This is a genomic window from Streptomyces sp. NPDC050433, assembly GCF_044458565.1.
GTDB lineage: Bacteria > Actinomycetota > Actinomycetes > Streptomycetales > Streptomycetaceae > Streptomyces.
Genome location: NZ_JBITIB010000040.1, coordinates 1 through 56,930, shown reverse-complemented (window position 1 = coordinate 56,930; position 56,930 = coordinate 1). Strand labels below are relative to the sequence as shown.

Genomic DNA, 56,930 nt, shown 5'->3' with positions numbered 1-56,930 from the left:
CCTCAACAGACCTATGGAGGTCTCCAGCATGACTCAACCCACCCTCAGCAGGCGAGAGCGTCTGCTGACCGCGGCCCTGGATACGGCCGGACGGGGGTGGCACGTGTTCCCGCTCCGTCCCGACGACAAGCGGCCCGCTCTGCATGGTGAGGAGCGCTGCATCCGGACTGGTGACTGCGCGGAAGGTCACCTCAAGTGGGAGCAGCGCGCCACCACCGACTCCGACCGCATCTGGTACTGCTGGGGCGACTACCCCGCGAACATCGGCATCGCCACGGGCCCGTCCGGGCTCGTCGTGATCGACCTCGACATGCCCAAGACCAACAGCAAGAGCGTCAAGGGCAGTGAGGGCACGCCTTGCGGCGTGACGACCTTTGCGGCGCTCTGCGAGCGCGCCGGGCAGGAGGTGCCCGCCACCTACCGCACCCGGACCGCGAGCGGCGGACAGCACCTGTACTTCACCGCCCCCGCCGGGGTCCGGCTCACCAACACCGCCGGGAAGCTCGGGCCGTTGATCGACACCCGCGCGTGGGGCGGCTACGTCGTAGCCGCGGGCAGCACCACCCCCGCCGGCCGGTACGAGGTCACCGACGACGCTCCTGCCGCGCCGCTGCCCGGATGGCTGCTGAGCCTGCTCCAACCCTCGGCACCCGCACGGGTGGAGCGGTTCGCGCCGCTGGTCGTCAACGGCGACCGCGCCGCGCTGGCAGCCATGAACCGCGAGTGCGACAACGTCCGCAACGCACCCGAGGGAGAGGGCAACAACACGCTCAACCGAAGCGCCTTCAAGGTCGGACGCTTCATCGCGTGGGGCGACCTCGCCCGGCACGTGGTTGAGGATGCCTTCCAATCGGCAGGTGAGGAGCGGGGACTCACCGCTGCCGAGTGCCGCGCCACGATCCGCTCCGCTCTCGACAACTCCATCCGCAAAGCCCGGCCCAGGGATGCGGCATGAACCACCGCCCACATCCCCCATTGGAAGGCCACACCCCCACCACCAACCCCCCGCCGGCCGCCGAACTGCGGTCCGTCCCCCCGGCCGTGGGCGCGCTGAAGGGCGCCGCCGAAGGCGTCCCCACTGCTGTTCTCCCTGACCAGCAGCAGGGTGACGGGCGGCACGCCACCGGATGGCTCACGATCCGGGTGCCGCGCAAGGGAACGCCTACCGCCACCTCGTGGTGCGCGTGCGGCCGTGACCTCTTCGCCTCCGGACACGCCAAGGTCCTCGCCCTGACCGAGGACCACACCGCGCACCGCGACGCCTGCCCGCTCCGCACCACCACCAGTGAAGGGAGGGCCGCCGCATGAGCGTCCCCGCACCGAAGTCCAGCGCGCCGCCCATCGACGGGGCCGCGCTGCTCGATCAGGTCGAGCGCTTTCACCGCCGGTTCAACGTCTTCCCGCGCGAGGCCGCCTACGTCGCGGTGACGTTGTGGGACGCGCACGCGCACCTGATCGACGCGTTTGACGGCACCGCCCGTATCGCGTTCCTCTCTCCGGAACCGGGATCGGGGAAGTCCCGCGCGCTGGAGATCATCGAAACCCTCACCCCGCGCGCCGCGACCACCGTCAACGCGTCCGCGAACGCCCTGTTCCGGCTGGTCGAAGCACCCGAAGGCACACCGACACTCCTCTTCGACGAGATCGACACCGTGTTCGGACCCAAAGCCGGGGGTGACGAACTCGTCCGCGGGTTCCTCAACTCCGGATACCGCCGCGGCGGCAAGTCCCTGCGCTGCGTCGGGGACGGCTCCAGCCAGAACGCCGCCTGGTTCTCCTCGTTCTGCGCGGTCGGAATGGCCGGACTCGGCTCCCTGCCGGACACGATCCTGACCCGGTCGGTCATCATCCGCATGCGCAAGCGCGCCCCCAACGAGACGTGCGAGCCCTACCGTCGGCGCACCCACGAGAAGCAGGGCAACGCCCTGCGCGACCAGCTCGCCAAGTGGGCCGACACCGTCCGCGAACAGGTCGCCGACGCCTGGCCCGAGATGCCCGAAGGGGTCACCGACCGCCCCGCGGACGTCTGGGAGCCCCTGCTGGCCGTCGCGGACGCGGCCGGCGGCGACTGGCCCAAGCGGGCCCGCGCCGCCTGCCACGAACTCGTCAACGCCGCAAACGAGAACGACGAAGCCTCCCTCGGTATCCGCCTGCTGACCGACCTGCGCGACACCGTGTTCTGCGGTGCCGACCGGATGCCCACCGCCGTCATCCTCGAATGCCTTCTGGGCATGGACGACGGACCGTGGGCTGACCTGGACGGGAAGCCGCTCACCTCACGCGCCCTCTCCCGGATGCTCGGGGCTTACGTCACTGCGGAGAACAAGCCCGTCAAGCCCCGAAGTATCCGCACGGCGTCCGGGGTCCCCAAGGGCTACTACGCCGACGACCTCGCGGACGCGTGGATGCGGTATTGCGCTCCCCTCCCCGGAGAAGCCGCTACAGCCGCTACAGCCGCTACAGCCCAGGTCAAGGCGGGTGCAGATGTAGCGGAAGAGCTTCCCGGCATCCGCTACATCACCAGTGAAGCCGCTACAGCAGGAACCGCCGCCCGCACCGCGTAGCGGCACCAATCCGCTACACCCCGCGCATCCGCTACAAAAGCGGGCCCCTGACCTGCGATGTAGCGGATGTAGCGGATGTAGCGGATTCCCAGAGGGGGCCGGGAGGCCCCACGACTCCTGTCGTGTCACGAAGGAGAGACCGGCACATGAAATCGGCACCTACTCCGTTGAGTCCGGCCCAGGTCGACAACACCCTTTCGCTCCTCACTGTCGAGGAAGCGGCCCGCCGTCTCAGCATCGGCCGGACTGTCTGCTACCGGCTCATCGCGTCCGGCGAGCTGGAGTCCTTGACCCTCGGTGGCCTCCGACGGGTCCCCGCCGACGCGATCCCTGAGTACGTCGCTCGCCGCCGTCAGTCCCACCAAACCGCCGCCGCTTAGACGGCTTGAAGGGCAGCCATGGAAGACGAGAGCAAGAAGAAGCGCACCCGGCAACCGAACGGCCGATCCTCCATCTACCTGGGCGGAGACGGGAAGTGGCACGGTCGCGTGACAGTCGGGATCCGCGATGACGGCACCCCGGACCGCCGCCATGTGAAGCGGAAGACCCGAGCGGAGGTGACGGAGGCTGTACGCGACCTGGAGCGTCAGCGCGAGACCCAGACCACTCGCAAGCCGGGGCGGGCCTGGACTGTCACTACCTGGCTCACGCACTGGATCGAAAGCATCGTCCCGCTCGCCGTCAACGAGAACACGGCGGCGGGGTACGGCTACGCCGTTCGGAAGCACCTGATCCCAGGTCTTGGGGCTCACCGGCTTGACCGCCTGAAGCCCGAGCACATCGAGCGGTTCTACGCGAGCATGCAGCAGCGCGGTAGCGCGCCCGCCACGGCTCATCAGGTCCACCGCACCTTCCGGACCGCGCTGAACGAAGCGGTGCGGCGTGGCGACCTCGGACAGAACCCCGTCCGACTCGCCAAGGCTCCACGGCTCCGGGACGATGAAGTCGAGCCGTTCACGGTTGAGGAGATCCGCCGACTCCTCCGAGCGGCTGACGAGGGCCGCAACTCGGCACGGTGGGCGGTGGCGCTCTCCCTCGGACTGCGGCAAGGCGAGGCGCTCGGACTCAAATGGGCCGACGTGGACTTGAAGCGGGGCGTCCTGATGGTCCGCCGAAGCAGGCGCCGACCTCGGTACGCCCACGGGTGTGGCGATACGTGCGGCCGGAAGCCCGGCTACTGCCCGGAGCGCCGGCGGACGAACCCGGAGACGGCCGACACGAAGTCGCGCGCCGGCCGACGAGCGGTCGGCCTTCCCCCACAGCTTGTAGACCTGCTCCGCACCCACAGGGCCCGGCAGGACGTGGAGCGCACGGCCGCGGGGGAGCACTGGAAGGAAGAGGGCTGGTTGTTCCCCACCGCGACCGGGCGCGGTACCTCACCACGCACGGACTACGACGACTGGAAGGAGTTGCTTGGCCGGGCGAAGGTTCGGGACGGACGGTTGCACGACGCGCGGCACACTGCCGCCACGGTGCTCCTGATCCTGGGGGTTCCCGAGCGGGCCGTCATGGGGCTCATGGGCTGGTCGTCCACCGCGATGGCAGCGCGCTATCAGCACATGGTCGACACCGTACGAACCGGCGTCGCCGCACAGGTCGACGGGTTCATCTGGGAGTCGGGAAACGACGGCTCCGACGAAGACGACGACGGGGCTTCCGGGGCTCTCGTGACGACCAACTGAGACCCGAACTGAGACCCTGGCAATGCCAAAGGGGTGGACCTCATGAGGTCCACCCCTTCGCTCATCTGCGGTAGCGGTGGGATTTGAACCCACGGTGACGGGTTACGCCACACTCGCTTTCGAGGCGAGCTCCTTCGGCCGCTCGGACACGCTACCGAGAGAGAGCTTAGCCCAAGGTGGCCCATGCTCAGAAATCGTTAATCCGGCGGTCCCGGAAGAAGGCTTTGAGCAGCCCGGAGCACTCGTCCGCGAGCACCCCGTGGATCACTTCCGGGCGGTGGTTGAGACGTCGGTCCCGTACGACGTCCCAGAGCGAACCCGCCGCGCCCGCCTTCTCGTCGCGGGCTCCGTACACGACGCGGGCCACCCGTGACTGCACGAGCGCGCCCGCGCACATCGTGCACGGCTCCAGGGTCACCACGAGCGTGCAGCCGGTCAGCCGCCAGGCGCCGAGCTTCGCCGCCGCCCGGCGGATCGCCAGGACCTCGGCGTGCGCGGTGGGGTCGGCCGTCTGCTCGCGTTCGTTGTGGCCGGCGGCGAGCAGCGACCCGTCCGGGGACAGCACGACGGCACCGACCGGCACATCGCCGGCCGGCACCGCGCGTGCGGCCTCTTCCAGGGCGAGGCGCATCGGCGCCCGCCATGGCTCACGTACGGGGTCGTGCTCCGTCACTAGCGGGCGGTCTCCAGCACCTCGGAGGCGCCCAGCGCGTCCGCGATCTCGGACATGGCGTCGGTCTCCAGCGCCAGCAACTCGGCCTCCGAGAGGCCCAGGTCGGCGAGGATCGCGCGGTCGCCCGCCGGTCCCGCGGGTACCGCCCCGGATCCGGCCGCGTCGGCGGGGCCGGATCCGTCGGAGTCCTCCGTGTCCTCCTGATCTTCGATCTCGCCGTCCTCGGTGCCGTCGAGGTCCAGCGTGTCCAGTGCGTCGGCGAGGTCGTCATCGTCCCGGCCAAGCAATTCGTCCGTGAGGATCTCCCCGTACGAGGATCGTGCGGCCATGGCCGCGTCGGAGACGTAGATGCGAGGATCCTCCTCGCCCTCCACGCGGAGCACGCCGAACCAGGCGTCCTCCTGCTCGATGAAGACGAGCACCGTGTCCTCGTCCACCGAGGCTTCGCGGGCCAGATCGGTCAGATCCGACAAGGTCTCCACGTCGTCGAGCTCTGTATCGCTCGCTTCCCACCCGTCTTCGGTGCGCGCGAGCAGTGCGGCGAAGTACACCGTGACTCTCCCACTGGTCAGAGGTGACGATTCGGCGGTGCGCTGCGCTCTGCCCCGCCCACTTACTCGGAATCGTGGCAGAAACCCGGCGATTGCGAGAGGTCTTCCGCCGTTGCGTCGTGCAGGCATTTTTTTGGACCGGGACGGACGGGTGCCGGGTCGGGGGTGCGGGAGGGCTGTGGGGCGGGTGGCGGCCGACGCCCAAGTGGCAGTCCCGCGACGGCCGGAGAGCCGCTGGGTGACCCGCGCGGGGACTACCAGCGGAAGGTCCGCATCCGCATCTGCTGGCGCATCCGCGCGGCGCGGGCCTGCCGAGGTTTCACCCGCTCGCGCAGGGCCTTGGCCTCGTTCAACTCCCGCAGGAACTGCGCACGGCGGCGGCGGCGGGCCGCGTCCCCCTCGTCGGGGGCGAGGTCGGTCGCGGTGTCCGCGCCGGGTGGCGCGTCCGGCTCGGTGTCGGCCACCGGGTCGCCGCCGCGCTCCTGCGGAATCCGCTGCTGCCCGTCCGGCATCGCCGCCTCACCACCCCACGACTCGGTTGACCGTGCCCCTGTACGCGTGCCTTGTCACCATTCCCTGCGAGCAGGGAATTGATGCCAGCGGGGGCCGCCGACCGGGCCACGGTTACTGTGGAGGCATGCGGATTCACGTCGTCGACCACCCGCTGGTCGCGCACAAACTCACCACTCTGCGCGACAAGCGCACCGACTCCCCTACCTTCCGACGCCTCGCCGACGAGCTGGTCACCCTGCTCGCGTACGAGGCCACCAGGGACGTGCGCACCGAGCAGGTCGACATCGAGACTCCGGTGACGCCGACCACGGGTGTGAAGCTGTCCCATCCGCGGCCTCTCGTGGTGCCGATCCTGCGGGCCGGTCTCGGCATGCTGGACGGCATGGTGCGGCTGCTGCCGACCGCCGAGGTCGGTTTCCTCGGGATGATCCGTAACGAGGAGACGCTTCAGGCGTCCACGTACGCGACCCGGATGCCCGAGGACCTCTCGGGCCGGCAGGTGTACGTCCTGGACCCGATGCTGGCCACCGGCGGCACGCTGGTCGCGGCGATCCGTGAGCTCATCACGCGCGGTGCGGACGACGTGACGGCCGTGGTGCTGCTCGCGGCGCCCGAGGGCGTCGAGGTGATGGAGCGTGAGCTGGCGGGCACGCCGGTCACGGTCGTCACGGCGGCGGTGGACGAGCGGCTGAACGATCGCGGGTACATCGTGCCGGGGCTGGGCGACGCGGGTGACCGTATGTACGGGACGGTCGACTAGGGTCCGTCGCGGATCAACAGGGGGCGCCGGGTGTGGGCCTAGCCAGGCTGGCCAGGGTGCGGTCGGCGTCCTTCTGCATGTTCAGGTTCTTGAAGGCAGTCCCGAGCAACAGGTCGACGTCCTTCGTCTTCCGGGCGTCGTGCTGCGGCTTCGTACCCGTCAGCTGGGCGCCGAGCACCTTGAAGGACCCGGCCGCGGCGTCCGGGGCGCCGAGCAGTATCCCGGTGCCGGGGATCTTCTTGTCGAACTCCGCCGGCGCGTTGCCCACCTTGCCGATGAGGAAGCCGCGCTTCTTCAGCTCGTCCGCCGTGGTCTTGGCGAGTCCGGCGCGCGGCGTCGCGTTGTAGACGTTGACCCTGATCTGGGTCGGCTTGGGCAGCGTCTTGACGGCGGCGGCCGAGGGAGACGGCTTGCAGTCGGGTTTGTGGGCCGAGGAGGCGGTCGCCGTCTTCTGCTTCGTGCCGTCGTCCGCCGTGAACACGTCGATGAGCTGTACGGTCCCCCAGCCGACCAGGCCGAGGGCGACGACTGAGGCGGTGGCCGCGAAGACGATCCTGCCGCGGTTGCGAGGGCGGCGCATGCGGGGGTACTTGGCGCCCGTAATGCGGTATTTGCCGCCCATACCTGGGGGGGTGAGCATGCTCATGGCCGCAGCGTAGTGCGCGGCAGTACCGATTCCTACTAAATGATCAACAGGTTGGGCCCGAAGGGGCTGGAAAAGACCCCGAAAGGCTCAGTCCCGGACCGGTTGAGCGGCCGTCAGTCGGTCCGTCACCCGTCCGTCTGCCGGCCGTCGGTCTCTCGGCCGTCAGTCGGTCGGTCCGTCGGTTCAGCCCAGGTCCAGTTCGAGCACGCGCGCGTGGAGTACCTGCCGCTGCTGGAGTGCCGCGCGGACGGCGCGGTGCAGTCCGTCCTCCAGATACAGATCGCCCTGCCACTTCACGACGTGCGCGAAGAGGTCACCGTAGAAGGTCGAGTCCTCGGCGAGCAACGTCTCCAGATCCAGTTGGCCCTTTGTGGTGACGAGCTGATCGAGGCGGACCGGGCGCGGCGCCACATCCGCCCACTGGCGGGTGCTTTCCCGGCCATGGTCGGGATACGGCCGCCCGTTACCGATGCGCTTGAAGATCACACGGAAAGCCTACCGGGCGAGCGCCTCCGGGCGCAGCCATGGCGCGGTGGTGCAAAAGGATGCATATGGATCAAAGTAGGAGCGATATATGAGCGGAACCGTTTCCTCCGGAGTTATCGCCGCACCATCGCCTCCTGAGGAGGGACCCGAAGACGTCCGGGACGCACTACGGGCGCCGAGGGAACTCGCTCCCTCGGCGCCCGCGGTGAGTGGCTGTCAGTCGGTTGTTCGGCCGGACCGCCTGGCGGTCACGCCGTCAGCCGGTCAGGCCGTCAGGCCCGAGACTCGTGCTCGTGCGCGTTCGACGCGCCGACGCCGGTGTCGCCATCGGCCCCGGTGCGCTCCGCCTTCGCCGAGGCCGCCGTCTTGGCGCTCGCCGTGAGCGGGCTCAGGTCGTGGGCGTACTGACCCACGGCGTTGGCGATGACGTCGATGTTGACGTCGAACGCCTCCTTGTTGATGTTGTCGAGGTTGTCGCAGGCCGCGTGGTAGCAGGGGTCGTACGCGACCCCGGCCTCGCCGCCGAACTTCGCCGCCTGCGCCTCGGTCTTGATGCCCTCGGCGCCGGTGAAGGTTCCCCCGGAGGGGATGCCGACCTCTATGAACGGCCCGTAGTCGGAGCGGCCGCTGAAGTCGGTGCCCTCGTGCGGGTAGTCCCTGCTGTCGAGGAAGTCGGTGATGCCCTTCTCCAACTGCGCCGAGCCCTCCGGCCCCGGGCCCGCGCCGACGCCGTCCGAGTCGTCTCCGTCGTAGACGAACTGGCCGAAGTTCGGCGAGGCGATCATGTCGAAGTTCAGGTAGAGCTTGATCTGTGCGGCCTGCTCGGGGCTGAGGCCCTGCACGTAGTCCTCGGCGCCGAGCAGGCCCAGCTCCTCGGCGGACCACCAGGCGAAGCGGACCTTGTTGGCGGGCTTCTCGCGCGACTTGGCGAGTTCCAGGGCGACTTCGAGGAGACCGGCGGAGCCCGACGCGTTGTCGTTGATGCCCGCGCCCGCGGTCACGGAGTCCAGGTGGGAGCCGAGCATGACCGTGTTGGCCGCGTTGCCGCCCCTGGTCTCGGCGATGACGTTGCGGGTCGTGCGCTTCTCCTGGAGCTGACGGATGTCCAGGGAGACCGTCACGGGGCCCGCCGCGGCCTCAGCGGCGAGCTTCGCGCCCTCGGCCTGGGTGACACCGCCCGTGGGGATCCTGGCCGCCGCCGGGTCGCCCAGGGTGCCGCTGAGGGCGCCCTCGGTGTTGTTGGAGACGATCGCGGCGACCGCTCCCGCGCCGGCCGCCATCTGCTGCTTCGTGGCGAAGTCGCAGCCGCCGCGCTGGATGAGCGCGATCTTGCCGGTGAAAGCACCGGCGGCGTAGTCGGTGGGCTCGCAGCCGGTGGTCGCGTCGACCGGTACGACGGCGAGCGCGGCCTCTATCCCGCCCTTGGGCGTGGACTTCGTGTACGACATGGCCTTGACCTCGGAGTCGCGCGGCGTGGGCGCGGTGACCTTCAGCGTCTCGGCCTGCGTCTCGATGTACGTGAACTCGAAGGTGTCGTACGAGACGTCGTAGCCCGCCTTCTTAAGGAGGCTGTAGACGTACGCGGTGGAGGCGTCGTGGCCGAGCGAGCCCGCGGCGCGGTGGCCGCCTGCGGAGTCGGCGATGGCCTGGAACTTCTTCAGGTGCTTGTACGCGTCCTTGCCGGACGCCTCCTTGACGAGCTTCTTCGAGAGCTTCGCCGCGTCCCTCGCCGGGTCAGGCCCGTTGTGGGCCGAGGCGGAGGATGCGGACAGCAGAAGCGGGGCGGCGAGCGCGGTGGCGGCTGCGACTGCCATGAGTCTGCGGGACGTTGCGTTCACAGGGGTCCTTCCGATGCGAACGAGTGCGAAAGAGCGAGAAAGGCGTGAACTGAGCTACCGCAAGTTAGCGACCTGGGGCCTTCCAGGGGAACAGATGTGCCACAAGTCATGTACTTCCGCCAGATGTCCGCTCAGTTGTTCGGGGCCTTCGCGGGCGCCTCGGGGCTCGCCGCCTCCTTCGCCGCCTTGGCCGCGCGCTTGGCCTCCTGCTTGTGCGCACGTACCTTGGCCAGCGTTTCCGGTCCCGTGATGTCCGCCGCCGAGCGGTACGAGCCCTCGTCGCCGTACGCGCCGGCCGCCGCGCGCCAGCCCTCCGGGCGTACGCCGTACTGCTTGCCGAGCAGCGCGAGGAAGATCTGTGACTTCTGCTTGCCGTAGCCCGGGAGTTCGGTCAGCCGCTTGAGCAGTTCGGCGCCGGTGGCGACATCTCGCCACACCGCGCCGCCGTCGCCGTCGTAGTGCGCGACGAGGAACTGGCAGAGCTGCTGCACGCGCTTGGCCATGGACCCCGGATAGCGGTGCACGGCGGGCTTCTCGGAAAGCAGGGCGGCGAAGGCCTCGGGGTCGTACGCGGCGATGGCGTGCGCGTCCAGATCGTCTCCTCCCATGCGTACGGCGATGGTGTACGGCCCCGAGAAGGCCCACTCCATGGGCACCTGCTGGTCCAGCAGCATGCCGACCAGTGCGGCCAGCGGGCTGCGGCCGAGGAGTTCGTCGGCCTCGGGTTGCTGTGCGATGCGAATTGTCGTGCTCATGGGCCGATGGTGGACCGGCATGCGGAAGATTTCATGGAGGCCACGCCCTGATGGTGTGTTCATATGACTGTTTTGTGGCGCGGATGGCGGTACGGGGCGAGGGGTAGAGCTAGGTCCTGGACACCGACAGCTGCCGGAATGTTCCGGAAACCTCGGGAAAGGCCGCGCACCAGTGACACAACCCTTCGAACTGCCGGATTTCTACATGCCTTATCCGGCGCGTATCAATCCGCGTCTGGAGGAGGCCAGGGAGCACTCCCGGACCTGGGCGCGGGACATGGGGATGCTGGAGGGCTCCGGGATCTGGGAGCAGAGCGATCTCGACGCCCACGACTACGCGCTGCTGTGCTCGTACACCCATCCCGACTGCACAGGGCCGCAGTTGTCGCTGGTCACGGACTGGTATGTGTGGGTCTTCTTCTTCGACGACCACTTCCTGGAGATCTTCAAGAGGACACAGGACCGCGTGGGCGGCAAGGCGTATCTCGACCGGCTCCCCGCCTTCATGCCGATGGATCTCACCGACGGATTTCCCGAGCCGACGAATCCGGTGGAAGCGGGCCTCGCCGACCTCTGGGAGCGCACGGTCCCGTCGATGTCCCTGGACTGGCGGGCGCGGTTCGCGGAGAGCACGGAGAATCTGCTCAACGAGTCCCTCTGGGAACTCGCCAACATCAATGCCGGACGGATCGCGAATCCCGTCGAGTACATCGAGATGCGCCGCAAGGTCGGCGGGGCGCCGTGGTCGGCCGGGCTCATCGAGTACGCGGCCGGTGCGGAGGTGCCGGCCGAGATCGCCGATTCCCGTCCGATGCGGGTCCTGCGGGACACGTTCTCCGACGGGGTCCATCTGCGCAACGACCTCTTCTCGTACCAGCGGGAGATCGAGGAGGAGGGCGAGCTGAGCAACGGTGTGCTCGTCCTGGAGACATTCCTGGACTGCACGACGCAGGAGGCCGCCGACGCGGTCAACGACCTGCTGACCTCCCGTCTCCACCAGTTCGAGAACACGGCGCTCACCGAACTGGGCCCGCTCTTCGTGGAGATGGGGATCGACCCGGCCGGGGCGGCGGGGACGCTCGCGTATGTGAAGGGCCTCCAGGACTGGCAGTCCGGCGGCCACGAGTGGCACATGCGCTCCAGCCGGTACATGAACGGCGCGGCGGCGGGCGGGGGCGCCGGGCCGGGGGAGACGGCGGGGCCGCTGTTCTCGCTGACCCCGGTCGGGCGCTGGACGGCGGCGTCGGACTATCTCAAGACCCTCGCCCACGGCTCCCCCGCCAGGGCCAGAGCCCACAGCCATGTGCCGTATCAGCGGGTGGGGCCGTCGATCCTGCCCGAGTTCGAGATGCCGTTCGCGGCGGCACTCAGTCCGTATCTGGAGGGGGCGCGGGAGCATGTCGTGGGCTGGGCGCACCGGATGGGCATCCTGGAGGGGCAGTTGGGCGTTCCCGGCTCGGACATCTGGGACGAGGACCGGCTCCGCCGTCTCGACTTCCCGCTCTGCGCCGCCGGCATCCACCCCCACGCCACCCCGGAGGGCCTTGACCTGACCTCGGACTGGCTGACGTGGGGGACGTACGGCGACGACCTCTTCCCCGTCGTGTACGGCAACACCCGCAATCTGGCGGCGGCGAAGGTCTGCAATGAACGGCTGTCCCTCTTCATGCCGGTCGACACACTCGACACCCCGCCACCGCTCAGCGCGCTGGAGCGGGGCCTGGCCGACCTGTGGGTCCGCACGGCCGGCCCGATGGACGTGGACGCCCGCCGGGTCTTCCGCACGGACGTCGAGGAGATGACGGCCAGCTGGGTCTGGGAGCTGGCCAACCAGATCCAGAACCGCATCCCGGACCCCGTCGACTACATCGAGATGCGCCGCCATACCTTCGGCTCCAACATGACGATGAGCTTGTCCCGCATCGGCCACGCCGGCGCCGTGCCGCCGGAGATCTACCGCAGCGGCCCGATGACGTCCCTGCAGAACGCGGCCCAGGACTACGCGTGCCTGATGAACGACCTCTTCTCGTATCAGAAGGAGATCGAGTTCGACGGCGAACTCCACAACGGCGTCCTGGTCGTGCAGTCCTTCTTCGACTGCGACTATCCGACGGGCGTCGCGATCGTGCACGACCTGATGAAGGGGCGTATGCGCCAGTTCCAGCACGTCGCGGCCAACGAACTGCCCGTTCTGTACGACGACTTCGCGCTGGACGACGAGGTACGCAAGGTCCTCGACGGCTATGTGAAGGAGATGGAGAACTGGCTCTCCGGCATTCTGGTCTGGCATATGAGCTGCGGGCGTTACAAGGAGGCGGACCTGCTCCGTGACCGGGCGGGCACCACCCGCCGGCTTCCCCCGACCCTCAGGGGGCCCGGCACCTCGGCGGCACGGATCCGCCTTCCGGCGGCGTCCTTCTAAGACGCGGGCGTGGCCCGCCTCGGGGTTCCGTCCGAGGCGGGAGATACCCTCGCCTCCACGTCTGTGGAGGGGGAGGGCATCGTGCGGGGGCGGTTGCTCAGCGGGCGGTACGAGTTGGGGGAGTTGCTCGGGGCCGGAGGGATGGGGGAGGTCTGGCGGGCGCGCGACCGGGAGTTGGGGCGGGAGGTCGCCGTAAAACTGCTTCTCGCGCCGGGTGGGGGCTCGGGGGGTGACGGGGGCTCCAAGGGTTCCGCCGGTGACGGGGAGTCGCGGGAGCGGCGGGAGCAGTTGGCGCGGTTCCGGCGGGAGGCGCGGGCCGTGGCGTCGCTGGACAGCCCGCACATCGTCGCCGTACACGATCACGGGACGGACGGGGACAGCCCGTATCTCGTGATGGCGCTCGTGGACGGCCGGACGCTGCACGACGTTCTCGCCGAGAGCGGGCGCGTCAGTGTGGCGGACGCGCTGAGCTGGGCCGCCGATGTGTGCCGGGGGCTGGAGGTCGCGCACGCGGCGGGCATCGTGCACCGCGACATCAAGCCGGCCAACATCATGGTCACCGGCGAGGGCGTGGCCAAGGTGGTGGACTTCGGCATCGCCAAGTACACCGAGGCCAGGTCCAGCGATCCGCAGCTCACCCAGACGGGACAGGCGCCCTTCGGCAGCGTGCTGTACATGGCGCCCGAGCGCTTTCAGCAGCGGAACGGCGACGGGCGTACGGATCTCTACGCGCTGGGCTGCGTCCTGTACGAACTCCTCGTCGGGCGACCGCCGTTCGTCGGCCACGCGGCCGGGATCATGTACAACCACCTGAACGACGAGCCGCTGCGGCCGAGCCGGGCCCGTGCCGAACTCGGCCCCGACATGGACCGGTTGATCCTCTCGCTGATGGCCAAGGACCCCGGCGACCGGCCGTCGGACGCGCGGGCGGCGCGCGTGGAGTTGGAGCGGATACGGGAGCATGCGGAGGGTGCGGCCGTCGTCGTACATGAGGCGGCGTCTGTGGCCGTGTCGGAGCCAGAGCCTGAGTCCCAGCCCGACTCGGAGCGCGAGTCCGAGCCCGAGCCTGAGCCCGAGCCGGAAGACGCGCGTCCGGTCCCTCGCCCGGCGCCTCGGCCTCACTACGTCGCCAAGGTCTCCGCCCCGCCGCCCCCGCCGGCCCCACGGCGCCGCCGGCGTAACGCCCTCGTCGGGGCCGCCGTGGCGCTGGTCGTGCTCGGCATACCCACCGGGTTCGCGCTCTCGTCCTCGTCCTCGTCGCCCGACGACGAGGGGACTCCGGTCGGCGGGCCCACTGCCGCGATGGCGGAGGAGTACGTCGTCGGTGTCCCGTTCGACTGGTCGCTCGACGATCAGTACGGGGTGGAGCGTGCCGCGATCGTCGAGGCCGCTCTCAAGGACGCCGAGCGCACGTCGGGCAAGAAGCTGCCGGTGCGTGTCGTCCCGGTCAAGGACCACCGGGAGACCCCGGCGACCGAGATGCTGGAGAAGTATCCGGGCATGCTCGCGCTGGTCGGCGACGTCAGCAGTGTCGACGGCATCGACACGGGCTTCGACGCTCGGATGGCCACGATCGACACGTGCAAGGGGAGCTCGGGCCCGGACTTCGCCTTCGGCATGATGCCGAAGAAGTTCGACATGGGTGAGCAGGAAGGGCGCTATCTGCGGGGTGCGTACGACACGAACAAGCTGATCGTCGGCTCCGATTACAACTGGGACCACGACCTCGCCGCGGACGATCCGAACCATCTCGAACTCGGGCACGGGCTGCGCGAGGCGGGTATCGACGCCATCGAGTCCGTGGGCTACCCGGAGGAGATGGACGAGGAGGACGTCGCCCGCGACGTGGCCGACAACCGGCCGGACACCGTCACCCTGCCCAACGCCCGGCAGCGGGACGGCTGGGTCGACGCGCTGAAGAAGTCCGGACAGTTGATGGTCGTGCAGGAGGACTACGAGGCGTCCTGCGACACCGACGACGACCACGAATACACCGACAAGGAAGACACGTTGGTGCCGGACGGCACGTTGCGCTTCCGTTCCTTCCACGACGAGCGGCAGCCGAAGGCGGACTGCGAGCTGTTCCCGAAGGTCTGCGCGGCCCCGGCCGCACAGCGGAAGATGTTCGAGGCGAGGGGCGCGGTCGAGTTGTACGACGCCACGCTCGTGCTCGCCGCCGGGATCGGGCAGCTCATGGACGACGGGGCCTTGCCGGAACCGGGCGCGGCGGAAGCGGATTCCGAGGAGGCGCGGGCCTCGCTCCGGAAGACCATGGGCGGTGTCGATGTCACGGGGCTGCTGGGCCGCTACCGCTTCAAGGACCATCAGGCTCTCGACCGGCCGGTGTGGGTCGATGTCCGCGAGAGCGGCAAGTGGAAGCAGCTCGGGACGGTCGGCAGCCTGACGGGCTGACGGGTCGGCTGACGGGGTCGGGTGCGGTTGCCGTTCCGTTGTGCGCTCTGTTTAATGAATGAACGTACATTTATTAAGTGAGGAGTGTCGTCGCCGTGGCCGGACGTCCCCGTGGTGTCGACGACGCCGCGATCCTGCGCGCGACCGCCGACGTCGTCGGACGCGTCGGGCCCGCCGGACTCACGCTCGCGGCTGTGGCCCGCGAGGTGGGCGTCGTACCCGGCACGCTCATGCAGCGCTTCGGGTCCAAGCGGGGCCTGCTGCTGGCCCTGGCCGAGCGGGCCGCCCAGAGCGCTGAGGCCGGGGCGCGTACGGCGCCGGAGCGGCTGCGCCGGGCGCACGGCTCGGCGCTCGCCGCGCTGACCGTGCTGCTCGTGGAGTCGATGGAGCCGATGACGACTCCGCAGACGTACGCCAACCATCTGGCGTTTCTCTGTCTGGACCTCAGCGAACCGGACTTCCACGCGCACGCCCTCACCGTTCACCGGGCCGAGCGGCGCGCCGTCGAGGAGTTGCTGACCGCCGCTGTCGCCGCCGGGGAGCTGAGGGCCGGGACGGACGTACGGCCGCTGGCCCGTTCCGTACAGGCGATGTCCGCCGGGGCCGGGTTGGTCTGGGCGCTCGACCGCGAGGGGACGTTGGAGCAGCGGATGCGGCAGGAGATCGACGAGGTGCTGGCGCGGCATATGGAGCGGCGCGTGGAGAAGCGCGTGGACCGGCGCGTACTCGCTGACCAGGAGGAATCATGAAGGATGTGGCTACGGCGCCCGGCCCGCTGGCCGGCAAGGTCGCGCTCGTCGCGGGCGGCACCCGAGGCGGCGGGCGCGGTATCGCGGTCGAACTCGGCGCTGCCGGGGCGACGGTGTACGTCACCGGCCGCAGCAGCTCCGCCGGGCGCTCCGAGCTGGACCGCCCGGAGACCATCGAGGGCGCGGCCGACCTGGTCACCGCCGCCGGCGGGCGCGGTATCGCCGTCCGTACCGACCACAGCAGGCCCGACGACGTACGCGCACTGGTCGACCGGATCGCGGCCGAGCAGGACGGACGGCTGGACATCCTCGTCAACTCCGTATGGGGCGGCGACCCGTTGACCGACTGGGAGCATCCGCTGTGGGAGCAGGACCTGGACGCCGGGTTCCGGCTGCTGCGGCAGGCGGTCGACACACATGTGATCACCAGCCGTTACGCGCTGCCGCTGCTGGTCGCCCGGCGGAGCGGGCTGGTCGTGGAGGTGACGGACGGGAACACGGCCCGCTACCGGGGGAGCGTCTTCTACGACCTCGTGAAGTCCTCGGTGATCCGCCTCGCGGTCGCGCAGGCCGCCGAGTTGAAGCCGTACGGCGTCGCCGCTGTCGCGATCACGCCGGGCTTTCTGCGTTCCGAGGCGATGCTGGAAGGTCTCGGTGTCACCGAGGAGACGTGGCGGGACGCGGTGGCCCAGGACCCGAACTTCGCCCACTCCGAGAGCCCCGCGTATCTGGGACGCGCGGTCGCCGCGCTGGCCGCCGATCCGGACATCATGGCCAAGTCGGGTCGGGCGCTGGCGACTTGGGGGCTGTATGAGGAGTACGGCTTCACGGACGCGGACGGTACGCAGCCGGACTTCGCCGCACATTGGGCCAGGTCGCTGGTCGAGGAGTACGGGCCGCTCGGCGAACCGCTCTAGGGAGCCGTACGTGGGGGCTCAGGCGCGCAGTCGGGCCGCCCGCATCATCAAGTAGCGGGTCTCCGGCCCGCTGAGCGTGCGCTCGGCCGCCGACTGGTAGGCGGCCAGGGCGCCTTCCTTGTCGCCCGCCTTCTCCAGCAGATGGGCCCGCACCGCGTCGAGTCGGTGGTTGCCCGCCAACTCCTCCTCAAGTCCCTTGAGTTGTGCGAGTCCGGCCGCCGGTCCGTGTGCCATCGCGACAGCGACCGCCCTGCTCAGCTCGGCCATCGGCTCCGGCCCGGGAGCACGGCGCAGCAACTCGTCGTACAGCGCCACGATCTGGAGCCAGTCGGTGTCCTCGGCGCTCGCCGCCTCGTCGTGCAGCGCGGCGATCGCGGCCTGCAACTGGTAGGCGCCGGCAGGCCCTTGGGACAGCGCCTCCTCGACCAGCGCCGTACCCTCGCCGATCGCCGTGCGGTCCCAGCGGTCGCGGTCCTGCTCGTCCAGCGGGATGAGTTCACCGTGCGGTCCCGTGCGGGCCGGGCTCCGCGCCTCCGTGAGCAGCATCAGCGCGAGGAGGCCCGTCACGGCGCCCTCGGTCGGCAGCAGCCGCCGGACCGCCCGGGTCAGCCGGATCGCCTCGTACGACAGATCCGCGCGGTGCAACTCGCTGCCGGATGTGGCCGTATGGCCCTCGTTGAATATCAGGTAGAGCACCTGGAGCACGGTGGCGAGCCGGGCGTCGCGGTCATCGGGGCCCGGCTGCCGGAAGGGCACGCCCCGGATCTTCTGTTTCGCCCTGCTGATGCGCTGCGCCATCGTCGCCTCGGGCACCAGATGCGCGCGGGCGATCTCGGCGGTGGTCAGACCGCCGACGGCGCGCAGGGTGAGTGCGGTGCGCCCGGCGGCGGGCAGTTCGGGATGGCAGCAGAGGAAGAGGAGGGTGAGGGTGTCGTCCTCCGAGGGGGCGCGGCTCTCGCCGGGCGGCGGCGCGGTGAAGGCGTCCCTGGGGGTGAGCGCGGCGGCGCTCTCCTCTCGCCTGCGGCGCGCCTCTTCGCTGCGGAGCTGGTCGACGAGCCGGCGGGAGGCGGTCTTGATCAGCCAGCCGCGGGGGTTGTCGGGCGGGCCGGTGTCCGGCCACTGCCGGGCGGCGGCGATGAGCGCTTCCTGTACGGCGTCCTCGGCGAGGTCGAAGTGGCCGTAGCGGCGGACGAGCGCGCCGAGGACCTGCGGCGCGTGGCGGCGCAGCAGGTCCTCGGTCGTGGTGGGGCGGCCGGTCGAGGGGTCGTTCACACCGTGTATTACACCCCGTCGTACCGGGGCGCGCACGGTGTCTCAGGCATCGGTCGCCGGCTCGCCCTGGATGGGGCGGATGACCACCGGGTAGAAGGGGGCACCCTCGGGCTGGGGACACGCCGCGACGCGCGCGGCGATCTCGGTGACCCGTTCCAGGCTCGCGCAGTCGAGCACCCAGTAGCCGGCCAGCAGCTCCTTCGTCTCGCCGTACGGTCCGTCCGTGATCACCGGCTTGCCGTCCTTGCCCGCGCTGACGAAGCGGGTCTCCGAGGGCGCGCCGAGACCGTTGGCGTCCACCAGTTCGCCGGACTCGGCGAGGTCGTTGTTGACCTCACCCATGAAGGCGAACATCGCTTGCAGGTCCTTCTCGCTCCAGGCCGCGCTGTGCTCGGACGCCTTGCCGGTCATCGCGTCGTAGTCGGCCTGCGAACCCTGGACCATCACCAGATACTTCATGACGTCGCTCCTTATTCCGTGCTGTCGTCCCTTGTGGGCAACTCTCACAGGGGACGTCGGAGCCGATGACGGGTTCTCGACAGCTTGCGGGATTTTTCTTTCGAATCACTCGGTCGGACTCGGTGGGACTCAGTGGGCTCGGTGGAGTGATCGCGTAGCGGGCGGCTCGTGGTGCCGTGCGTAGCGATGTTACAGAAGAAAGTAGCGACGCTACGTCGATCGTGTTAGCGTTGTTGTTGTCGGGCGGCGAAGACCGCTATCCGGCATCCGGTATCCGCTACCCAGGGAGCAGCGTCATGAGCGAGCAGCCGAGCACAACTCGTCGAGTGGTGATCGTGACCGGAGGGTCCCGCGGGATCGGCCGGGAGAGCGCGGAGCGCCTGGCGGCGGACGGACACGTCGTTGTCGTCAACTACGCGGGGAATCAGACCGAGGCGGAGGCGACGGTGGCCGCCATCACCGAGGCGGGCGGGACGGCCATGGCCTTCCGTGCCGATGTGGCCGACGAGGTCGCGGTGTCGGCGCTCTTCGACGCGGCGGAGAAGGCCTTCGGGGGTGTGGACGTCCTTGTGCACGCGGCGGGTGTCATGTCGGTGACGCCGCTGGTCGATACGGAGCTGGAGGCGCTGGACCGGATGCACCGCACCAACATCCGAGGCACGTTCGTGGTCGACCAGCAGGCAGCGCGCCGACTGCGGAGCGGCGGGGCGATCATCAACTTCTCCAGCTCGGTGGTGGGCCTGGCCTTTCCGGGATACACGGCGTACGCGGCCAGCAAGGGCGCTGTCGAGGCGATGACGCTGATCCTGGCCAGGGAGCTGCGCGGACGCGACATCACCGTGAACGCGGTGGCGCCCGGACCGACCGCCACCGCCCTGTTCCTCGACGGCAAGGACGAGGAGACCGTCGCGAAGCTGGCCTCCCAGGCGCCGCTGGAGCGGCTCGGCCGTCCGGAGGACATAGCCGAGGTCGTCTCCTTCCTCGCCGGACCGGCCCGCTGGGTCAACGGCCAGGTTCTGCGTGCCAACGGCGGCATCGTCTGAGCCGCGCGCGACCGCCGCGTCCTTCGATCGATCGAGAAGTGGAGTTCTGTTCATGGATGACACCGCGAAAACCATCGTGATCACGGGTGCCGGTTCCGGTTTCGGAGCGCTCGCCGCGCGTTCCCTCGCCCGCGCCGGGCACACGGTGTACGCCGCGATGCGCGACACCACGGGCCGGAACGCGGACCGGGTCGCCGAGGCGCGGGCGTACGCCGACGGGCACGGAGTGGACCTCCGCACGGTGGAGCTGGACGTGCTCTCCCAGGAGTCGGCCGACGCCGCCATAGCCACCGTGCTTGCCGAGGCCGGCGGGCTCGACGTGGTCGTGCACAACGCCGGCCACATGGTCACCGGGCCCACCGAGGCGTTCACGCCCGAGGAGCTGATGGCCGTCTACGACACGAACGTGCTCGGCACCCAGCGCGTCAACAGGGCCGCACTGCCTCATCTCCGCGCCCAGCGGCACGGGTTGGTCGTGTGGATCGGCTCCACGTCCAGTCGCGGCGGCACGCCGCCGTATCTCGCGCCGTACTTCGCCGCGAAGGCCGCCATGGACTCGCTCGCCGTCTCGTACGCGGCGGAGCTGGCCCGGTTCGGTATCGAGACCAGCATCGTGGTGCCCGGCGCCTTCACCTCGGGCACCAACCACTTCATCACCGGCGGGCACCCGTCCGAGCAGAGCGTCGTCACCGCTTACGAGGAGCGGTACGCCGGTCTCATGGACCAGGTCGCGCGGCGCCTGGCCGACCTCGCGCCGGCCGACGCCGACGTGTCGCAGGTCGCCGACGCCATCGTCGCCGTCGTGGACGCCCCTCACGGCGAGCGGCCGTTCCGGGTGCATGTGGATCCCGCGAACGACGGCTCCGAAGAGGTCAGCCGGGTCGCGGACCGAATAAGGGCCGAGTTCCTCACCCGTATCGGCCTGGACGACCTCCTCACTCCTCACGCCGCCGCCCCTCACGCCGCCGTTCCTCGTGCTGTCGCTCCTCATGCGTAACAGCGCTACGAAGCCCTTGATACGGTCGTCGGCCATGAGCACACGCGCGAGGATCCTGGAAGTCGCGGCCCGGCTGGTCGCCGAGTCGCCCAACGGGGACGTCTCCACGCGGGCCGTGTGCGACGCCGCGCAGGTGGGTGCCCCGGCGCTCTACCGGTACTTCGGGGACAAGGAGGGGCTGCTGTCCGCCGTCGTGGACTACGGCTTCGACAGGTATCTGGAGACCAAGCGGCAGCGCGCGCCGGAGGACGATCCGATAGAGGATCTGCGCAAGGGCTGGGACAGCCATGTGGAGTTCGCGCTGGACAACCCGAATCTGTACCGGCTGATGTACTCCCCCGCGATGCGTACGCCGCCGGCGGCGGCCCTGGAGTCCCACGAGATCCTCACCAGGGATCTGCGACGGGCGGCGGCGGACGGCAAGTTGCGGCTGGCGCCCGAGGCGGCTGCCCAGGTCGTCATGTCGGCCAACGTCGGGGTGGCGCTGATGCTCGTCGCCCGTCCCTCGACCTTCACCGACAGGGACACCTCCCGGCGGGTGCGCGACGCCGTGCACGCCACCGTCTTCACGCCCGACGTGACGGCGGCGGAGGAGGGCGGCACGCGGACCACGGGCAGGACGCAGCTGCCCGCGGCGGCGGCTCAGTTGAACGTCCTGCTGGGGCGCTCGGCGGAGTCGGGGCTCAGCACCGCGGAGATGGCCCTGATGACGGAATGGCTGCGCCGGCTCTCCACGACGTCCGCGACGTCATAGAGGTTCTGTCAGGCGGGCAGATCGGCACATGTGTCCGACGCGGGGAGTTCGTCCGCCAGGAATACCGTCTGCGCCATCATCTTGAATCCGGACATCTTCTCGCGGAATGTCTCCACGGATTCCTCCGGGTGGACGGAATCGATGACCGCGTGCTCGCCGACGGCGTTGAACTGGTGGCTCACCCCGCGCGGGATCTGCATGTCCACGAACGAGCAGGGCGGCACGACCAGGTTGTAGCGCGTGCGCTCGACACCCGGCGGGGTGTCGGGCAGCGCGTCCTCGAAGGACCCCAACGAGAAGGGAGTTACGCCGGTGACACAGGTGATCTCGAACGGGGAGAGGCTGCTCACCCGGATCCGGGTGTCCGGGCCCGTCATCATCCGCACGAATCGCAGACCCGTGTGCATATGCATGCGGGAGCAGACGCCGCGCTCCTCCACATTGTAGAAATCCATCAGATAGCGGTCGGCGAAGAAGTCGTCGAAGGGGGCTTCGAGCATATAGACGTCGCCCTCCTCGAAGGTCTGGAAACGGGTTATCCCATCCTCGTTCCGCGTCGTCGCCGATTCGCTTCTCTTCGCGTCTCTCACGACCTTGGTGAAGGCATTCACCACGGCCAGGGCGATGTCTTCGGGCAGTTGGAGGACGGGTGTGACGACATTCCTCGCCGCGTCCCTGAATTCCGCGACGTCATGGACCTCGTTCTCGGCGTTCGCCTCGCGTTTCATTCGTGTACGGGAATTGGACATCTAAATCAAGCTCCATCGTCTAGGATCTGTCCGTTCGACATAACGAAACCATGCGCTTCTCAGGGCAGTTGGAGGGGGCCGCCGTGATCTGCCCGCACTGTGCGAAAGACCTTCGCTACCGAGAGCGAGGGGGCGGGACCTGCTTGGCCTGCAAGCGTGCGTTCGCTCTCGAACCGAAGGAGAACTCGCTCCGCCTGCACGACGTCCGGATGCGCAAGCTCATCGAGAAGCTCACCGACGGCGGAGGACTGCGCTACACGCCCACCCAGCTCTGGTACGCCGCCGCGCGCAACCGCACCCCCGCGGGGGGCACTTCGTACGGATGCGTCTTCATCGGCTCCGTCGTGGCGACGGCCTTCGTCTCGTGGTTGGTCATCGGCATCTCCGAGTTCGATCCGGAGGTGACGCGGGCCACCATCGCGCTCGCACTGGTCTTCCTGGCGCTGGTCGTCCTGCTGACCGTCCGTGCCTCCCGTCGCGCGAAGCGGACCGGCACCGTCGATGTGGCGATGCCGCTCGACCGCTTCCGGACCTCGGTCATCGACCGCTGGACCTCCGTCTACAGTCGGCCGTTCGGGCTGATGGACGAAGGAAGTGTGCAGATCCCCGTGAAGCCCGACGACGGGGCGCCGAGGCTGGTCCTTCTCTGCCCGGACCGCGATGTGCTGGCCTGCCTCGCTCTGAACGGTGCGCACACGACGCACTCGCTCGCGCTGGCGCAGTCGCTGGACCAGCTCCGGGCGATATCCACCGGCCCGACAGCGGCCGGGGGGCCGGGTGTTGTGGGGATAGTCCTGCATGATGCCAGCCCGGCGGGGCTCGCCTTCGCCGCAGCGACCAGAGCCGCGCTCGGCGGCCGGGTGGTGGTCGCCGGGATGCTGCCGCGCACCGTGATGGACAAGGCGAGCGCCGTACGGCTGCGGAAGCCGCTGGAGCGCCGGGACCTGGACGCCATCCGTGCGTCGTCGGTGCTGACCGCGGCGGAGACCGAGTGGCTGAACCGTGGCTGGTGGTCCCCGCTTGCCGCCGTGCCGCCGGCGAAACTGCTGACCGTGGTCGCGCGGGCGGTGGACCGGGCGGAGGGGATGGCAGACCCGGACCGGGGGCGTGCGCAGCAGGTCGGGTTCCTCACCTGGCCGACGGCGTCATGAGGGACGCGGGGCGGGACGAGCACGCGGTGCCCGTCGGGCAGCTGCGGCAGGCGGTCCTCGACCGGGTGCTGCGTACGGCGGCCGAGAAGGCCGGCGCACCCGGACAACTCCGCTTCACCGAGCGGCAGTTGTACTACGAGGTGTGCCGGGTGCTGCAACCGTGGCACCGGGCGCCCCGGCGCACACACTTCACCTCGGCACCCGCGCTGACGTACGACGCGTACCGGGCCGCGCTGCGCCGGCACGGCCCGGAGTCGGTGGACGGCCTGCTCCCGCCCTTCGCGCCCACGCCCCGGCAGGTGGCGGGGCGGCACACCCCGGAACCCGACCTGTTCGACTACGGTCTGCCGAGGCTGCTGGTGTGCGAGTCCGACGACATCGCCGCCATGCTGCGGGCCAACGGGGTACCGATGGAGTCGGCCTGCCCGGTGTACGGATCCTCCGAACTGCCCCTCGATCCGGGTGTGTTGAGGATGCTCGCGCTGGCCGAGCGGGCGACGGTCTATCTGCTGCACGACGCCAGCGCGTACGGGCTCACCTTCCCGGCCCGGTTCGCCCGGTCCGTCGACGTGCCGGACGGGGTGCGGGTCGTCCCGCTGGGGCTGCGGCCACGGCAGGCGGGCGCTCTCCATCTGGTCCACGGCCGTGGACCGGCGTACGCGGCCGTGCCCGCTCACGGTCCGGCCCCGTTCGTCGTCGGCGGTGCCGGTGTCGCCGCCGGTCCGGGGCTCGCGTTCGCGCTCAGCCGCCGCGAGCGCGACTGGCTGCGGCGCGGCAGATTCGTGGAACTGGCCGCCGTGAACCCGGCGTCACTGATCCGTACGGTGCACCGTCTCGTACGGGAAGTCCGCCCGCCCCGCTCGCAGTTGACCGAACTTCGTCAGGTACGCCGGGCGGGTTTCCTGAGCTGGCCCACCGCATGAGAGGAACCGCAGTGCCGCAGCCGCAGAGGCGGGAGATCACCTACACCGACGAACTGCTCGCCGACCGCACGGTCCACCGGCGCTACTCGGACACCCGTCAGGAGTGGCGCAGCCCGGTCGGCGGAGCGAGCGGGCGCGTCGTGCGGTGGCGGGACGAGAGCGGTCGCTCGGGCACCGACGAGCTGCTGGGACGCCGGATCGTGAAGCGGGTGTACGAGGACGGGCGCCGGACGATCTACGGCAGGGAGGCCGGTTACGGCCGGACGCTGTGGAGCGACGGGGTGCTGACGGTGAACCGGACGTCGTTCGGCGGCCGGCTGGGCACCGTCCTGGGTGCGGTGGCCGCCGGTGCCGTCATCGGAGGGCTGACCATGCCGCCCTCCTCCCTCTCCCCGGAAGAGGAGGAGGAGCTGCGCAGGCAGGCCGAGGCGAGTTCGTCGAGCGGCGACGGCGGGGGCTCCGGCGACGCGGGCTACGGGGACTGGGGCGACGGCTCCGGCGACGGGGACGACGACTTCGGCTGAGCGCGGGCGGGGTGCGGGCGGAGGCGAGGGTGCGCGGGTTGCCGGGGAGCTGGGATCAGGGAAGAAAGGAGGCGTGATGTCCCGCTGGTGTGCGTGTCTGACCGCTGACGACCCGGCCGGGCAGGTGACGGCCATGGGCGGCCGTCCGCTGCGGACGGCGCGAGGCTGTCATGCGCTCGGCCTGCTCGACGGCCCCGGCGCCGCCGCGGGGCCGTACCGGGTGGGTGACGTGCAAGCGATCGGCGAGGTCACGCTGCACAACGCGCCCGAACTCCGTTCCCGGCTCGGCGCGGACACCGTTCCCGGTGACTGCTCCGACGGTGAACTGCTCCTGCGCGCGTACGTCAGGTTCGGGGCCGCCGGACTGGCCGCCGCCGACGGCATGTTCGCCCTCGCCATCGCCGAAGGGGACGAACTCGTCCTCGTACGGGACCACATGGGCGCCCGCACGCTCTTCCACGCCCGCGCGGGCACCGGCGACCGCGTCGCCTGGGCGGCCTCCACCTCCCTGCGGGCGCTCCAGCGCTGGCCCGCGCTGGACACCGGGCTGCATCTGCCGGCCGTCCGGTCGTTCCTGACCTTCGCGTATCTGCCCGGCAGGGAGACCCTGTTGCGCGGGATACACGAGGTGCTTCCGGGGCGGTGTGTACGGCTGAAGCCGGACGGTTCCGTGGTGGAGGAAACGTACTGGGAGCCCGCGGAGGTGGCCGACGAACGTTCGGCGGCCGACCACGCGCGGGAGCTGCGCGAGTTGCTGGAGTCCGCCACAGCGCGGCGGCTGCCGGCCGCCGAACCGGTCGGGGTGCTCCTCTCCGGCGGAGTGGACAGCAGCCTGGTCACCGCGCTCGCCGCCAAGCTGCACGACCAGGCCGTCCGGTCGTACTCGATCAGCTTCGGCGGCGACGCCCCGAACGAACTCGCCTACTCCGGGCTGGTCGCCGCCCACTGCCATACCGAGCACCAGGTGCTCACCGTCCCCGGTGAGGCGGTCGCGGCGCGGCTGCCGGAGACCGTCGCGCTGCTGGACAGCCCGGTCGGCGACCCGCTCACCGTGCCCAACCTGATGCTCGCCGAGGCGGTCGCGGCGGACGGTATGAGCGTGGTGCTGAACGGGGAGGGCGGCGACCCGGTGTTCGGCGGCCCCAAGAACCTGCCCATGCTGATCCACGAGCTGCACCGGGACGAGGGGGGTGTGGACTCACGGGCGCGGGCCTACGTCGACTCGTACCGCAAGTGCCACGGTGACCTGCCGGTGCTGCTCACGCCCGATGTGCTGGCCGAGCTCGCGGACGCGCCGCCCGTCACGGACCTGCTGGTCCCGTATCTGAGGCAGGGTCAGATGACCAGCCTGCTCAACCAGTTGCTCCACACCAACCTGCGGACCAAGGGCGCCCACCACATCCTCACCAAGGTGGAGCGCATCACCGCGTCCCAAGGGCTGGAGGGCCGCGCCCCGCTGTTCGACCGGGCGGTCGTCGACCACGCGTTCCGGGTGCCGCCCCGGCTGAAGCTCGCCGGGACGAGCGAGAAGTGGATCCTGAAGGAGGCGGTACGGGACCTGCTGCCGCCGACGATCGTGGACCGGCCGAAGAGCGGAATGCGGGTGCCGGTCCAGCAGTGGCTGGACGGACCCCTGCGCGAGCTGGGCCACGACCTGCTGCTCGGCAGGTCGGCGCGGGCCCGTGGGCTGTTCCGTGAGGACACGATCCGGTCGTGGCTACGACAGGAGGGGACGCTGCTGCCGCGCCAGGGAGGCAAGTTGTGGCTGGTCCTGACGTTGGAGCTGTGGCTGCGTTCGTTCGAGGTGAAAGCGTAGGGGCCGGGGGCCCGAGTGCCTGTGCTGTCGGACTCGGCGCCTATCCTGCGGTGGCATGACCACATCCCGCTCACGCGAACTGGATGACCTGCGCGGGCTGCTGGCCATCGTCAAGGCGCCGCAGGCCCGTAAGGTCGTACGTGAACTGCTCGTCCGAGGCGCCGACGCCCCGGCCGTCGACCCCGGTGAGGCCGTCGCGCTCGCCGCGCGGTTCGCCGCCGTCGGGCAGCCGAGCACCGACGCGCTCCTGAAGCTGTGGCCCAAGGTCGCCGACCCCGACGGCTTCGCCGAACTCCTCCTCGTCCCCGCCTACGCGCGGGAGAACCGCACCGATCTCAAGGTGAGCAAGGCCGTCCCGGAGGGGCTGCGGCATCTCGCCCCCGTCCTGCGCACGCTCCATCTGGACCGGTGCGCCGGGCTCACCGATCTCGCGCCGTTCGCCGAGTTCACGTTCACCCGGCTCATCAGCCTTGATCTGGGCGGCTGTTCGGGCATCGACGATCTCACGCCGCTCGCCGGACTCACCGCCCTGGAGAGCCTGCGTCTGCACCGTTGCCGCAAGGTGAAGGACATCGCCCCGCTGCTGGCACTGCGCGCGCTGCGCCGGCTCGACCTCAGCATGACGGGCGTCGCGTCCGTCACCGGACTCGGCGCCGCACTGCCCGACCTGGAATCCCTCAGCCTCCAGGGCTGCCGGGGTCTGCGCGACATCCACCCGCTCAGCGGTCTGCGCAGGCTCGCCACGCTCGACCTGGGCTGGACCGGCATCAAGGATCTGTCGGCCCTGACAGATGTCGGCGCGGTCACCGAACTGGACCTCACCAGTTGCGCCCACCTCACCACCCTCAAGGGCATCGACGCCATGCCCGGCCTGCGTGTGCTGCGGATGGATAAGGTCCGCCGCCTCAGGTCGCTCGACGGCCTCGGCCACCACCCGGACGTCACCGAACTGGTCCTCACCGAGTGCGTCGAACTCCGCGACCTGCGGGCCATCGCGGGCCTGCCCGGCCTGGTGAATCTGGAAATCGCCGACTGCGAACGGCTCACCTCCGTCGCCGGGGTCGAGGCGCTGACCGCACTCGACCTGCTCAGGGTGCGCGACTGCACGGCCCTGTCCGACTTCTCGTCACTGGCCGGCGCCCCTGCGCCCCGCCGGCTGTTCCTGACGAACGTCGACGGCGGACCCGACCTCGGTTTCCTGCCCGAACTGCCCGGCGTGCGCGTGCTGTTGATCGACCGCTTCCGGACCCTGCGTACGCTCGACGGCGCGCCGGACCTTCCCGACCTGCGCGTACTCGACGTACGGCACTGCCCCTCTCTGGCCGACCTCGGCAGGGTCGGCGATCAGCCTCGGCTGCGGCAGGTGCGGATATTCGGGGGCGAGGTCCTGCACGACCTGACCGGCCTGGCCGGCCGGGCGCCGCTGGCCGATCTACGGCTGGAGGGCGTAGGGCAACTGGAGTCGCTGGACGCCCTCGCCGGCTCGCCCACCCTGCGCAAGATCACGATCGAGTCGTGCGACCGGCTGAAGCCACCGCCGATGGGAGGGATGAAAGAGCTGCGCGAGCTGGAGTACCGGTATCAGGCATGGCCGGACTTCGACTTCCTGACCGGCAGCACGTCGATCGAATCGATCAAGGCCTACTCGCTCGGGCTGCTCGACGTCTCCGCGCTCGCCGGGCTGCCCACTCTGAGCAAGGTGGACTTCCGGCTCTCCTCGACCACCGAGTTGGCGACGTTCGCACCGCTGCTGGAGATCAGCGGACTCACGCACGCCGTTCTCAGTGACTACGTCGCCCGGCGCGTGCCCGACGGACGGGAGGTGCGGGCTGAGTTGCTGGCCCGCGGGGTCAGCTCGTTCTCGTTCTGAGCGCTTGGGCCAACGACGCTCTCACTCCTCCTGCGCCCTCGCCCACGCGAGGTAGTCGGCCACCACCTCGGGCGGGTTCGCGGTCTCGGCGAGATCCGGCTCGTATCCGGCGCGGTACATGTCGAACGGCACGATCGGTACGGGGCGGCCGAGGACTTCGGTGAGTTTTCCGCTCGCGTGCAGATGCCGCGCGAGGTCGAGGCAGGCGTCGTCGAAGTGCGCCGTCAGGAGTTCGTCCCGCGCGCTCTGTTCCTCGCCGTCGGCATCCTCGTGGTCGGATTCCTCGTACCAGAGCCCGAGTTCCTTGATCTCGGCCAGGTGCAGGGCGGCTCCGGCCGGATCGTCCGTCGGTTCGGGACCATGGCCGACGATGCCCGTCGTCTCGTCCAGCAGCCAGTACGCGTAACTCCACCGCACCTCGCCGGGATCGGAGCCGGGATCCCGCTGCGCGGCCAGTACGCGCCGTACCTCGCTCTCGGTGTTGTAACCGATCGCGAGGTACGGGTGGCGGCTGTCGAGCGAGTCGTGCCGCCAGATCCGGAACGAGATCACATAGATCTCGGCCCTGAGCGGTGCCGGAACCGCCTCCAGCGCCCGCTCACCCGCCCGCCGCATGTGCTCCTGGAACGCCGTCATGGCGCGCACGATCGCACATCGCGGACAGCGGAATCCCGCCGGGGCCTGTCGGGGGCCGCCGGGGCTCGCCGGGCCCCCGGACTCAGCCCTCCTTCGTGGAGTACGAGTGCGCTCCCGTGCCGGCCAGCGCCCCGCCCTCCACGATCAGGTACTCGTCACGGATCGGGTTCCCGGCGAAGTACGACTCCAGGATCTCCCGCGTACCGGCCGCGTATCGCGCCTGCGCCGAGAGCGACGACCCCGATATGTGCGGCGTCATCGCGTGGTGCGGCATGGTGCGCCACGGGTGGTCGGCGGGCGCGGGCTGCGGGTACCAGACGTCGCCGCCGTACCCCGCCAGCTGACCGCCCCGCAGCGCGCGGTCGACGGCGTCGCGGTCGACGATCTTCGCGCGGGCGGTGTTGATGAGGTACGCGCCGCGCTTCATGGTGCCGATGAGCTTGTCGTCGAACAGGCCCTCGGTCTCCGGATGCAGCGGCGCGTTGATGGTGACGACGTCGCAGTGCGGCACCATCGCGGCTGTCGACTCGTGCCAGGTGAGGTTCAGCTCCCGCTCGACGGCCTCGGGCAGCCGGTGGCGGTCGGTGTAGTGAAGCCCCACGTCGAAGGGGGCGAGGCGGCGCAGGACGGCGAGCCCGATACGGCCGGCCGCGACCGTACCGACCTGCATGCCCTCCAGGTCGTACGAGCGCTTGACGGCGTCCGCTATGTTCCAGCCGCCGTCGAGCACGATCTGGTGCGAGGGGATGAAGTTGCGTACGAGGCCGAGCACCGTCATCACCACATGCTCGGCGACGCTGATGCTGTTGCAGTACGTCACCTCCGCGACGGTGACGCCGTGCGCGATGGCGGCGTCGAGGTCGACATGGTCGGAGCCGATGCCGGCGGTGACGGCGAGCTTCAGGTTCTTGGCGGCGGCGATACGTTCCGCCGTCAGATAAGCCGGCCAGAACGGCTGGGAGATGACGATGTCCGCGTCGGCCAGCTCGCGGTCGAAGACCGATCCCGCGCCCTCCTTGTCGGACGTGACGACGAGGGTGTGGCCGCGGCTCTCCAGGAAGGAGCGCAGGCCCAGCTCACCGGAGACGCTGCCCAGCAGCCGGCCGGGGGTGAAGTCGGTGCCCTCGGGGGTGGGGGTGGTCTGGCCGCCGGGGTAGTGGTCGATGACCGGGAGGTCGTCGCGGGCGTAGGTGGTGGGCTGTCCGTCGGTCGGGTCGTCGTAGAGCACACACAGGATCTTGGCCATGGGGTTGCGGCTCCTCGTCCGTTGCTGCTGCGGGAGTGCTTCGGAAGGTGCCTCTTACGGTGGGTCCTGGCGTCGGGCCCTGGCAAAGCGATCTTCTCTATGCCGGGATAGACGCGGACTATCGTTCCGGGGCGGGTGGTTCGGGTTTCGGCTCTGATGTGGTCGCCCGCGTGAGGTGCGTGTCGAGCAGGCTGTCCAGCACTTCCCGTACGCTCAGCCGCCGCGCGGTCTCCAACAGCGCCTTCGCCAGCACCGGTTCGGGGCTGCGGTCGGCGATGACCAGGCCGACGCGCGGGCCGTGCACGGGGTGCTCCAGCGGGACCACGCGCATGGTGCCGGGGACGCCGAACATGTGCAGCCAGGCGTGCGAGATCACGCTCGACCAGCGGCTCGCCGCCATGTGCGTGTACAGGCCCGCCACGGTGTCGGTCTCGATGGCCGGGGTGACGCTCGCGCCCTCGGCGGCGAAGTACTCGTCCATGATGCGGCGATTGCGCATCTGCGGCGACAGCAGACAGAGCGGCAGCCCTGCGACCTCGGACCAGCGCACCGACCGCCGCTCGGCGAGCGGGCTGTCGTGCGGGGTGAGAAGCAGATACCGCTCCTCGTACAGGGGCGTCCTGCGTACCTGCCGCAGGCTTTCGTCGTCCAGATACGTGAGCGCGATGTCCAGCTCGAAGGAGGTCAGCCGCCGTGTGATGTCGCGCGACGACAGCGTCTCCAACGAGACGCGGACGAGGGGATGCTGCTCACAGAACGGCGTGGTCAGCAAGGACGCGGCGGTCAGCGCGGTGGGGATGGCGCCCAGCCGCAGCCTGCCGGTGAGACCGCCCCGCATGACCGACAACTCATGGTGCAGCGCGTCGCGTTCGGCGAGGATCCGGTGCGCCCAGAGCAGTACCCGCTCGCCCTCGGGCGTCAGCCCCTCGAAGCGCCGGCCGCGCCGCACGACGGGCACGCCCAGTTCGTGCTCCAGCTTGCGTATCGCGGCGGAGAGCGAGGGCTGCGAGACGAAGCAGGCGTCGGCGGCGCGCGCGAAGTGCCGCTCGCGGGCGAGCGCGACCAGATACTCCAGCTGCCGCAACAGCACGCCGACCCGCTCCCCCTCCGTCTTCCACCGGCATCGTGCCGGTCCCGGCCATCCTCACCCACGGGGAGCGGTTCGGGTACGGGTGTGCGGGCGCGGTTACGGTACGGCGGCGTGGTTACCGGACGGGGCCGTGGGTGACGCGGATCTTGGACTGGCCGTGGGGGAGGTCTTCCCAGTCGGTCATGAAACGGGCCGACAGGCCGTGGCGTTCGGCCAGGGTGATCAGGGTCTCCGTGCGGTAGTAGAAGTCCTCCCGCAGTACCTGGTGTTCCTTGCCCTCGGTGCGGTCGAAGGTGAAGTCGAACCAGCCGCCCGGCGCCAGCACCCGGCCGACGTGGGCCAGGCATTCCTCGATCACCGGGAGCGGTGAGTGCGAGAAGACGCTGTGGGCGTGGACCACGTCGAAGTGGGCGTCCGGGAGGAAGCTCAGCTTCAGGTCGCGGACCGGGGTGAGGGTGGGGAGGCGGGGCTGGAGGCCCTGGCGGACCAGGGTGTCCTGGGCGGCGGCGAGTATGTCGGGGGAGATGTCGATGCCGTAGTAGTGCCCGGCCTCCAGGTGGTCGATGAACCGCCAGCCCGCGCGGAGATTGCCGCAGCCGATCTCCAGCATCCGGTGCTCGGGGCGCAGTCCGTGTCCCAGCAGGTAGTCGAACTGCATGGAGCCGAGGGCCAGCCACCGTTCACGGCTGCGGCTGCCGACCGCCGCGTCCGGGTCGGCGCGGGTGTCGGAGCGCATGACCGCGCGGTAGTACGAGATGTGGTCCGGCCAGCGGTAGCGCAGCCAGGTGTCGCGGGCCGCGCGGGCAAGATGGCGGGGCGCCCGGTTGGGGTGGCGGAGCGCGTAGGCGATGCGGTGGCCGAGGGCGGCGCGGTTGACGGTGACGTTCTTGGCGGGCATGTGGCGATTCCCTACGTGCGTACGGGCCGGCTGGCCGGGGTGTTGTCATCAGCCTCGGGGCGGCCGGGGCGCGGCGGTACGGCGAACCGGCCCCCGTTCGCGAGCGGTACGGGCGACAGCCGTGTCGACCGATCGGCTGATGCGGGACCGTGGCGGGCACGCTAGGACTGATGGGTGGGGTGACCACGAATGAACGACGACCAGGGGCTGAGGGGCAGGCGCGTGACGGAGACGACGGTGGCCGATCCCGACCGGCGGTGGCTCACGGCCGTCCTGGACGCCGCGTTCGTCCTGCTTCTGGGCGCCTCACTCGCGCGCTATCTGATCCGGCACGAGGGCGGGACATACACCGGCTGGGTCGTCGGGCTGTTCGTGGTGTTCGGGGGGCTCTATCTCGTCGGCCGGTTCCTGGCGCCCGCGCCGTCTCCGGGTACGCGGCCCGACGCCCGCTATCTGGCGTGGGTGGCGGCGGTGCTGGCGGTCTGGGTGGTGCTGCTCGCGCTCGCGCCGAGCGCGGCTTGGTGCGCGATGCCGCTCTTCTTCACCGGTCTGCACACCTTGTCGACGCGGACCGCCGTGTCGCTCGCCGCCGTACTGACCCTGCTGGTTGTGGCGTCCAAACTGCGTTTCGCGCAGGACGAGTTCGACCCCAACGCGCTGCTCGCCCCGCCGGCCGTCGCCGCGGTCGGGACCGCCGTACTGATCCATCTCAAACGCCAGGCCGGCCGGCAGCGCGCGCTGATCGACGATCTGGTCCGTACGCGCCGTGACCTCGCCGCCACCGAGCGCCGGGCGGGGATCCTCGCGGAGCGGCAGCGGCTGTCCACCGAGATCCACGACACTCTCGCGCAGGGCCTGTCGAGCCAGCAGATGCTGCTCCAGGCCGCCGAACGCGTCTGGCGGGCGGACCCGGACGCGGCACGGGGCCATGTGCGGGACGCGGGCGAGATCGCGTCCCGCAGTCTCGCCGAGGCGCGCCGGTTCGTGCACGACCTGGCCCCGGCCGACCTGGCCGAGCGCACGCTCGCCCCGGCGCTGGGCGCGCTCGCCGAACGCGAGAGCGGCGGCGGGCTGACCGTGGTCTTCCGGCTGGACGGCACGTTGGGTCCGCTGCCCGAACGGATGGAGGCGGCGCTGCTGCGTATCGCGCAGGGGGCGTTGGCCAACGTACGCGAGCACGCCGGGGCGACGCGGGCGGCGCTGACCCTGACCTGCCTGGACGATCAGATCTCCCTGGACATCGCCGATGACGGACGCGGGTTCGCGGTGGCCGCCGGGCGGCCGGGGCGCGGGCACGGGCTGCCCGCCATGCGGGTGCGGGCACGGCAGTTGGGCGGCACGCTCACCGTGGAGTCCGAGCCGGGGGAGGGCACGGTGGTGTCGGCGGCCGTTCCCCTCGTGCACACACCCGGCGTGCGCACACCCGGCGTGCGCACACCTGTACTCGACAAGCTCGGAAAGGCCGTGTCATGAGCGCGAGCGCACCGGCGTCCACAACTCCCGTACGGCTGCTGCTGTGCGACGACCACGCGGTGGTACGCGCCGGACTGCGCGCCCTGTTGTCCAGCACCGACGGCATCGAGGTGGTCGGCGAGGCGGGCAGCGGAGAGGAGGCGCTGGCGACGGCGGCGCGGGTGCGACCCGATGTCGTACTGATGGACCTCCAGCTCGGTGGCGAGGGCATGGACGGCGTGGCGGCCACCAGGCAGTTGCTCGCGGGCGGGGCGTACGGCCCTCCGGCCGGGGGCCCGCCGCGTGTGCTCGTGCTCACGATGTTCGACACGGACGCCGACATCACCCGTGCCATCGAGGCGGGCGCCACGGGTTACCTGCTGAAGGCGGAACAGCCGGACGAACTCTTCGCCGCCATCCGCGACGCGGCGTCCGGCCACACCGCGCTCTCGGCGCCGATCGCGAACCGTCTCCTGGCCCAACTGCGCAGCCCGCGCCCCGCCTTGTCCGAACGGGAGCTGGACATACTCCAGCAGTTGGCACGCGGCCTGGGCAACCGCGAGATCGCCCGCGCGCTGTTCATCAGCGAGGCGACGGTGAAGACCCATCTGGGCCGTATCTACGGCAAGTTGGGGGTGGACACCCGGTCGGGGGCGGTGGCGCTGGCGAAGGAGCGGCGGCTGCTCGCCTGACCTCGGTCGGCGGTCCGGACGGCGTTGTGCCACGAAGGCGTCACCACGTTACGGCGTCGCCGATGCCGGCCCGCGCCGCCTCCATGTCCAGCAGCGCACCTCGTTCGAACTCCGCGTCGAAGCCCGCCACCCCCAGCGCCCCGCGCGCCACGCCCGAGACGCGGTCCACGTCCCGGCGTTCGGCGGGCGGCAGCGGCGCACCGACGGAGTCCCGCGCTGCCGCCGCCATGCCCAGCAGCCTCGCGGACTCCCCGTACCGGCCGGCTGCGGCCCGCGCACCGGCCAGCCCCTCCACCGCCAGGGCCACGGCCCTCGGGTCGCCGAGTTCGCGGGCGGCGTCGAAGCCCTCCAGGTGCAGGGTGCGGGCGGTCTCCGCGTCGCCGCGCAGTTCGGCGACGAAGCCCAGCTCCGCCAGCGCCAGAGTGATGCCGGGGCCGTAACCCGCCTCGCGGAACCAGGACAGCAGCCCGCGCATATGGCGCTCGGCGAGGTCGAGGTCGCCTTCCTGGCGTGCGCCGAGTCCGAGGCCGAGTTCGGCGTCGACCTCGCCGGATCTGAAGTTCTGTTCGCGCGCCAGCTTGAGGGCCCGCTGGTGGAACGCGCGGGCCCGCCCGTGATCCCCCGTGAGGAGATGGATCCTGCCGAGACCGGACAGTCGCTTGGCGGCCTCGGTCCAGAGCCCGAGCTGTTCGGCGATGGCCAGCCCGTCGCGCTGGAGGCGGGCGGCGTGCTCGTAGTCGCCGGTGATCTGGCTCAGCGCGGCCAGCGGGAACACGGTCTGGAGCCGTCCCCACCGGTCACCGGTCTCTTCGAAGAGCCGTGCGCTGCGTTCGCCGTCGCGCCGTACGGCGTCGAGGTCGCCGCGCGCCATCGCGTGCCGGGCCCGTACGCTCAGCGCCGCCGCCGTCCCCCAGGGATCGCCGAGGGTGTGGAACGCGTCCAGGGACCGGTTCACCAGGCTCTCCCCGGTGGCGACGTCGCCGGATCCCATCTGCGCGAAACCCAGGAACCACAGGGCGGTGGCACGGTCACGGGGGTCGTTGATCCCTTCCGTGGGCTCGTACTCTGTGGTCTCGTACGCGGAATCGCCGGACTCCCCTTGCAGCAGGGCGATTCCGGCCCGCCACGCCGTGGCAAGGGCGCGATCAGGCGTCGGTGCGGGTACGGCGGTCAGCGCCGAGTCCAGGAAACGCCGGGCCTCCGCCGGCCGGCCGCGCAGCACCCAGTACCAGGCGAGCGCGTTCACCGTACGCAAGGCCCGTTCGCCGGCCCCGTGCCGTATGGCGAAGTCGAGCGCGTCCCGCAGATTGTCCGCCTCGCCGTCCAGTCGCTCCAGCCAGTGCCGTTGCTCGGGCCCTCGGAGCAACGGTTCCGCCTGGCAGGCCAGTTCGGTGTAGTAGCGGCTGTGCCGTTCCCGTACGGTGTCGAACTCGCCCGCCGCGCGGAGCTGTTCGACGCAGTACGCCTTGACCGACTCCAGCAGCCGGTAGCGGGGACCTTCCGGCTGGTCGGAGAGCACGACCAGGGACCGTTCCACCAGGCGGGCGATCAGGTCGAGCACATCGGCCGACGGCACGTCCGCCGACTTCTGGTCGCCGCCCCCGCAGACCGCCTCGGCCGCCTCTAGGGTGCAACTCCCGCTGTGCACCGCCAGTCTGCGCAGCACGACGCGCTCGGTCTCCGTGAGCAGACCCCAACTCCAGTCGATCACAGCGCGCAGGGTCCGCTGACGGTCGGGCGCGTTCCGGGGGCCGACGGCCAGCAGTCTGAACCGGTCGTCCAGCCGGGCGACGAGGCCGTGTACGCCGATGGTCCGCACCCGCGACGCGGCGAGTTCCAGTGCCAGCGGGATGCCGTCGAGACGGCGGCACAACTCGGCGACGGCCTCGGTGTCCTCCCTCCCCCCGTCGCCGGCGCGGGCCGTGAACAGCGCGACCGCGCTCGGCAGGGGGAGCGGCGGCACCGCCCACACCTGCTCACCGCTGAGGGAGAGGGCTTCCTGACTGGTCGTCAGCACGGTCAGACCGGGCGCGTGCGGGAGCAGCGCGGCGGTCAGTTCGCCGACCGGGTCCACGACGTGCTCGCAGTTGTCCAGGACGAGCAGCAGCCGCCGCTCGCCCAGCGCGTCGGCCAGCCGACGGGCCGGGGACAGCGGCTCGCCCGCACCGTCCCCCTCCTGGATGCCCAGGACCCTCATGACGGCCTCGGCCACCGCGTTCACGATGTCCGGATCGGCGTGAGGGCCCGGCGAGGGTGCGAGCGCGGCGAGTTCCACGAGCCACACGCCGTCGGGGTACGCCTCCGCGGACCGCCGGGCGACCTCCACGGCCAGCCGCGTCTTGCCGACCCCGCCGGGGCCGGTGAGAGTGACCAGCCGGGCGGCGGCCAGCAGGTCGCGCACGCTCGAAGCGGCCCCTTCCCGGCCGACGATCTCCGTGAGGGGGGTGGGCAGATTCGTCCGGACGGAGGGCCGGGAGTCGGTGGCGCCGAGCGCCAAGTCCTGTCGCAGCACGGCCTGTTGGAGCGAGACCAGCTCACGTCCGGGCTTCAGGCCCAGCTCGTCGGAGAGCCGGCGCCGAAGGTCCTCGTAACTCTCCAGCGCCTCGGTCTGGCGCCCCGCGCCGTACAGCGCGCGCAGATGTACGGCGCGCAGCCGCTCCCGGAGCGGGTGCGCGGCGACGAGGCCGCCGAGTTCACCGGCCAGCTTCGCGTGCTGGCCCAACACCAGCCGTACCTCAGCCTGTTCCTCCAGCGCCGTGAGCCGCGCCTCCGCCAGGCGGCCGGTCTCCGCGAGAGCGAACGGCTCACCGGCGAAGTCCGCGAACGCCTCTCCGCGCCACAGCCCCAGCGCCTCGGACAGCAGCTCCGCCTTCGTACGAGGTACGGCCTCGGCCCGCGCCCGGTCCAGCAGCGCGGTGAATCTGCCCGAGTCGACGGAGCCGGGGCCGCTCCGCAGGAGATACCCCGAGGCCCCGGCCACGGAGACCACCAGATCCCGCCCACCCGGCTCGGCCCGCTCCAGCGCGCGCCGCAGCTGCGAGACCTTTCCCTGCAACGTGTTGCCGGGGTCGTCCGGCAGCGCCGCCCCCCACAACTCGTCCACCAGCCGGCCGACGGACACGGCGCGCCCAGGATCCACCAGCAGGTGGGCGAGCAGGGCACGGACTTTGGCGCCGGGGATCGGAACGGGATCGCCGTCCGCCGTCCACACGGCCAGCGGACCGAGCACCCCGAATCGCATACGCGTCACCCTAACGCGGCTGCTCACCGCCCCTGTCGGAGCGGGCGACAGCCGATCGACAGGGGACCGACAGCCCGGCTCGGCAGAGTCCTTCCTGTCGCACCGGACACCACGACAACGGGAGAAACCCCATGACCGCCGAGCCTCTGATGACCACCGAGCCCGCACCGCGGACCGCGCGGTCCGCCCCGAAGCCCGACCTGCCCACCGTCACCGTGATCGGTCTCGGCAACCTGGGCCGCGCACTGGCCGCCGCCTTCCTCGGCCACGGCTACCGCACCACAGTCTGGAACCGCTCCCCGGCCAAGGCCGACGACCTGGTCACCCGAGGCGCCAACCGGGCGGCGACGGCCGCCGAAGCCATCGCGGCGGGGGAACTCGTCATCGTCTGCGTGCTGGACTACGACACGGTGCGACAGATCCTCAGCCCCGCCGCCGACGCGCTGCGCGGCCGGACCCTGATCAACCTCAGCTCCGGAACCCCGGAGCCCGCCCGCGAGTTGGCGGCCCTCGCGACCGGACACGGCGCCGACTATCTGGACGGGGCGGTCTACGCCGTACCGCAGACGATCGGAACGCCGGACGCGTTCGTGCTCTACAGCGGCTCGTCCACCGTCTTCGAGACGTACCGCGAGCAACTGAACCTCCTCGGCGCCCCCACCTTCGTCGGCACCGACCCCGGCCTGGCATCGCTCCACGACATCGCGCTGCTCAGCGGCATGTACGGCATGTTCGCGGGCTTCTTCCAGTCGGTCGCGATCGCCGACTCGGCCCGGATCAAGGCCACGGACATCACCAGCCTCCTGGTCCCCTGGCTGAACGGCGCGGCGGCGGCGCTGCCCGGCTTCGCGGCCGAGATCGACTCGGGCGACTACACGACGGAGACGTCCAACCTCGACATCAACGCGGTGGGCCTGACGAACATCCTGACGGCCACCAGGGCGCAGGGCCTCGGGGTGGACCTGCTGACTCCACTCCAGAGGCTCCTCGAACGCCAGATCGCCGAGGGCCACGGGGCGGCGAGCCTTTCCCGAGCGATCGAATCACTGCGATAGCGATCCGGTGCCGGTGGTCGGTGGTCGGTGGTCGGTGGCTGGTCAACTGCCCAGCAGGCGCTGGAGTTCGTCCAGCGGCAGGCGCGTGCCGGGATCCGCGACGTCCCCGGCGAAGCGGATCCCTTCGGCCGCGAGGGCGTCCGCCTGCGTGTCGGTGCGACCGGGGTCGGGCCAGCGGAATCCGGCGCACAGGGCGCAGGTCGCCCAGTGGGTGCCGACCGGGACCGACCGGATCCCGCCGTCGGCGTGGGCCTCAACCCGCCGCCGAACCCGCCGACGCCGGCGGCTCGTCGGCCCGCAGCGCGAACACCGCCTCCGTCGTCCGGCACAGCGCCTCCACCGCGCGGCGCAGCGACAGCCAGCCGGTCAGCCAGAGCACCACCCCGACCGCCGCCGCGGGCCACCACCAGGCGCCGAGGATCGTGAACGCGACGCTCCACGCGAGGGCTTCGCACGCCGCGTCGTACGCCGCGCGCGTGTCGCTCAGCGCGGCGCGAGGGGTGTCCTCCGCCGCGAGCAGCAGCTTGGTCCACTCGCTCGCGATGTCGGTCCCGGTCTCCTGCTCGACGCGCGCCTCGGCGGCGCGGAACCGGTCGCCCGACCAGGTGGGGGAGCTGGGCCTGGCCGTCCCCGTACGGGCCCTGCGGGCGTCGAGCCGGTCGGCGCGAAGCTCCCGCCCGGCAGCGCGGGCGCGCACGGACCGGGCCCCGAGCTCGTCGGGGTGCGCCCAGCGCCGTACGCGCAACGCGGTCACGCGCCGGGCCACCGGCATCAGCCACCAGGGCCAGGCACCCGACGCCAGCGCGCCGATCGCGCCCCCGGCGAAGGGCACCGCGAACGCCGCCGCCACGATCGCCACCGCGACGAGTACGAGGGAGGCGACGCCGTCGGCGGACAGTCCGCCGCTCAGGCGCAGCGCGCCGGCGATGCCTTCGCGGGCGAGCCCGAGATCGTTCCAGTGGCGCTGGCCGAGCTGCCCGCCGCCGACGATCGCGACCACGACGAACAACGCGGCGGGCAGCAGCCGTCGCAGGAACCACCCGTCGGGTATGCGCTTCTGGAGTTCGACGAGCAGTTCCACCGTGCTCAGCCCTCCACGAGACGCATCGGCCGGCCGGCCAGGGCGCAGGTCGGTGTACGGGGCGGGGCCCCGCCCTTCCGTAGATCCACCCGGCCGCAGCGGTCCGTGGGGCAGATCCAGCCGACGGACTGAGGCGCCGGTCCGGACAGCCAGTCGCCGACCCCCATCGTGGAGCGCAGACCGATCCCGCCGGGGATCCCGGCCGCCTCGGCCGCGTCGTGCAACGCGCGTACGGCGTCCCGCCATTCGCCGGTGGCGGGGTCACCGTCCCGCACGGTCGCGAACGGCGCTTCCCAGCGCGCCGGACCGATCAGGTCGCGCAACGCCTCGGCATTGCGGCACAGATATTCGACGGCGTCCTCGTACAGCCTCCGCGCTTGCTCCCCATCGCCCATCGCAGACTCCCAAACCCCCGCGAACCACTGCCCCCTGACGTCGAATCAGCCTAATCTAGGGAACGATGACCGAGCTTCGGGAACGAGTGGTCGCCCGCCTCGTATCGGCTCAGAACGCCCAGGATCAGGCGGGGTTGCGCGGGCACGACGTGGTGAGCGACGCGCTGGCGCTCCTGCGCGAGGCCGCGCCGTCGCCCCAGGAGGCGGTGGACCTGGAGTCCGTCGCCGATGTCTTCTGGACCTTCTGGTTCCGTCACGAGGGTCCCGAGGACCCGGACGCGCAGCGGAACGTGACCATCGCGCTGAGCGCCTTCGGCTTTCTGTATCCGAGAGTGCCCGACGCCGGGGGGCTTCCGCAGGAGTTGCGGGACAGCTTCGACCCGGCCGACGCGGCGCACGAGACGCGGTTCGAGCACCTGGTCAGCTCGGCGTACGGCGAGGCCGCGCTCAACGCGCCCGGTCTGACGGAGCCCGGCCGGCTCGACGCCCTCGACCGCGCGATCGCCTGGTCCGACACGGCACAGCACTATCTGCCGGCCGGCCACGACGGGTTCGTCGAGCTGGCGCTCCACGCGCTGGTACTCCACACGGCGCGCTTCCAGCTCGCGGCCGACCCGGACTCGCTCGCCGTCGCGGCACGGAACGCGGCGGCGGTGTGCGAGCGGCTGCCGCACATCGATCCCGGCGTCATCGGCCCGGCGGGCGCCGACGCGCCCGCGCTCGCCCTTGGCACGGTGCTGGACGCCGCGCGGCTGCTCGGCGACCCGCCGATGTCCGAGGTCGAGCGCATGGTCCTGCTCGTACCGGACGGGGTGCACACGCCCGAAGTTGCCGAGGCGTTGAACTTCCTGCGCCAGGTGCACGCCGAACCGGTGGGCTGGCCGGGGGAGTTGGACCTGCGCGCGGGTCACGCCATCATCGACGCCGGTACGCGCGAGCGCGACGCGGGCCGGATCGCCTGCGGCGTACGACGACTGCGGGCCGCCCTCGTCCGTACGCCCCCCGGCCATCCGGCTCGCGCCGCGGTGACCATGAGCCTGAGTCAGGGGCTCGACGCCCTCGCCATGGAGCGCGGCGACAGTGACGACGCGCGGGAGGCGGCGCGGGAGGCGGCCGAACTGCTCGGCACCGTCGAGGCGGCGGATGTCGAACTCCTCACCGATCTGGCTAAGTTCCACGATCCGGAGAACGAGAGTGACTACGCGCCGCTGCTCGACGGCATCGTGGCACAGCTCAGGGAGCGGGCGGCGCGCGAGGGCGGGCCCCCGGACATCGACGTCGAAATCCTCGCTCTGGCACACGCCGTCGGCGCCACCGCGGACGCCGACGCGGGAGCGGAGCCCGTACCCGTATCCGTCTCCGAGGAACAGATCGCCCGCTACCGCGCCGCGCTGGCGTCGCTGCCCTCCGACCACCCGCACCGCTACGCGTACGTCGCCGTCCTGGCCGCCCTCACGGGAACGCGGGCAGCGGCCCTGCGCGAGACCGAAGGCGCCGACGCGGCGATCCGGGCGGAGCAACTCGCCACCGAGGCAGCGTCGTTGACCGACGAGGCGGTGTCCGGCGCCCCGGCAGGCTTCCTGCCGCTCGGACTGCTGCGACAGGGCCACTTCGACTTCGCACTGTCGGTCGCCGTGGCGTCGATCTCCACCGGCGCACCGGACGACGCACCGGACCCGGAGCTGGTCAGGGTGGTCTCCCTGGTGTCGCGCATCGACGGCATGAACTTCATCGACCCCGACCATCTCGACACCAACATCGAGGTCCTGCGGGAACTGCTGGCGGAGACGGAGGAGCAGCCCGCCCTGCGCGCCTCGCTCGCCGCCGGGCTCGGCAGCGCGCTCACCGCCCAGGGGGTGGCCAACAACGCCGTTCCGGCCGATCTCGACGAGATCGTCCAACTGCTGCGCTACGCACGCGCGCACGACTCCGGACTCGGTGAAGCCGTCGATCAGCTCCTCGCCTCCTCACTCACGACCTGGTCGACCATGAGCTTCGACCGGGAAGCGGCGCGAGAGGCGTCCGCGCTGCTCGCCGCGGCGGCGACAACCGAGGGACCGCCCGCCGACGCCGCCCTGGTGGTGTCGACGCTCCATACCGAGGTGCACGCCGCCTTGCAGAACTACTTGCTCGGCCATGAACCGGGCCAACTCGTACGCGCCCTGGAAGCGGCGCGGCGGCTCAAGGAATTCACCGCGGATCCCGGCTCCGGAGCCGGGGACGACCTGCCGGGGCTCGACGCGATGGGCGACATCTACATCGACCTGATCGAGACCATGGGGCCGGGCGGTGGCCCGAAGTACGACATCACCGACGCCGAGGTCGATCGGTGCCGCAGGACGTTTGCCGGGTGTCCCGTCGGCCACCCGATGCGGCTGATGGCCGGGACCAACCTCGTCCGGGCGCTTGCGCAGCGAGCCACCGCGATTCACAGCGGCGCCCCTGAGAGCGCGACGGGGGTGGGGGGTCTCGTGGGTGAGGCGGCCAACCTGGTCGACGCCCTGGTGGAGGAGACTCCCGACGGCTGGGCCGACATGATGCGCTTCTTCGTCGGCCTCGTCGCCGGTCTGGTCCTGGGGGGAAGGGGCGACCGACCCGGGCAGTCCCCCTCTGACGGGCGGACAGAGACCGAGACCGAGGCCGAGGGCTTGGCGGGGGCTCCGGCCATGCCGTCGATGAAGCTCTTCGAGGTCGCCCTGCAGCGTCTGCGAGACAGCCTGCCCGGCTTGATCGACCCCATGGACCCCACCGCCCGGCACCGCCCCGTCCTCCCGGCCTGGCTGCGGGCGCACGGGGAGATCGGTGAGGCGGCCGGTGCCGTGAAGTGGGGAGACACGGAGACCGCCCTGACCCATCTCGAAGCGGCGGTCGAGTCCATGGCCGAGATCACCGACCGGGGCAGCGACCAGGAGTCCGCCGAGTTCGGTCTCGGCGCGTTCGAAGGGGACATCCGGGCGGTTGTCGAGCTGGTCCTCCTCCAGGCCCTCGGCCAGGCGGGCGCCGACCGGATGGACGAGCTGACGGCAGCCGTGGAAGAGAGCATCAGGGTGATCGAGGAGGAGCGGCGTGTGCCGGGCTCCATGCCCGACGTCGGCAGCTACTTCCGTACGGTCGCGGGGCCCGCCGTCGACCGCGCCGCGGCAGTACTGGAGCGCGGGCGGGGGCTGTTGCTGTCACGGCGGATCGAGGCCCGCGCGGATCTGGGCGAACTGAGTGCCGCGCACCCCGAGTTGAGCCGGGAGTTCGAGCGGCTGACCGACCAGCTCACCACCGAGTCCGATCCCGGCTCCGCCCCCACCGCCGGCCACGCCGAGTGGTTTCGGCTCGCCAGGCTCCGCGCGTCGCGCGAACTCGACGAGCTGGTCGAGGGCATCCGTACGCGACCAGGGTTCGACGGCTTCCTGCGCCCGCTCTCCGCCGAGCAGTTGCGCGCGCTCGCGGCCGACGGTCCGATCGTCGTGCTGAACCACGCGCGGATCCGATGCCAGGCCCTGGTCGTGACGGACCGGTCCATCACCGCCCTCGTCCTCGAAGCCGGGTCGGACGAAATCGCCGACGTCGCCCGGCGCATGCGCGACGCGGTCGACGCCATCAACGCGCAGGGCACGTCGCGGCCCTCCCCCGTACAACTCGTCGCCGCCGGGGCCACGATCCGCCAGACGCTCGCGTGGACGTGGCACAGGATCGTGCGCCCCGTCCTCGAACTCGCCGGGTCGTGCGACCCGGTCCCCGGCGCGGGCGTCTGGCCCCGGATCTGGTGGGTGCCCACCGGCGCCTTCAGCACGCTGCCGCTGCACGCGGCGCAGTGCACGCTGCCCGACTGCGAACTGGACGGCTGCGGCGCCGCGTTGGACGTGGTGATGTCGTCGTACGTCCCCGGGTTCCAGACTCTGGCGTACGCGCGCAGCCGGGCCGAGCACCGCGACGGGGCCGACAGCGGCAGCGCCCTGCTGGTCGCCTCACCCGAGGAGGAGCTGCCCGGCGTCGCGGCGGCGGCCGGCTACGCCGCCGGGCTGCTCGGCGCACGCGAGCCACTGGTCGGCGCCGCCGCGACCCGCGAGGCCGTGCTGGCCGCGCTCGGCGCCACCTCCTGGGTGCACTTCGGCTGCCACGCGGCCACCGACCCGGCGGAACCCTCCGGCGCCCTGCTCCATCTCCCGAACGGTGAACCGCTGTCGGTCCTGGAGATCTGCCGGACCCGGCCCCGGTCGGCGCAGCTCGCCTTCCTCGCGGCCTGCGGCACCGCGCGTACGTCCGAGCGGCTGTCGGACGAGGCCATCCACATCACCAGCGCCTTCCTGCTCGCCGGTTTTCCCACGGCCGTCGGAACGCTCTGGGAGATCGACAGCACCCACGCGGACCATGTCACCCGCGACTTCTACCGCCGTATGACAGACGACGGTACGACCACGGCGCCGACGGCCTCCGCCCACGCCCTTCACCACACGGTCCGTGAACTGCGCCGCCGGATCCCGGACCGCCCCCATGTCTGGGCGGCATACGTCCACGCGGGCACGTAGACGGCGGGCACGTAAACAGACGACGGCCAGGCCGACCCGCGAGACCACGGGCCGGCCTGGCCGCCATCAGGGCCGAGGCCGAAGGGACCGAATGGGTCAGACGAGGTCGAACCGGTCCAGGTTCGTGACCTTGGTCCACGCCGCGACGAAGTCGTTCACGAACTTCTCCTTCGCGTCATCGCTCGCGTAGACCTCCGCGACCGCGCGCAGCTCGGAGTTCGAGCCGAAGACGAGGTCCGTGCGGCTGCCGGTCCACTTGACCTCGCCGGTGGCGTCGTCGCGGCCCTCGAACGTGTTCGCGTCGTCGGACGTCGCCGTCCACGTCGTACCCAGGTCGAGCAGGTTGACGAAGAAGTCGTTGGTCAGCGACCCCGGCGTCTTGGTGAGGACGCCGAGCGACGACTCCTGGTAGGTCGCGCCGAGGACACGCAGGCCGCCCACGAGGACGGTCAGCTCGGGGGCGCTCAGGGTCAGCAGGTTCGCCCGGTCGATGAGCAGGAACTCGGCCGGCAGCCGGTGTCCCTTCCCGAGGTAGTTGCGGAACCCGTCGGCCACCGGCTCCAGCGCGGCGAACGACTCCACGTCCGTCTGCTCCTGCGACGCGTCCGCGCGGCCCGGCGTGAAGGGGACCTCGATGTCGAAGCCGGCGGTCTTGGCGGCCTGTTCGACGGCCGCGGATCCGGCGAGGACGATCAGGTCGGCGAGCGAGACCCGCTTGCCGCCGTTCGGGGCGGAGTTGAAGGACTCCTGGATGCCTTCGAGGGTGCGGAGCACCGTCGCGAGCCGGTCGGGGTCGTTGGCCTCCCATCCGCTCTGCGGTTCGAGACGGATACGCGCGCCGTTGGCGCCGCCGCGCTTGTCGCTGCCGCGGAAGGACGAGGCCGAGGCCCACGCGGTGGACACGAGCTGGGACACCGACAGACCCGAGGCCAGGACCTGCTCCTTGAGGGAGGCGATGTCCTCGGCGTCGATCAGCTCGTCCGTCACCTCGGGGAGCGGGTCCTGCCACACCAGCGTCTCGGCCGGGACCTCCGGGCCGAGGTAGCGCACGACCGGGCCCATGTCGCGGTGGGTCAGCTTGAACCAGGCGCGGGCGAAGGCGTCCGCGAACTCCGCCGGGTTCTCCAGGAAGCGCCGCGAGATCTGCTCGTACGCCGGGTCGACGCGGAGCGCGAGGTCGGTCGTGAGCATCGTCGGGGCGTGGCTCTTCGACGCGTCGTGGGCGTCGGGTACGGTGCCGGCCCCGGCGCCCTCCTTCGGCCGCCACTGGTTGGCGCCGGCGGGGCTGGTGAACAGCTCCCACTCGTAGCCGTAAAGGATCTCCAGGAAGCTGTTGTCCCAGGTGATGGGGGTGTTCGTCCAGATGCCCTCAAGGCCGCTGGTGATCGCGTCGCCGCCCTTGCCGGTGCCGAAGCTGTTCTTCCAGCCGAAGCCCTGCTGCTCGATCGGGGCGGCCTCGGGGTCGGCGCCGACGTTGTCCGCCGGGCCCGCGCCGTGGGTCTTGCCGAAGGTGTGGCCACCGGCGATGAGGGCGACCGTCTCCTCGTCGTTCATCGCCATCCGGCGGAACGTCTCACGGATGTCGCGGGCCGAGGCGAGCGGGTCCGGGCTGCCGTTCGGGCCCTCGGGGTTGACGTAGATCAGACCCATCTGGACGGCGCCGAGGGGGCTCTCCAGCTCCCGGTCACCGGTGTAGCGCTCGTCGCCGAGCCAGGTGGTCTCGGGACCCCAGTAGACGTCCTCCTCGGGCTCCCAGACGTCCGCGCGACCGCCGGCGAAGCCGAAGGTCTCGAAGCCCATCGTCTCCAGGGCGACGTTGCCGGCGAGGATCATGAGGTCGGCCCACGACAGGCTCTGCCCGTACTTCTTCTTCACCGGCCAGAGCAGCCGGCGGGCCTTGTCGAGGTTGCCGTTGTCCGGCCAGCTGTTGAGCGGGGCGAAGCGCTGCTGGCCGGCCCCGGCACCGCCGCGGCCGTCGCTGATGCGGTACGTACCGGCGCTGTGCCACGCCATGCGGATGATGAACGGGCCGTAGTGGCCGAAGTCGGCGGGCCACCAGTCCTGCGAGGTGGTCAGCACCTCCGCGATGTCCTGCTTCACGGCGGGCAGGTCGAGGGACTTGAACGCCGTGGCGTAGTCGAACTCCCCGCCCAGGGGGTTGGCCACGGCGGGGTTCTTGGCGAGGATCTTGAGGTTGAGCCGTTCAGGCCACCACTCGCGGTTTCCACCACCCTGAGTCGGGTGCGGGGCGCGCCCGTGGGCGACCGGGCAGCCGCCTTGAGCCGCCGACTGGGGGTCTACGACGATTGCTTCATGGTTCTCAGACATGGGAATCCTTCGGGACCAGGCGGATCACAGTGCTGGGTACGGCCCGGGAGCCGCCACACGCTGTTCCTTGGGTATCGGCCGGAACCGATCCTACGATGGACAGAGTCCAAGTCAAGAAGCGAGCTAAAAGCGCATCCGTAAGAAAACCGGCCATCCGGACACCCGTTGACGACTCCAGGTGTCCCGCGAACACGAACAGGTGAACCGACATGAGCGACCTGCTGGAGCGGCTGCGGGGGCGTGGCTGGCGGATGACCTCCCAGCGCCGTGTCGTCGCGCAGGTCCTCGACGGCGATCACGTACATCTCACGGCCGACGAGGTGCACGCACTCGCGGCGCGGCTGCTGCCCGAGATCTCCCGCGCGACCGTCTACAACACCCTGGGCGAACTGGTCTCCCTCGGCGAGGTCGTGGAGGTCTCCGCGACGGGCCGCGCCATGCGCTACGACCCCAACGCGCACCACCCGCACCAGCACTTGGTGTGCTCCGGCTGCGGCACCATCCGCGACGTCCACCCGACGGGCAGTCCACTGGCCGGGCTGGCGGCGGAGGAGCGGTTCGGTTTCACGGTGTCCGAGGTGGAGATCACGTACCGCGGACTCTGCCCCAGCTGCGTCTAGCGGGTGTCTTGCCGCTCGGAAAATCTCACACCATGTTCACCGCTCCGCTCCTCGCGGTCGGCCTCCTCGGCACCGCCGTGGCGCCCGCCGCGGCCACCCTCACCACCCTCACCACCCGTCGACCCCGACGCCGTCGTACGCCACAGGACCGAGATCGTGATCGACGCGCCGCTGCGCACCATCTGGAAGCTCCAGACCGACGTGGAGCGCTGGCCGACCTGGCAGACCCCCGTCACGACCGCCGAACGCCTGGACCACGGTCCCTTCCGGAAGGGGTCGGCGTTCCGCTGGACGACGCCCGTACCCCCCAATCCCGTAACTCCCGCCACCAGCCTGGACATCACCTCGACGGTCAAGCAGATCAAGCAGGGCTCCTGCATCCGCTGGACCGGCCCCGCGGTCGGTGAGGGACTGCGCGTCGAGGGCGTCCACGTGTGGACCCAAGGTCGCAGGCGGCGTGCGCGTGAGCACCGAAGAGACGCACAGCGGCGAACAGGTCGACGCGAATGTTCCCTTCGCGACCGAGATCCTCCGCACGGGCCTCGAAGCGTGGCTGCTGGAACTGAAGACGGCGGCCGAGGCCCGCCACTGACAGTTCCGGTCCCCCGCCTTGTCCCTCCGCCCCCGAAAACGGCTTTGCGCGGCCTGTGGGCGCCAGCCATGATCCGGGGATGATGGAGAGCCTTTACGCGGATGGCCGTGCGGGGATCGACGCGGGGCTGGTCAGGCGACTGGTCGCGGCGCAGTTCCCGCAGTGGAGCGAACTGCCCGTGACGCCGGTCGAGGTCGACGGCTGGGACAACCGCACGTACCGCCTCGGCGACAGGATGACCGTGCGCCTTCCGACCGCCGAGGGGTACGCCCCCGCTGTCGAGAAGGAGAACCAATGGCTGCCGAAGCTCGCGCAGTCGTTGCCGGTCCCCATTCCCCCGATCCTGGCCGCGGGGGCTCCGGGGGAGGGCTACCCGTTCAACTGGTCGATCCGTGGCTGGCTGGAGGGCGCGACCGCGACTCCCGACCGCATCGACGACCTGACACGCTTCGCCACGTCGGTGGCCGAGTTCCTTCTCGCACTTCAGCGCATCGACGCCGCCGAAGGACCACGCGCGGGCGCGCACAGCGCCTACCGGGGCACGCCGCCCGCCCATTACGACGACGAGACGCGCCGCTCCCTGGCCGCGCTGGACGGCCGCGTCGACACCGACCGGGCGGCGGCCGTGTGGGACGCCGCGCTCGGCACGAGCCGGCAAGGGCCGCCGGTGTGGTTCCACGGCGACATCGCGTTCGGCAACCTGCTGGTGGACAAGGGGGAGTTGGCGGGGGTGATCGACTTCGGCACATCGGGAGTCGGCGACCCGGCGTGTGACCTGGTGATCGCGTGGACCATGTTCTCCGGCGACAGCCGGGAGGCGTTCCGCCGGACGGTCGACCAGGACCCCGGCACCTGGGCGCGAGCCCGCGGATGGGCGCTGTGGAAGGCCCTGATCTGCCTGGTCGACGACATCGACACCAACACCGCCCGCGCCGCCACCCACTTCCGCGTGATCGACGAAGTCCTGGCCGACCACGAGCGTCTCGGCTGAGCGGTCGCTCTCCGGCTCCGGGCGTACATCCATTGTCCCAGCGCACGGAGGTGCCCGTCACCGTTCCCCAGAATGATCTTTACGTCTGATATGCGCCTTTAGGGTTGCGGGCAGGAGGCACAACGCACCGACCTGACCCGGGAGTTGAGAGTGGCGCTCGACATCACCGCACTGACCGCGGAACTCACTGACATGGCCGCGGCCGACCACCGGTCCTCCATCCACGCGAACAGCGACGACCCGGCCGAGCAGCTGTCATGGCGCCGACTGACCGCACGGCACGGTGACCGACTCGGCGAGATCATGGACGAGTACGGCTGGCCGACGGCGGAACTGGTCGGCGAGGAGGCCGCAGCCGCGGCGTGGCTGATCGCCCAGCACGCCGACCGCCAACTCGACATCCAGCGCCGCGCCCTCCACCTGATGCGCCAGGCGGTCTCGACAGGCACTGCCGGCCCGCGCGAGCTGGCCTTTCTGAGCGACCGCACGCTGGTCAACGAGGGCCGCAAGCAGATCTACGGCACGCAGATCGCCGGCGTGAAGGACGGGTCACCGCTTCCGTGGCCCTGCGAAGACCCCGAGGGCCTGGACGAACTCCGCGCGGAGGTGGGCATCGAGCCCTTCAACGAGTACGTCACCAAGTTCCCGACCACCTGACGCCCCGCCCGCCCCCGGTCGCGGGCCCTGAACCTGCACCTGGGGCGACCCGGGGAGGGACAGCGGCGTCCTGACCTGAGGCGGAGCAGGTGGTTTCCGGGCGTGCGAACGGTGCAGGACGGGGGTGAATGCAACCAGAACTGCGACCACGGGAGTTCGGCCCGCTCATGCCCTGCGCCAGGCGCTGAGCAGTTCCTCGGGGCCGTACGCCGCCTGGAGCCCGGAACAACTGGTCCCGTTGCGGGAGACCGCCACGAGCGGTAGCGGCTCGTCGGTGATCGCCGCCCGGTGCTTCTGCAGCGCGGCAAGGTCGTGGCTGTCGAACGCGGAGTTCTCCAGCCACTTGACCGAGCCGAGGAAGAGCAAGTGCTTGGCCACAGGTTGCCTGTCGGCGCCCACCAGGTCGATTTCGACGTCGTTGCTCCGGGTCCAGTACCCGCCGATCGCCGGGGTGGCGGGCAGGAGCCCGTCCGGCAGGAGACGGGCGAGGGATTCCCGGACCAGGGGCTCGATCGCCCGGCCCCGCCAGCTCGTCCACTGCTCCTTGATCCGGCTCAAAGTGAGATCTCCTCGCATCCGCTCGATCTCCGCCATGTGCGGATCCAGAAAGGCGAGCCAGAACCGCAGGTAGGGGTCTGCCACTCGGTAGCGGCGTTCCTTCGACGGTCGCACGGAGAGGGGCAGTTCGGCTGCCACCACCCGCTTCTCGGTCAGGACATCCGTTGCGCGGGTGAGAGTGGTGTGGGAGATGCCGCCGGCGGCGCGCGCGATGTTGGTGAAGGTTCGCTCCCCGCTTCCGATGGCCCGCAGGACTTCCCTGCTCATCGCTTGCGGTGGAAACTCCGCGGCCAGTGAGCGCTCGGCGGAGACCAGCAGCGCCGAGATCGGGTTGTCCAGTGAGTCCTGGAGGAACTCCCAGACGTCCGCTCCGGGCCGCCACTCCGCACAGATCAGTGGGAGACCGCCCGTGATCAGGGCGGCGTCGAAGGCGACCGCCGACGGAAGGTCGAGCATCTCGCCGATGTCGGCCGGGTTCAGCGGCCCCACGACCATTTCCCGGCCGCGCTGGTGGAATGGGCGGTCGTAGCTGTTCAGCGCCTCCATCATCGACAGGTCGGATCCGACCAGGAGGAGTAGTACGGGCTTGCGGCTGAGCAGGCGGTCCCATGCCCGCTGGAGCATGCCCTCGAATGCGTCGATGCGGTCCATGAGATACGGAACCTCATCGATGACGACCACGCTCGGGCTGTTGTCGGGCAGGATCTCCGCAAGGAGCCTGAACGCGGCATTCCACTGCTCCGGGGTCTCCTCCGCGAACAGTTCCCGCTCCGGGAGGGTGGATCTGGCGACGGCGTCGAGCAGCTCCGTCAGCTCGTCGTCCGCCGTGCCGCCCGCTGCGGTGAAAAAGAGGTACGGCGTCTCGGTGCGCCGGAGAAATTCCTCGACGAGGCTGGACTTGCCGACCCGCCGCCGCCCGCGCATCAGGATGCACTGACCGGGTTTCGCCGCCCCGACGGCATCGTGAACCGCCTGCAAGGCGTTGCCGAGCACGTTCAGCTCGCGGTCCCGCCCGATGAAGCGACGCATGGCAAGCCTCCCGTAGGCGATAGTCTCGACAGGGATACTATCTCTATCGATACCATCTGCCTTTCATTCGGGCATGACGCTCATGACGCTGTGGATGCGGGACAGGGTGAAAACGCGCTCGGCGTCCCGAAGGTGGCACCAGGCTTCGAGGTAGGGCGGGTCGAGCATGAGGCGGCTGAGGGTGCGCACGGTCCGGTTGCCCGAGGTGGCGACGTATTCGACGGTGACGGCCTGACCGGCATCGATGGCATGGGAGAGCTGGCGTATGTCGCTGTACGGCAGGCGCTTCGCCCACCCTGCGACGATCTCTTCGGTGTCCGTGGCGAAGGGCACTCCTCCGTCGAACGGCGCGGGTTCTGGGGTCGTGGGCGGGGCGGCCAGCAGCCGGGTCGCCAAGGCGCTCGGGTCGACGGTGGCCGGTGCTTTCGCCGCGACGGTGGCTGTGATCCGGAAGCTGTTCTTTCCCCTGGTGCCGCGCGGGGCCGGAACGGGAGCAGCGGCCCGCCGAGGTCGGGCCCTGTCGATGCGTACCGTGCCCTCGGCCGTCTCGGGGACAGGGGCGTATCCCTCGGCTCGGAGCGCGGTGAGGGTCGTGTCGAGCGGGCTGCCGCTGACCAGCACCGTCGGCGCCAGCTGCCGTAGCCCGAGCCGCGCGAGCCTGCGGTCGGCGGCGATTTCGGCCAGGAGCGCGGGCTCGTCGCTGTGGAGGACGCAGGCGGCGGGGGCGATGCGCACGCGGCCGTGGGTGCGCGCGGTGTCGGTGATGAGGTAGCCCAGAGGCTGGGGCAGGGGCCCGGCGGCGACATCGGCCAGATCGGCCGTGATGTCGACGGGGATACGGCCGGCGTCCAGGGCCCGGCGGATGCTGCCAGCGCTGAACCGCCATACCGACGCCGTGCCGCTGGTCTCCCGGTCGGCAACGGAGTCCAGGAGAGCGGCGAGCCGTGCGGACGGTGTGCCGGACACGACGGCGGTGAGGTCGGCGCCGATCCGGGCCGCTGCGGTGGCCGGGGGCAGCAGCCGCCGGCACTCGGCGCTCAGTCTCTCCGTGTCGTCGGTCCGCAGGTGGATGCCAAGGGCGGACAGGGCGCCTCGAGCGAGTACGCCGAGCAGTTCAGCCTCACGGATCACAGCGGCGAACGGCGTTCCGTCCTGAGGTGATGAGTCGGCCACTGGGCGGTGCCAGGCGATCAGCGGCCCCAGCTCCGAGGCGGCCCTCATACCCTGCCCTGCCGGGAGCTGTGCGGTCGCGGTCAACAGTCCGTGGCGGGCCTGCGCGCAGCCGGCGCAGGGCGGTGCTCCCGCAAGGGCGGGGAGCGCCTTATTGTCCTCGTCGCGCGCCTGGGTGGGAGTGAGCGGCAGGTTCCGCCACGCCTGAAGCAGTACGGCGAACTGCTCCGGGGGTTCCTGTTCCACCCAGGCGTCGTACGCCTCGGTAGGTGCCACGCGATCGCCGTCCCGGCCCAGGAGCCCGGCCGCGTACGCGGTTTCGAGAGTGAGGCGTACGACGGTGTCGTCGGCCTGGGCGGCCTTGCCGATCCGGGCGAGTTCCCGCGCACCGATCCCACCGGACTTCAGCCGGGCCGGCGCGGTCGCCGAGCAGGCCAACAGGACCGAGACGGCACCGGCCGTGAACGCCGCCGCCGCGGCCGACGCCTCGCGGTCCACCTCCGCCGGGGTGACAGACGCCAATCCCGCGGAAGGTGGGACGGGTTGGAACGGGGCGCGCCAGCCGGGCCCGCGCAGCGCGAGCGCCACCTCGGCAGGCATACGGGCCGGGCCGTAGCGGTGCCGGTCCTGGATCAGGAGTCCCCGGTCCAGTGCCCATCGGGCGCCCGGTTCGAGGCCGGGTCCGGGATGCCCGAACATGATGAACTGCGGGGGCTCCCCCGGCGCAGCCCCCGCCCTGCGTTCGAGCAGCTTCCGGGCCGCTGCAGGGGCCTTGGCGACCACTGAGGTGATCTGCTCCGGGTTGCTGTGGTGTTCCACCAGTGCGGCAAGTCGCTGAGGCTTGGTGCCCGGCGGCTTGACGCCCAGCGCCGCCAGCATGCCGCGCAGCTCGTCGGAGGTCGTGCCCGCGAGTAGTTCCGCCAGAGGACCATCGAGCCCCAGGGGTGCGTCCCATGCCTGCCGCAGCGGTGCGGCCATGCGTAGCTTCCCCGCGCCGTCCGGCCAGACCAGAGCATGATCGGCCAACACCTCCAGCACGGCGTCCAGTTCGCGAGCGGTTGCGTCGTCCACTGCTCCCAGCAGTTCCGCCAGGGCATCGCGCGATACGGGCGCACCCAGCGCCGTCAGCGCCTCGGCCACCTGGAGGTGCGGCAGCGCGAGCCGCGGCAGGACGAGCGCCACCGACCCCGGGCGCTGAAGCCGGTCGGCCAACTCCCCCACCGAGCGCGGCTCCGGAAGGGACACGGCGTCCGGCCGTGTCCCGAGCACGCGTGCCAGACGAGAGCCGTTGAGGCTGCCGAGCCATGTCGCCAGCGTGGATCGGGACTTCATGCGGCGTGCACCTCGTCAGACCAGGGAGCTTCGTAGCGGGGCCGGGTTTAAGGATGGCGTATCCCCGTGATCCGCGGGTGCCGCATGAGGGCAGGCTCCCCCTTGGCGGGCGCCAGCGGACACGCCGAGAAGCCGAGCCGCGATTGCGGCTCGGCTTCTCGTTTCGCCTGGTCAGGCGACTGCGGAGGATACGAGATTCGAACTCGTGAGGGGTTGCCCCCAACACGCTTTCCAAGCGTGCGCCCTAGGCCACTAGGCGAATCCTCCGCGACGAACCATACAAGACGGGGAGCGGTGCTCGCGAACTCGTTGTCGGGGGTGGGCATCGGGTACTGTGGGCGCAGCCCCTCACGTGGCGCTATCTGACTGAACTCCCCCAGGGCCGGAAGGCAGCAAGGGTAGGTTGGCTCTGGCGGGTGCGTGGGGGGCGTTCGCGTTGGCGGGCGGGGGTGGGATGTCGTAGCGGGCCGATATCGTCGTAGGTGTGTCGTCCCTAGCGCTGTACCGCCGTTACCGCCCCGAGTCGTTCGCCGAGGTCATCGGGCAGGAGCATGTCACCGACCCGCTGCAGCAGGCCCTGCGCAACAACCGGGTCAATCACGCGTACCTGTTCAGCGGGCCGCGGGGCTGTGGGAAGACCACCAGTGCGCGCATCCTCGCGCGCTGTCTGAACTGCGAGCAGGGGCCCACGCCGACCCCCTGCGGGGTCTGCCAGTCCTGTCAGGACCTGGCCAGGACAGGGCCCGGATCGATCGATGTCATCGAGATCGACGCCGCTTCGCACGGTGGCGTGGACGACGCACGTGATCTGCGCGAGAAGGCCTTCTTCGGGCCGGCCGGCAGTCGTTACAAGATCTACATCATCGACGAGGCGCACATGGTCACCCCGGCGGGGTTCAACGCCCTGCTGAAGGTGGTCGAGGAGCCGCCGGAGCATCTGAAGTTCATCTTCGCGACCACCGAGCCGGAGAAGGTCATCGGCACGATCCGTTCGCGTACGCACCACTATCCGTTCCGGCTGGTGCCGCCAGGGACGCTGCGGGACTATCTCGGCGAGGTGTGCGCCAAGGAGGGGATCCCGGTCGCCGACGGGGTGCTGCCGCTCGTCGTGCGGGCGGGTGCGGGGTCCGTGCGGGACTCGATGTCCGTCATGGACCAGCTCCTCGCGGGCTCCGCCGAGGACGGGGTGACGTACGCCATGGCGACGGCCCTGCTCGGATATACGGACAGTTCGCTGCTCGATTCGACCATCGACGCCTTCGCGGCCGGCGACGGGGCGGCGGCCTTCGAGGTCGTGGACCGGGTCATCGAGGGCGGCAACGACCCGCGGCGGTTCGTCGCCGACCTGCTGGAGCGGCTGCGGGACCTGGTCATCCTGGCCGCCGTTCCGGACGCCGGTACGAAGGGGCTCATCGACGCTCCCGACGACGTGGTCCAGCGGATGCGGGACCAGGCGGAGGTCTTCGGGGCCGCCGAGTTGAGCCGGGCCGCCGATCTCGTCAACACCGGGCTCACCGAGATGCGGGGCGCCACCTCGCCCAGGCTCCAGCTCGAACTGATCTGCGCGCGCGTCCTGTTGCCCGCCGCCTTCGACGACGAGCGGTCCGTCCAGACGCGGCTCGACCGGCTGGAGCGGGGGGTGTCCGCGGCGGCGTTCTCGACCGGGGGGCCCGCGCCCGCCTTGGGGTACGTCCCCGGGCCCGAGGCCCACGCGGCGGGGCAGCCCGGCAACGGACCGGCGGCGGCGCGGGCCGCCGTCCAGGGCGGTGGGGGCGGCGGTGACGAGGGCGGTGCGCCGGGGCCGGTGCCCGCACCCCCTCCGGTGGCTCCGGCCGCCGAGCCCGCACCCAGGCCCGGCGCCTGGCCCGGCGCGGCAACGCCCGCCGCCCCCGAGGCCGGCCGTAAGCCCGGCGGCTGGCCGACCGCCTCGCCGACCGCCGCCCCCACCGCCTCGACCCCCGAACCCGCCCCGGCACCACCGGCGCATGAGCCCGCCGCCGGCCCCGCCATGGCGCAGGGCGCCGGACAGGTGCGGAACATGTGGCCGGACATCCTGGAGGCGGTGAAGAACCGCCGCCGCTTCACCTGGATCCTGCTCAGTCAGAACGCGCAGGTCGCGGGCTTCGACGGGACCACCCTCCAACTCGGCTTCCTCAACGCGGGCGCCCGCGACAACTTCGCGAGCAGCGGCAGCGAGGAAGTGCTCAAGCAGGCGCTCTCCGAGCAGTTCCACGTGCAGTGGAAGATCGAGGCGATCATCGATCCGTCGGGCGGCACCCCGCAGCCGCCCGCGCCCGGCGGAGGCGGCGGAGGCGGCACCGGCGGCAACAACCCGGGCGGAGGCGGAGGTTACGGCGGCGGAGGCGGCTACGGCGGTGGCGGCGCGGCCGGAGGCGGCGGCCCCAGACCCCCGGCACCCGCCCCCACCCCCTCCCAGCGCCCCACACCGCCCGCCCAGTCCGCCAACCCCAACTCCGGCTCCATCTCCGGCTCCCCGATGTCCGGCGCCTACGCCCCCGCCGCGCCCGCGGCCACCGCGCCCGGCCCTACGACGCCCGAACAGCGCCGCCCCTCCGACGGCCCCGTCGCGGCGCCCCCCCGCCACGTCGCCCCCGAGGACGACATCCCTGAAGAGGATGACGCCGACCTCGTCGACTCCGCGCTCTCCGGCCACGACCTGATCGTCCGCGAGCTGGGCGCCACCGTGGTCGAGGAGTATCCGAACGACTAGATGAGTAAGTCCGAAGTCGTGGTCGTGTGCATGAAGCGAGGGTCTCGTTGGTCCGTTTGTGACGACAGACCTCGAAACCCTCGCGCTTGC

At 70.9% G+C, this 56,930-nt stretch carries 46 protein-coding genes, 2 tRNA genes, 1 other RNA gene and 1 pseudogene; 28 read left to right on the top strand and 22 right to left on the bottom strand.

Annotated elements, in window-relative coordinates; all coding sequences use genetic code 11:
• Positions 1–28 precede the first annotated feature (28 nt).
• The 5 genes from ACIBLA_RS34055 to ACIBLA_RS34035 all read left to right on the top strand — a co-directional run bounded on the left by ACIBLA_RS34055 (position 29) and on the right by ACIBLA_RS34035 (position 4,246).
• Entirely contained in the window at positions 29–955 is a 927-nt protein-coding gene (locus ACIBLA_RS34055) for a bifunctional DNA primase/polymerase (RefSeq protein ID WP_399200840.1), read from the top strand.
• Positions 952–1,308: a hypothetical protein gene (locus tag ACIBLA_RS34050; protein ID WP_399200839.1), complete on the top strand. Its 357-nt coding sequence runs from the start codon at positions 952–954 to the stop codon at positions 1,306–1,308. Before ACIBLA_RS34055 ends, ACIBLA_RS34050 begins: the two co-directional genes overlap by 4 nt.
• Complete coding sequence (locus tag ACIBLA_RS34045; protein WP_399200838.1) at positions 1,305–2,564, top strand: DUF3631 domain-containing protein; 1,260 nt, start codon at positions 1,305–1,307, stop codon at positions 2,562–2,564. Before ACIBLA_RS34050 ends, ACIBLA_RS34045 begins: the two co-directional genes overlap by 4 nt.
• A 146-nt stretch (positions 2,565–2,710) precedes the next feature.
• A complete protein-coding gene (locus tag ACIBLA_RS34040; protein WP_399200837.1) occupies positions 2,711–2,944 on the top strand; it encodes an excisionase family DNA-binding protein in 234 nt (77 codons plus the stop codon).
• Positions 2,945–2,962: 18 nt separating this feature from the next.
• The gene (locus tag ACIBLA_RS34035; RefSeq protein WP_399200836.1) at positions 2,963–4,246 is read left to right on the top strand and encodes a tyrosine-type recombinase/integrase; all 1,284 of its coding nucleotides are present in this window, start codon (positions 2,963–2,965) and stop codon (positions 4,244–4,246) included.
• A 68-nt stretch (positions 4,247–4,314) separates the two neighbouring features.
• Here the strand turns inward: ACIBLA_RS34035 and ACIBLA_RS34030 are convergent.
• From ACIBLA_RS34030 to ACIBLA_RS34015, 4 genes are all read right to left on the bottom strand, one after another.
• Positions 4,315–4,402, bottom strand: a tRNA-Ser gene (locus ACIBLA_RS34030).
• A gap of 31 nt (positions 4,403–4,433) precedes the next feature.
• Positions 4,434–4,877 (bottom strand): tRNA adenosine(34) deaminase TadA, encoded by a 444-nt coding sequence (gene tadA / locus ACIBLA_RS34025; RefSeq protein WP_399200853.1) that lies wholly within the window; start codon positions 4,875–4,877, stop codon positions 4,434–4,436.
• A 41-nt stretch (positions 4,878–4,918) separates the two neighbouring features.
• Entirely contained in the window at positions 4,919–5,470 is a 552-nt protein-coding gene (locus tag ACIBLA_RS34020) for a hypothetical protein (RefSeq protein WP_363239932.1), read from the bottom strand.
• A gap of 254 nt (positions 5,471–5,724) precedes the next feature.
• Positions 5,725–5,982, bottom strand: coding sequence for a hypothetical protein (locus ACIBLA_RS34015; protein WP_363239931.1), 258 nt, complete (start codon positions 5,980–5,982; stop codon positions 5,725–5,727).
• A 125-nt stretch (positions 5,983–6,107) separates the two neighbouring features.
• On the opposite strand from ACIBLA_RS34015, the gene upp reads away from it, so the two are divergent.
• On the top strand, positions 6,108–6,743 hold the full coding sequence (gene upp, locus ACIBLA_RS34010; protein WP_363239930.1) for a uracil phosphoribosyltransferase: 636 nt from the start codon (positions 6,108–6,110) through the stop codon (positions 6,741–6,743).
• A gap of 13 nt (positions 6,744–6,756) precedes the next feature.
• Here upp and ACIBLA_RS34005 read toward each other — a convergent pair whose 3' ends face one another.
• The 4 genes from ACIBLA_RS34005 to ACIBLA_RS33990 form a co-directional block, all read right to left on the bottom strand.
• Entirely contained in the window at positions 6,757–7,389 is a 633-nt protein-coding gene (locus ACIBLA_RS34005; protein WP_363239929.1) for a LytR C-terminal domain-containing protein, read from the bottom strand.
• A gap of 183 nt (positions 7,390–7,572) precedes the next feature.
• Positions 7,573–7,875, bottom strand: coding sequence for a type II toxin-antitoxin system VapB family antitoxin (locus ACIBLA_RS34000; protein ID WP_023540426.1), 303 nt, complete (start codon positions 7,873–7,875; stop codon positions 7,573–7,575).
• A gap of 272 nt (positions 7,876–8,147) precedes the next feature.
• A complete protein-coding gene (locus tag ACIBLA_RS33995) occupies positions 8,148–9,689 on the bottom strand; it encodes a M28 family metallopeptidase (RefSeq protein ID WP_399200835.1) in 1,542 nt (513 codons plus the stop codon).
• Between the two features lie 155 nt (positions 9,690–9,844).
• On the bottom strand, positions 9,845–10,468 hold the full coding sequence (locus ACIBLA_RS33990) for an HhH-GPD-type base excision DNA repair protein (RefSeq protein WP_363239927.1): 624 nt from the start codon (positions 10,466–10,468) through the stop codon (positions 9,845–9,847).
• A 172-nt stretch (positions 10,469–10,640) separates the two neighbouring features.
• Here ACIBLA_RS33990 and ACIBLA_RS33985 point away from each other — a divergent pair, with 172 nt between their 5' ends.
• The 4 genes from ACIBLA_RS33985 (at position 10,641) to ACIBLA_RS33970 (ending at position 16,968) form a co-directional block, all read left to right on the top strand.
• Positions 10,641–12,890, top strand: coding sequence for a germacradienol/geosmin synthase (locus tag ACIBLA_RS33985; RefSeq protein ID WP_399200834.1), 2,250 nt, complete (start codon positions 10,641–10,643; stop codon positions 12,888–12,890).
• An 81-nt stretch (positions 12,891–12,971) separates the two neighbouring features.
• Positions 12,972–15,302 carry a protein kinase gene (locus ACIBLA_RS33980; protein ID WP_399200833.1) on the top strand — a complete coding sequence of 777 codons (2,331 nt, stop codon included), beginning with the start codon at positions 12,972–12,974 and terminating at the stop codon, positions 15,300–15,302.
• Positions 15,303–15,397: 95 nt separating this feature from the next.
• Positions 15,398–16,051 carry a helix-turn-helix domain-containing protein gene (locus ACIBLA_RS33975; protein ID WP_363239924.1) on the top strand — a complete coding sequence of 218 codons (654 nt, stop codon included), beginning with the start codon at positions 15,398–15,400 and terminating at the stop codon, positions 16,049–16,051.
• Positions 16,048–16,968 carry an SDR family oxidoreductase gene (locus ACIBLA_RS33970; RefSeq protein WP_363239923.1) on the top strand — a complete coding sequence of 307 codons (921 nt, stop codon included), beginning with the start codon at positions 16,048–16,050 and terminating at the stop codon, positions 16,966–16,968. The genes ACIBLA_RS33975 and ACIBLA_RS33970 overlap by 4 nt, the downstream gene beginning before the upstream one ends.
• Before the next feature lie 18 nt (positions 16,969–16,986).
• On the opposite strand, the gene ACIBLA_RS33965 is transcribed toward ACIBLA_RS33970, so the two are convergent.
• Positions 16,987–18,240 carry a sigma-70 family RNA polymerase sigma factor gene (locus ACIBLA_RS33965; protein WP_363239922.1) on the bottom strand — a complete coding sequence of 418 codons (1,254 nt, stop codon included), beginning with the start codon at positions 18,238–18,240 and terminating at the stop codon, positions 16,987–16,989.
• Positions 18,241–18,282: 42 nt separating this feature from the next.
• Positions 18,283–18,699, bottom strand: coding sequence for a YciI family protein (locus ACIBLA_RS33960; protein ID WP_363239921.1), 417 nt, complete (start codon positions 18,697–18,699; stop codon positions 18,283–18,285).
• Positions 18,700–18,995: 296 nt separating this feature from the next.
• Between ACIBLA_RS33960 and ACIBLA_RS33955 the strand changes: the two genes are divergently transcribed.
• Genes ACIBLA_RS33955 through ACIBLA_RS33945 form a run of 3 tightly spaced genes read left to right on the top strand, consistent with a single transcriptional unit; the run spans position 18,996 to position 21,493 of the window.
• On the top strand, positions 18,996–19,742 hold the full coding sequence (locus ACIBLA_RS33955) for an SDR family oxidoreductase (RefSeq protein ID WP_363239920.1): 747 nt from the start codon (positions 18,996–18,998) through the stop codon (positions 19,740–19,742).
• Positions 19,743–19,794: 52 nt separating this feature from the next.
• Entirely contained in the window at positions 19,795–20,739 is a 945-nt protein-coding gene (locus tag ACIBLA_RS33950) for an SDR family NAD(P)-dependent oxidoreductase (RefSeq protein WP_363239919.1), read from the top strand.
• A gap of 34 nt (positions 20,740–20,773) precedes the next feature.
• Positions 20,774–21,493, top strand: coding sequence for a TetR/AcrR family transcriptional regulator (locus tag ACIBLA_RS33945; RefSeq protein ID WP_363239918.1), 720 nt, complete (start codon positions 20,774–20,776; stop codon positions 21,491–21,493).
• Between the two features lie 8 nt (positions 21,494–21,501).
• Here ACIBLA_RS33945 and ACIBLA_RS33940 read toward each other — a convergent pair whose 3' ends face one another.
• Positions 21,502–22,221: a hypothetical protein gene (locus tag ACIBLA_RS33940; protein WP_363239917.1), complete on the bottom strand. Its 720-nt coding sequence runs from the start codon at positions 22,219–22,221 to the stop codon at positions 21,502–21,504.
• Between the two features lie 164 nt (positions 22,222–22,385).
• Between ACIBLA_RS33940 and ACIBLA_RS33935 the strand changes: the two genes are divergently transcribed.
• The 5 genes from ACIBLA_RS33935 (at position 22,386) to ACIBLA_RS33915 (ending at position 28,526) form a co-directional block, all read left to right on the top strand.
• On the top strand, positions 22,386–23,393 hold the full coding sequence (locus ACIBLA_RS33935; protein WP_363239916.1) for a hypothetical protein: 1,008 nt from the start codon (positions 22,386–22,388) through the stop codon (positions 23,391–23,393).
• Positions 23,390–24,316 carry a hypothetical protein gene (locus ACIBLA_RS33930; RefSeq protein ID WP_363239915.1) on the top strand — a complete coding sequence of 309 codons (927 nt, stop codon included), beginning with the start codon at positions 23,390–23,392 and terminating at the stop codon, positions 24,314–24,316. Before ACIBLA_RS33935 ends, ACIBLA_RS33930 begins: the two co-directional genes overlap by 4 nt.
• 11 nt (positions 24,317–24,327) lie before the next feature.
• A complete protein-coding gene (locus ACIBLA_RS33925) occupies positions 24,328–24,840 on the top strand; it encodes a hypothetical protein (RefSeq protein WP_363239914.1) in 513 nt (170 codons plus the stop codon).
• A gap of 76 nt (positions 24,841–24,916) precedes the next feature.
• Positions 24,917–26,656 (top strand): asparagine synthase-related protein, encoded by a 1,740-nt coding sequence (locus ACIBLA_RS33920; RefSeq protein ID WP_363239913.1) that lies wholly within the window; start codon positions 24,917–24,919, stop codon positions 26,654–26,656.
• 55 nt (positions 26,657–26,711) lie between these two features.
• A complete protein-coding gene (locus ACIBLA_RS33915) occupies positions 26,712–28,526 on the top strand; it encodes a leucine-rich repeat domain-containing protein (protein ID WP_363239912.1) in 1,815 nt (604 codons plus the stop codon).
• Positions 28,527–28,547: 21 nt separating this feature from the next.
• On the opposite strand, the gene ACIBLA_RS33910 is transcribed toward ACIBLA_RS33915, so the two are convergent.
• From ACIBLA_RS33910 to ACIBLA_RS33895, 4 genes are all read right to left on the bottom strand, one after another.
• Positions 28,548–29,162, bottom strand: a complete 615-nt coding sequence (locus ACIBLA_RS33910) for a hypothetical protein (protein WP_363239911.1) — start codon at positions 29,160–29,162, stop codon at positions 28,548–28,550.
• A gap of 82 nt (positions 29,163–29,244) precedes the next feature.
• Positions 29,245–30,408, bottom strand: a complete 1,164-nt coding sequence (locus ACIBLA_RS33905; RefSeq protein WP_363239910.1) for an NAD-dependent formate dehydrogenase — start codon at positions 30,406–30,408, stop codon at positions 29,245–29,247.
• 118 nt (positions 30,409–30,526) lie between these two features.
• A complete protein-coding gene (locus ACIBLA_RS33900; RefSeq protein WP_363239909.1) occupies positions 30,527–31,498 on the bottom strand; it encodes a LysR family transcriptional regulator in 972 nt (323 codons plus the stop codon).
• A 115-nt stretch (positions 31,499–31,613) separates the two neighbouring features.
• Positions 31,614–32,396 (bottom strand): class I SAM-dependent methyltransferase, encoded by a 783-nt coding sequence (locus tag ACIBLA_RS33895; RefSeq protein ID WP_363239908.1) that lies wholly within the window; start codon positions 32,394–32,396, stop codon positions 31,614–31,616.
• Between the two features lie 189 nt (positions 32,397–32,585).
• Here ACIBLA_RS33895 and ACIBLA_RS33890 point away from each other — a divergent pair, with 189 nt between their 5' ends.
• Both ACIBLA_RS33890 and ACIBLA_RS33885 read left to right on the top strand, forming a co-directional pair.
• Complete coding sequence (locus ACIBLA_RS33890; protein WP_399200832.1) at positions 32,586–33,869, top strand: sensor histidine kinase; 1,284 nt, start codon at positions 32,586–32,588, stop codon at positions 33,867–33,869.
• Entirely contained in the window at positions 33,866–34,540 is a 675-nt protein-coding gene (locus ACIBLA_RS33885; protein WP_363239906.1) for a response regulator transcription factor, read from the top strand. Before ACIBLA_RS33890 ends, ACIBLA_RS33885 begins: the two co-directional genes overlap by 4 nt.
• A gap of 40 nt (positions 34,541–34,580) precedes the next feature.
• Here ACIBLA_RS33885 and ACIBLA_RS33880 read toward each other — a convergent pair whose 3' ends face one another.
• On the bottom strand, positions 34,581–37,781 hold the full coding sequence (locus ACIBLA_RS33880) for a BTAD domain-containing putative transcriptional regulator (protein ID WP_399200831.1): 3,201 nt from the start codon (positions 37,779–37,781) through the stop codon (positions 34,581–34,583).
• A gap of 131 nt (positions 37,782–37,912) precedes the next feature.
• Here ACIBLA_RS33880 and ACIBLA_RS33875 point away from each other — a divergent pair, with 131 nt between their 5' ends.
• On the top strand, positions 37,913–38,836 hold the full coding sequence (locus ACIBLA_RS33875) for an NAD(P)-binding domain-containing protein (RefSeq protein ID WP_363239904.1): 924 nt from the start codon (positions 37,913–37,915) through the stop codon (positions 38,834–38,836).
• Between the two features lie 253 nt (positions 38,837–39,089).
• Here ACIBLA_RS33875 and ACIBLA_RS33870 read toward each other — a convergent pair whose 3' ends face one another.
• Together ACIBLA_RS33870 and ACIBLA_RS33865 are read right to left on the bottom strand one after the other, a co-directional pair.
• On the bottom strand, positions 39,090–39,917 hold the full coding sequence (locus ACIBLA_RS33870; protein WP_363239903.1) for a hypothetical protein: 828 nt from the start codon (positions 39,915–39,917) through the stop codon (positions 39,090–39,092).
• A 5-nt stretch (positions 39,918–39,922) separates the two neighbouring features.
• Complete coding sequence (locus ACIBLA_RS33865) at positions 39,923–40,312, bottom strand: hypothetical protein (protein WP_363239902.1); 390 nt, start codon at positions 40,310–40,312, stop codon at positions 39,923–39,925.
• A gap of 65 nt (positions 40,313–40,377) precedes the next feature.
• Between ACIBLA_RS33865 and ACIBLA_RS33860 the strand changes: the two genes are divergently transcribed.
• Positions 40,378–44,832, top strand: coding sequence for a CHAT domain-containing protein (locus ACIBLA_RS33860; protein ID WP_399200830.1), 4,455 nt, complete (start codon positions 40,378–40,380; stop codon positions 44,830–44,832).
• A gap of 96 nt (positions 44,833–44,928) precedes the next feature.
• On the opposite strand, the gene katG is transcribed toward ACIBLA_RS33860, so the two are convergent.
• Positions 44,929–47,160, bottom strand: coding sequence for a catalase/peroxidase HPI (gene katG / locus ACIBLA_RS33855; RefSeq protein WP_363239900.1), 2,232 nt, complete (start codon positions 47,158–47,160; stop codon positions 44,929–44,931).
• A gap of 209 nt (positions 47,161–47,369) precedes the next feature.
• Here katG and ACIBLA_RS33850 point away from each other — a divergent pair, with 209 nt between their 5' ends.
• The 4 genes and pseudogenes from ACIBLA_RS33850 to ACIBLA_RS33835 all read left to right on the top strand — a co-directional run bounded on the left by ACIBLA_RS33850 (position 47,370) and on the right by ACIBLA_RS33835 (position 50,020).
• Positions 47,370–47,780 carry a Fur family transcriptional regulator gene (locus tag ACIBLA_RS33850; protein WP_363239899.1) on the top strand — a complete coding sequence of 137 codons (411 nt, stop codon included), beginning with the start codon at positions 47,370–47,372 and terminating at the stop codon, positions 47,778–47,780.
• Between the two features lie 32 nt (positions 47,781–47,812).
• Positions 47,813–48,372 (top strand): annotated as a pseudogene (locus ACIBLA_RS33845) (SRPBCC family protein).
• 82 nt (positions 48,373–48,454) lie between these two features.
• A complete protein-coding gene (locus ACIBLA_RS33840) occupies positions 48,455–49,363 on the top strand; it encodes an aminoglycoside phosphotransferase family protein (RefSeq protein WP_363240093.1) in 909 nt (302 codons plus the stop codon).
• Positions 49,364–49,513: 150 nt separating this feature from the next.
• The gene (locus ACIBLA_RS33835; protein ID WP_363239898.1) at positions 49,514–50,020 is read left to right on the top strand and encodes a DUF6624 domain-containing protein; all 507 of its coding nucleotides are present in this window, start codon (positions 49,514–49,516) and stop codon (positions 50,018–50,020) included.
• 165 nt (positions 50,021–50,185) lie between these two features.
• Here ACIBLA_RS33835 and ACIBLA_RS33830 read toward each other — a convergent pair whose 3' ends face one another.
• The 3 genes from ACIBLA_RS33830 to ACIBLA_RS33820 form a co-directional block, all read right to left on the bottom strand.
• Positions 50,186–51,607 (bottom strand): DUF234 domain-containing protein, encoded by a 1,422-nt coding sequence (locus ACIBLA_RS33830; protein WP_363239897.1) that lies wholly within the window; start codon positions 51,605–51,607, stop codon positions 50,186–50,188.
• 63 nt (positions 51,608–51,670) lie between these two features.
• Positions 51,671–54,109, bottom strand: coding sequence for a helicase C-terminal domain-containing protein (locus ACIBLA_RS33825; RefSeq protein WP_363239896.1), 2,439 nt, complete (start codon positions 54,107–54,109; stop codon positions 51,671–51,673).
• 182 nt (positions 54,110–54,291) lie between these two features.
• A tRNA-Ser gene (locus ACIBLA_RS33820) sits at positions 54,292–54,376 on the bottom strand.
• A 72-nt stretch (positions 54,377–54,448) separates the two neighbouring features.
• Between ACIBLA_RS33820 and ffs the strand changes: the two genes are divergently transcribed.
• Together ffs and ACIBLA_RS33810 are read left to right on the top strand one after the other, a co-directional pair.
• Positions 54,449–54,547, top strand: an RNA gene (gene ffs, locus ACIBLA_RS33815) — signal recognition particle sRNA small type.
• A gap of 46 nt (positions 54,548–54,593) precedes the next feature.
• On the top strand, positions 54,594–56,840 hold the full coding sequence (locus tag ACIBLA_RS33810) for a DNA polymerase III subunit gamma and tau (protein WP_399200829.1): 2,247 nt from the start codon (positions 54,594–54,596) through the stop codon (positions 56,838–56,840).
• The last annotated feature ends 90 nt before the right edge of the window (positions 56,841–56,930 follow it).

Excerpts from the sequence above, each read along its gene's own strand:
- ACIBLA_RS34055 (WP_399200840.1), top strand. The coding sequence starts at position 29 with ATGACTCAACCCACCCTCAGCAGGCGAGAGCGTCTGCTGACCGCGGCC.
- ACIBLA_RS34050 (WP_399200839.1), top strand. The coding sequence starts at position 952 with ATGAACCACCGCCCACATCCCCCATTGGAAGGCCACACCCCCACCACC.
- ACIBLA_RS34045 (WP_399200838.1), top strand. The coding sequence starts at position 1,305 with ATGAGCGTCCCCGCACCGAAGTCCAGCGCGCCGCCCATCGACGGGGCC.
- ACIBLA_RS34040 (WP_399200837.1), top strand. The coding sequence starts at position 2,711 with ATGAAATCGGCACCTACTCCGTTGAGTCCGGCCCAGGTCGACAACACC.
- ACIBLA_RS34035 (WP_399200836.1), top strand. The coding sequence starts at position 2,963 with ATGGAAGACGAGAGCAAGAAGAAGCGCACCCGGCAACCGAACGGCCGA.
- tadA (WP_399200853.1), bottom strand. The coding sequence starts at position 4,877 with ATGCGCCTCGCCCTGGAAGAGGCCGCACGCGCGGTGCCGGCCGGCGAT.
- ACIBLA_RS34015 (WP_363239931.1), bottom strand. The coding sequence starts at position 5,982 with ATGCCGGACGGGCAGCAGCGGATTCCGCAGGAGCGCGGCGGCGACCCG.
- upp (WP_363239930.1), top strand. The coding sequence starts at position 6,108 with ATGCGGATTCACGTCGTCGACCACCCGCTGGTCGCGCACAAACTCACC.
- ACIBLA_RS34005 (WP_363239929.1), bottom strand. The coding sequence starts at position 7,389 with ATGAGCATGCTCACCCCCCCAGGTATGGGCGGCAAATACCGCATTACG.
- ACIBLA_RS33995 (WP_399200835.1), bottom strand. The coding sequence starts at position 9,689 with ATGGCAGTCGCAGCCGCCACCGCGCTCGCCGCCCCGCTTCTGCTGTCC.
- ACIBLA_RS33990 (WP_363239927.1), bottom strand. The coding sequence starts at position 10,468 with ATGAGCACGACAATTCGCATCGCACAGCAACCCGAGGCCGACGAACTC.
- ACIBLA_RS33970 (WP_363239923.1), top strand. The coding sequence starts at position 16,048 with ATGAAGGATGTGGCTACGGCGCCCGGCCCGCTGGCCGGCAAGGTCGCG.
- ACIBLA_RS33960 (WP_363239921.1), bottom strand. The coding sequence starts at position 18,699 with ATGAAGTATCTGGTGATGGTCCAGGGTTCGCAGGCCGACTACGACGCG.
- ACIBLA_RS33955 (WP_363239920.1), top strand. The coding sequence starts at position 18,996 with ATGAGCGAGCAGCCGAGCACAACTCGTCGAGTGGTGATCGTGACCGGA.
- ACIBLA_RS33950 (WP_363239919.1), top strand. The coding sequence starts at position 19,795 with ATGGATGACACCGCGAAAACCATCGTGATCACGGGTGCCGGTTCCGGT.
- ACIBLA_RS33945 (WP_363239918.1), top strand. The coding sequence starts at position 20,774 with ATGAGCACACGCGCGAGGATCCTGGAAGTCGCGGCCCGGCTGGTCGCC.
- ACIBLA_RS33940 (WP_363239917.1), bottom strand. The coding sequence starts at position 22,221 with ATGAAACGCGAGGCGAACGCCGAGAACGAGGTCCATGACGTCGCGGAA.
- ACIBLA_RS33930 (WP_363239915.1), top strand. The coding sequence starts at position 23,390 with ATGAGGGACGCGGGGCGGGACGAGCACGCGGTGCCCGTCGGGCAGCTG.
- ACIBLA_RS33920 (WP_363239913.1), top strand. The coding sequence starts at position 24,917 with ATGTCCCGCTGGTGTGCGTGTCTGACCGCTGACGACCCGGCCGGGCAG.
- ACIBLA_RS33915 (WP_363239912.1), top strand. The coding sequence starts at position 26,712 with ATGACCACATCCCGCTCACGCGAACTGGATGACCTGCGCGGGCTGCTG.
- ACIBLA_RS33910 (WP_363239911.1), bottom strand. The coding sequence starts at position 29,162 with ATGACGGCGTTCCAGGAGCACATGCGGCGGGCGGGTGAGCGGGCGCTG.
- ACIBLA_RS33905 (WP_363239910.1), bottom strand. The coding sequence starts at position 30,408 with ATGGCCAAGATCCTGTGTGTGCTCTACGACGACCCGACCGACGGACAG.
- ACIBLA_RS33895 (WP_363239908.1), bottom strand. The coding sequence starts at position 32,396 with ATGCCCGCCAAGAACGTCACCGTCAACCGCGCCGCCCTCGGCCACCGC.
- ACIBLA_RS33890 (WP_399200832.1), top strand. The coding sequence starts at position 32,586 with ATGAACGACGACCAGGGGCTGAGGGGCAGGCGCGTGACGGAGACGACG.
- ACIBLA_RS33885 (WP_363239906.1), top strand. The coding sequence starts at position 33,866 with ATGAGCGCGAGCGCACCGGCGTCCACAACTCCCGTACGGCTGCTGCTG.
- ACIBLA_RS33880 (WP_399200831.1), bottom strand. The coding sequence starts at position 37,781 with ATGCGATTCGGGGTGCTCGGTCCGCTGGCCGTGTGGACGGCGGACGGC.
- ACIBLA_RS33875 (WP_363239904.1), top strand. The coding sequence starts at position 37,913 with ATGACCGCCGAGCCTCTGATGACCACCGAGCCCGCACCGCGGACCGCG.
- ACIBLA_RS33865 (WP_363239902.1), bottom strand. The coding sequence starts at position 40,312 with ATGGGCGATGGGGAGCAAGCGCGGAGGCTGTACGAGGACGCCGTCGAA.
- ACIBLA_RS33860 (WP_399200830.1), top strand. The coding sequence starts at position 40,378 with ATGACCGAGCTTCGGGAACGAGTGGTCGCCCGCCTCGTATCGGCTCAG.
- katG (WP_363239900.1), bottom strand. The coding sequence starts at position 47,160 with ATGTCTGAGAACCATGAAGCAATCGTCGTAGACCCCCAGTCGGCGGCT.
- ACIBLA_RS33850 (WP_363239899.1), top strand. The coding sequence starts at position 47,370 with ATGAGCGACCTGCTGGAGCGGCTGCGGGGGCGTGGCTGGCGGATGACC.
- ACIBLA_RS33840 (WP_363240093.1), top strand. The coding sequence starts at position 48,455 with ATGGAGAGCCTTTACGCGGATGGCCGTGCGGGGATCGACGCGGGGCTG.
- ACIBLA_RS33830 (WP_363239897.1), bottom strand. The coding sequence starts at position 51,607 with ATGCGTCGCTTCATCGGGCGGGACCGCGAGCTGAACGTGCTCGGCAAC.
- ACIBLA_RS33825 (WP_363239896.1), bottom strand. The coding sequence starts at position 54,109 with ATGAAGTCCCGATCCACGCTGGCGACATGGCTCGGCAGCCTCAACGGC.